Annotated in this window: 51 protein-coding genes (1 of these 51 only partly in view); 26 read left to right on the top strand and 25 right to left on the bottom strand. The window is 66.0% G+C overall.

All coding sequences use genetic code 11. The features are described 5' to 3' along the window. The 3 genes from JWQ90_RS23065 to ampD all read right to left on the bottom strand — a co-directional run. Positions 1-773: the 5' portion of a cobalamin-binding protein gene (locus tag JWQ90_RS23065; protein ID WP_299697348.1), read on the bottom strand. It extends 58 nt beyond the left edge of the window; the window shows 773 of its 831 coding nt (coding positions 1-773); its start codon is at positions 771-773; the stop codon falls past the left edge of the window. 18 nt (positions 774-791) lie between these two features. Then, a complete protein-coding gene (gene ampE, locus JWQ90_RS23060) occupies positions 792-1682 on the bottom strand; it encodes a regulatory signaling modulator protein AmpE (protein ID WP_299697347.1) in 891 nt (296 codons plus the stop codon). 115 nt (positions 1683-1797) lie between these two features. Beyond that, a complete protein-coding gene (gene ampD / locus JWQ90_RS23055; RefSeq protein ID WP_299697346.1) occupies positions 1798-2358 on the bottom strand; it encodes a 1,6-anhydro-N-acetylmuramyl-L-alanine amidase AmpD in 561 nt (186 codons plus the stop codon). Between the two features lie 68 nt (positions 2359-2426). Between ampD and JWQ90_RS23050 the strand changes: the two genes are divergently transcribed. Beyond that, a complete protein-coding gene (locus JWQ90_RS23050) occupies positions 2427-5249 on the top strand; it encodes a pitrilysin family protein (RefSeq protein ID WP_299697345.1) in 2823 nt (940 codons plus the stop codon). Positions 5250-5341: 92 nt separating this feature from the next. Here JWQ90_RS23050 and JWQ90_RS23045 read toward each other — a convergent pair whose 3' ends face one another. Beyond that, on the bottom strand, positions 5342-5680 hold the full coding sequence (locus JWQ90_RS23045; protein ID WP_299697344.1) for a hypothetical protein: 339 nt from the start codon (positions 5678-5680) through the stop codon (positions 5342-5344). 121 nt (positions 5681-5801) lie between these two features. Here JWQ90_RS23045 and JWQ90_RS23040 point away from each other — a divergent pair, with 121 nt between their 5' ends. After that, positions 5802-6263, top strand: coding sequence for a tRNA (cytidine(34)-2'-O)-methyltransferase (locus JWQ90_RS23040; RefSeq protein WP_299697343.1), 462 nt, complete (start codon positions 5802-5804; stop codon positions 6261-6263). Between the two features lie 9 nt (positions 6264-6272). Here JWQ90_RS23040 and JWQ90_RS23035 read toward each other — a convergent pair whose 3' ends face one another. From JWQ90_RS23035 to JWQ90_RS23020, 4 genes are all read right to left on the bottom strand, one after another. Continuing rightward, a complete protein-coding gene (locus JWQ90_RS23035; protein WP_299697342.1) occupies positions 6273-7271 on the bottom strand; it encodes an NAD(P)H-dependent glycerol-3-phosphate dehydrogenase in 999 nt (332 codons plus the stop codon). Between the two features lie 31 nt (positions 7272-7302). Next, positions 7303-7821 (bottom strand): protein-export chaperone SecB, encoded by a 519-nt coding sequence (gene secB, locus JWQ90_RS23030; RefSeq protein WP_299697341.1) that lies wholly within the window; start codon positions 7819-7821, stop codon positions 7303-7305. A gap of 130 nt (positions 7822-7951) precedes the next feature. Continuing rightward, a complete protein-coding gene (grxC, locus tag JWQ90_RS23025; RefSeq protein ID WP_299697340.1) occupies positions 7952-8209 on the bottom strand; it encodes a glutaredoxin 3 in 258 nt (85 codons plus the stop codon). A 16-nt stretch (positions 8210-8225) separates the two neighbouring features. After that, positions 8226-8651, bottom strand: coding sequence for a rhodanese-like domain-containing protein (locus tag JWQ90_RS23020; RefSeq protein WP_299697339.1), 426 nt, complete (start codon positions 8649-8651; stop codon positions 8226-8228). 65 nt (positions 8652-8716) lie between these two features. Here JWQ90_RS23020 and JWQ90_RS23015 point away from each other — a divergent pair, with 65 nt between their 5' ends. Both JWQ90_RS23015 and JWQ90_RS23010 read left to right on the top strand, forming a co-directional pair. Continuing rightward, on the top strand, positions 8717-9940 hold the full coding sequence (locus tag JWQ90_RS23015) for a peptidoglycan DD-metalloendopeptidase family protein (RefSeq protein WP_299697338.1): 1224 nt from the start codon (positions 8717-8719) through the stop codon (positions 9938-9940). A 139-nt stretch (positions 9941-10079) separates the two neighbouring features. Continuing rightward, complete coding sequence (locus JWQ90_RS23010; RefSeq protein ID WP_299697337.1) at positions 10080-10538, top strand: DUF4124 domain-containing protein; 459 nt, start codon at positions 10080-10082, stop codon at positions 10536-10538. An 86-nt stretch (positions 10539-10624) separates the two neighbouring features. Here the strand turns inward: JWQ90_RS23010 and JWQ90_RS23005 are convergent, their stop codons facing one another. Continuing rightward, the gene (locus JWQ90_RS23005) at positions 10625-11362 is read right to left on the bottom strand and encodes an FKBP-type peptidyl-prolyl cis-trans isomerase (protein ID WP_299697336.1); all 738 of its coding nucleotides are present in this window, start codon (positions 11360-11362) and stop codon (positions 10625-10627) included. Positions 11363-11466: 104 nt separating this feature from the next. Continuing rightward, a complete protein-coding gene (plsB, locus tag JWQ90_RS23000) occupies positions 11467-13941 on the bottom strand; it encodes a glycerol-3-phosphate 1-O-acyltransferase PlsB (protein WP_299697335.1) in 2475 nt (824 codons plus the stop codon). A gap of 89 nt (positions 13942-14030) precedes the next feature. Between plsB and JWQ90_RS22995 the strand changes: the two genes are divergently transcribed. The 5 genes from JWQ90_RS22995 to JWQ90_RS22975 all read left to right on the top strand — a co-directional run bounded on the left by JWQ90_RS22995 (position 14031) and on the right by JWQ90_RS22975 (position 21849). Continuing rightward, positions 14031-14546 (top strand): DUF4112 domain-containing protein, encoded by a 516-nt coding sequence (locus JWQ90_RS22995; protein ID WP_299697334.1) that lies wholly within the window; start codon positions 14031-14033, stop codon positions 14544-14546. A gap of 188 nt (positions 14547-14734) precedes the next feature. After that, on the top strand, positions 14735-16714 hold the full coding sequence (locus JWQ90_RS22990; protein ID WP_299697333.1) for a M2 family metallopeptidase: 1980 nt from the start codon (positions 14735-14737) through the stop codon (positions 16712-16714). 202 nt (positions 16715-16916) lie between these two features. Next, the gene (locus JWQ90_RS22985; RefSeq protein ID WP_299697332.1) at positions 16917-18734 is read left to right on the top strand and encodes a DUF885 family protein; all 1818 of its coding nucleotides are present in this window, start codon (positions 16917-16919) and stop codon (positions 18732-18734) included. A gap of 251 nt (positions 18735-18985) precedes the next feature. Beyond that, complete coding sequence (locus JWQ90_RS22980) at positions 18986-20323, top strand: capsular biosynthesis protein (RefSeq protein WP_299697331.1); 1338 nt, start codon at positions 18986-18988, stop codon at positions 20321-20323. Next, positions 20320-21849, top strand: coding sequence for an LTA synthase family protein (locus JWQ90_RS22975; protein WP_299697330.1), 1530 nt, complete (start codon positions 20320-20322; stop codon positions 21847-21849). The genes JWQ90_RS22980 and JWQ90_RS22975 overlap by 4 nt, the downstream gene beginning before the upstream one ends. 70 nt (positions 21850-21919) lie before the next feature. Here the strand turns inward: JWQ90_RS22975 and JWQ90_RS22970 are convergent, their stop codons facing one another. After that, positions 21920-24178: a GSCFA domain-containing protein gene (locus JWQ90_RS22970; RefSeq protein WP_299697329.1), complete on the bottom strand. Its 2259-nt coding sequence runs from the start codon at positions 24176-24178 to the stop codon at positions 21920-21922. Between the two features lie 221 nt (positions 24179-24399). On the opposite strand from JWQ90_RS22970, the gene JWQ90_RS22965 reads away from it, so the two are divergent. Further along, on the top strand, positions 24400-25362 hold the full coding sequence (locus JWQ90_RS22965) for a class I SAM-dependent methyltransferase (RefSeq protein ID WP_299697328.1): 963 nt from the start codon (positions 24400-24402) through the stop codon (positions 25360-25362). A gap of 19 nt (positions 25363-25381) precedes the next feature. Here the strand turns inward: JWQ90_RS22965 and JWQ90_RS22960 are convergent, their stop codons facing one another. From JWQ90_RS22960 to JWQ90_RS22930, 7 genes are read right to left on the bottom strand one after another with little or no spacing between them, the layout of a single operon-like run. Further along, on the bottom strand, positions 25382-26911 hold the full coding sequence (locus JWQ90_RS22960) for a glycosyltransferase family 1 protein (protein ID WP_299697327.1): 1530 nt from the start codon (positions 26909-26911) through the stop codon (positions 25382-25384). A 36-nt stretch (positions 26912-26947) separates the two neighbouring features. Next, the gene (locus JWQ90_RS22955; protein ID WP_299697326.1) at positions 26948-27595 is read right to left on the bottom strand and encodes an ABC transporter ATP-binding protein; all 648 of its coding nucleotides are present in this window, start codon (positions 27593-27595) and stop codon (positions 26948-26950) included. 7 nt (positions 27596-27602) lie between these two features. After that, positions 27603-28409 carry an ABC transporter permease gene (locus JWQ90_RS22950; RefSeq protein WP_299697325.1) on the bottom strand — a complete coding sequence of 269 codons (807 nt, stop codon included), beginning with the start codon at positions 28407-28409 and terminating at the stop codon, positions 27603-27605. Then, positions 28396-29547 (bottom strand): hypothetical protein, encoded by a 1152-nt coding sequence (locus JWQ90_RS22945; RefSeq protein ID WP_299697324.1) that lies wholly within the window; start codon positions 29545-29547, stop codon positions 28396-28398. Before JWQ90_RS22945 ends, JWQ90_RS22950 begins: the two co-directional genes overlap by 14 nt. Before the next feature lie 10 nt (positions 29548-29557). Next, entirely contained in the window at positions 29558-30751 is a 1194-nt protein-coding gene (locus JWQ90_RS22940; RefSeq protein ID WP_299697323.1) for a polysaccharide biosynthesis/export family protein, read from the bottom strand. A 55-nt stretch (positions 30752-30806) separates the two neighbouring features. Then, a complete protein-coding gene (locus JWQ90_RS22935; protein ID WP_299697322.1) occupies positions 30807-32126 on the bottom strand; it encodes a glycosyltransferase family 1 protein in 1320 nt (439 codons plus the stop codon). A gap of 7 nt (positions 32127-32133) precedes the next feature. Next, complete coding sequence (locus tag JWQ90_RS22930) at positions 32134-33240, bottom strand: hypothetical protein (protein ID WP_299697321.1); 1107 nt, start codon at positions 33238-33240, stop codon at positions 32134-32136. 154 nt (positions 33241-33394) lie between these two features. Here JWQ90_RS22930 and JWQ90_RS22925 point away from each other — a divergent pair, with 154 nt between their 5' ends. Together JWQ90_RS22925 and JWQ90_RS22920 are read left to right on the top strand one after the other, a co-directional pair. Beyond that, positions 33395-34558 carry a cytochrome b/b6 domain-containing protein gene (locus tag JWQ90_RS22925; protein ID WP_299697320.1) on the top strand — a complete coding sequence of 388 codons (1164 nt, stop codon included), beginning with the start codon at positions 33395-33397 and terminating at the stop codon, positions 34556-34558. A 100-nt stretch (positions 34559-34658) separates the two neighbouring features. Next, positions 34659-35225, top strand: a complete 567-nt coding sequence (locus JWQ90_RS22920; RefSeq protein WP_299697319.1) for a YceI family protein — start codon at positions 34659-34661, stop codon at positions 35223-35225. 117 nt (positions 35226-35342) lie between these two features. On the opposite strand, the gene JWQ90_RS22915 is transcribed toward JWQ90_RS22920, so the two are convergent. From JWQ90_RS22915 to JWQ90_RS22895, 5 genes are all read right to left on the bottom strand, one after another. Continuing rightward, the gene (locus JWQ90_RS22915; protein WP_299697318.1) at positions 35343-36221 is read right to left on the bottom strand and encodes a PPK2 family polyphosphate kinase; all 879 of its coding nucleotides are present in this window, start codon (positions 36219-36221) and stop codon (positions 35343-35345) included. Positions 36222-36251: 30 nt separating this feature from the next. Further along, positions 36252-36869 carry a hemolysin III family protein gene (locus JWQ90_RS22910; protein ID WP_366919579.1) on the bottom strand — a complete coding sequence of 206 codons (618 nt, stop codon included), beginning with the start codon at positions 36867-36869 and terminating at the stop codon, positions 36252-36254. 106 nt (positions 36870-36975) lie between these two features. Continuing rightward, entirely contained in the window at positions 36976-37413 is a 438-nt protein-coding gene (locus tag JWQ90_RS22905; protein ID WP_299697317.1) for an NfeD family protein, read from the bottom strand. Between the two features lie 17 nt (positions 37414-37430). Continuing rightward, entirely contained in the window at positions 37431-38372 is a 942-nt protein-coding gene (locus tag JWQ90_RS22900) for an SPFH domain-containing protein (RefSeq protein WP_299697316.1), read from the bottom strand. Between the two features lie 127 nt (positions 38373-38499). Beyond that, positions 38500-38934 (bottom strand): SufE family protein, encoded by a 435-nt coding sequence (locus JWQ90_RS22895; RefSeq protein WP_299697315.1) that lies wholly within the window; start codon positions 38932-38934, stop codon positions 38500-38502. A 109-nt stretch (positions 38935-39043) separates the two neighbouring features. On the opposite strand from JWQ90_RS22895, the gene msrP reads away from it, so the two are divergent. The 8 genes from msrP to JWQ90_RS22855 all read left to right on the top strand — a co-directional run bounded on the left by msrP (position 39044) and on the right by JWQ90_RS22855 (position 45495). Next, positions 39044-40006, top strand: a complete 963-nt coding sequence (gene msrP / locus JWQ90_RS22890) for a protein-methionine-sulfoxide reductase catalytic subunit MsrP (RefSeq protein ID WP_299697314.1) — start codon at positions 39044-39046, stop codon at positions 40004-40006. A gap of 2 nt (positions 40007-40008) precedes the next feature. Beyond that, on the top strand, positions 40009-40596 hold the full coding sequence (locus JWQ90_RS22885) for a protein-methionine-sulfoxide reductase heme-binding subunit MsrQ (protein WP_299697352.1): 588 nt from the start codon (positions 40009-40011) through the stop codon (positions 40594-40596). 132 nt (positions 40597-40728) lie between these two features. Continuing rightward, on the top strand, positions 40729-41448 hold the full coding sequence (gene rph / locus JWQ90_RS22880) for a ribonuclease PH (RefSeq protein WP_299697313.1): 720 nt from the start codon (positions 40729-40731) through the stop codon (positions 41446-41448). 71 nt (positions 41449-41519) lie between these two features. Further along, entirely contained in the window at positions 41520-42113 is a 594-nt protein-coding gene (gene rdgB / locus JWQ90_RS22875) for an RdgB/HAM1 family non-canonical purine NTP pyrophosphatase (protein ID WP_299697312.1), read from the top strand. Then, entirely contained in the window at positions 42110-43303 is a 1194-nt protein-coding gene (gene hemW, locus JWQ90_RS22870) for a radical SAM family heme chaperone HemW (protein WP_299697311.1), read from the top strand. The genes rdgB and hemW overlap by 4 nt, the downstream gene beginning before the upstream one ends. A 105-nt stretch (positions 43304-43408) precedes the next feature. Beyond that, entirely contained in the window at positions 43409-43594 is a 186-nt protein-coding gene (locus JWQ90_RS22865) for a CPXCG motif-containing cysteine-rich protein (protein WP_299697310.1), read from the top strand. Between the two features lie 92 nt (positions 43595-43686). Then, on the top strand, positions 43687-43923 hold the full coding sequence (locus JWQ90_RS22860; RefSeq protein ID WP_299697309.1) for a type B 50S ribosomal protein L31: 237 nt from the start codon (positions 43687-43689) through the stop codon (positions 43921-43923). Positions 43924-44199: 276 nt separating this feature from the next. Further along, positions 44200-45495, top strand: a complete 1296-nt coding sequence (locus tag JWQ90_RS22855; RefSeq protein ID WP_299697308.1) for a citrate synthase — start codon at positions 44200-44202, stop codon at positions 45493-45495. Between the two features lie 45 nt (positions 45496-45540). On the opposite strand, the gene JWQ90_RS22850 is transcribed toward JWQ90_RS22855, so the two are convergent. Together JWQ90_RS22850 and JWQ90_RS22845 are read right to left on the bottom strand one after the other, a co-directional pair. Then, on the bottom strand, positions 45541-46164 hold the full coding sequence (locus JWQ90_RS22850; RefSeq protein WP_299697307.1) for a hypothetical protein: 624 nt from the start codon (positions 46162-46164) through the stop codon (positions 45541-45543). A gap of 187 nt (positions 46165-46351) precedes the next feature. Then, entirely contained in the window at positions 46352-48733 is a 2382-nt protein-coding gene (locus tag JWQ90_RS22845) for a penicillin-binding protein 1A (RefSeq protein WP_299697306.1), read from the bottom strand. 310 nt (positions 48734-49043) lie between these two features. On the opposite strand from JWQ90_RS22845, the gene JWQ90_RS22840 reads away from it, so the two are divergent. The 6 genes from JWQ90_RS22840 (at position 49044) to JWQ90_RS22815 (ending at position 56619) form a co-directional block, all read left to right on the top strand. Next, positions 49044-50126 (top strand): pilus assembly protein PilM, encoded by a 1083-nt coding sequence (locus tag JWQ90_RS22840; protein ID WP_299697305.1) that lies wholly within the window; start codon positions 49044-49046, stop codon positions 50124-50126. Between the two features lie 17 nt (positions 50127-50143). Next, positions 50144-50728: a PilN domain-containing protein gene (locus tag JWQ90_RS22835; RefSeq protein ID WP_299697304.1), complete on the top strand. Its 585-nt coding sequence runs from the start codon at positions 50144-50146 to the stop codon at positions 50726-50728. Further along, positions 50725-51375 carry a type 4a pilus biogenesis protein PilO gene (locus JWQ90_RS22830; RefSeq protein WP_299697303.1) on the top strand — a complete coding sequence of 217 codons (651 nt, stop codon included), beginning with the start codon at positions 50725-50727 and terminating at the stop codon, positions 51373-51375. The genes JWQ90_RS22835 and JWQ90_RS22830 overlap by 4 nt, the downstream gene beginning before the upstream one ends. After that, positions 51372-51884: a pilus assembly protein PilP gene (locus JWQ90_RS22825; RefSeq protein WP_299697302.1), complete on the top strand. Its 513-nt coding sequence runs from the start codon at positions 51372-51374 to the stop codon at positions 51882-51884. Before JWQ90_RS22830 ends, JWQ90_RS22825 begins: the two co-directional genes overlap by 4 nt. A 13-nt stretch (positions 51885-51897) precedes the next feature. Then, the gene (locus JWQ90_RS22820; RefSeq protein WP_299697301.1) at positions 51898-54132 is read left to right on the top strand and encodes a type IV pilus secretin PilQ; all 2235 of its coding nucleotides are present in this window, start codon (positions 51898-51900) and stop codon (positions 54130-54132) included. 138 nt (positions 54133-54270) lie between these two features. Further along, a complete protein-coding gene (locus tag JWQ90_RS22815; protein WP_299697300.1) occupies positions 54271-56619 on the top strand; it encodes an EAL domain-containing protein in 2349 nt (782 codons plus the stop codon). Positions 56620-56742: the final 123 nt, after the last annotated feature.

Genomic DNA, 56742 nt, shown 5'->3' with positions numbered 1-56742 from the left:
TCGGCCATGCGCGGTGTCGCCCGTGCCAGCGTGTCGGCATCGACTGCGTACAGGTTGCCGCGTCGCGTTGCGTGCGCATCCGGCCAGCGTTGCCAGAATGCCCTTATTTTGTCGCTGGCGGCGTCCTGCCGCCCCCAGACCACGACGTCCGGATCGCGCGCCAGCACGGCCTCGCGGCCGAGCGCGCCGGCGAGCAGCGGCAGGTCGGCGAAGATGTTCTCGCCGCCGCACAGCGAGATCGCCTCCGAGATCGGGCTGTCGCGGTTGATCGTGAAAATCGGGTCGGCCTCGATCTGGTAGAACACGCGCAGTTTGGATGCGGACCGGTACTGCTTGCCGAGCGCATCGATACGCTGATGAAAGCGCATCGCTTCGGCTTGCGCGGTCGTCGCCGAGCCGAGTTGTGTCCCGATCGTCAGCAGCGCGCTTTCGATATCGACGAGCTTGTGGATCTCGATCGGCAGCGTGCGGATGCCGAGGCGTTCGATCTGCGCGATCGTCGCCGCCGGCGTGCCGTTTTGCCAGGTAATGACCAGGTCCGGATTCAGCGCCAGCAAGGCTTCGGCATTGAGGTTGAAGGCATCGCCGACGCTGGGCAGTGCGCGCACCGAGGCGGGGTAGTCGCTGTATTCGATGCGTCCGACCAATTGATCGCAGGCACCGGCCGCGCATACCAATTCCGCCAGATGCGGCGCCAGCGCCACGACGCGGGCGGCCTCGGCGATAGCAGGAGCCGCAAGCACCAGCATCAACGCGGCTATGCGCTTGATCATCGTTTCAAAGTCATCGCTTCAAAACCCGCTGACCCAGGCACCGGTTGCAAAGAAAGCGAAGAACGCCAGCAGGATCAGCAGCGCGCGGTTCTGCAGGTTGAGCACCTCGTGCAGCATCGCTTCGAAGTTCGGCGGCAGAGCGGGGCCGCCGCCATCTTCGCCATCGGTTTCCAGGCCCCCGGTCGCGGTTTCGGCCAGCACCGCCCAGGTCTTGCGGCTCCAGCCGGCGACGTCGCCCGACCCCGGGTCGAAGCGCAGGCCGCTCCAGGCGCGCAGGGCGTCGTCGAGGCTGCCGGCGAGGCCGAACAGCAGCGCCGTGATCCGCGCCGGAATCCAGGCGAGCACACCGTGCAGCGCGTCGGCGAAATCCGCGGCCAGCGTGTCGCCGTCGGCATGCAGCAGGCGCGGCAGGCGGCTGGCAGCCCGGTAGGCGACCGCGCCGAGCGGGCCGAGCACGAAGAACCACAACAGAATGCCGAACAGCCGTTCGTGCGACTGGATGAACAGAGCGCCAGTCAGCGAGCGATGGCTGGCGTCGGGCGTCGGCCCGCGCTGCAGGGCGCGCGCCAGGCGACGCATGGTCTCGTCGTCGCCGGCTGCATGCGCGCGCAGCATCGCGTGCACGTCGTCGGCGAGATCGCGCGGTCCCAGGCACAGTAGTAGAACCAGCGCCGAAAAGCCCAGCGACACGAACGGGCTCTCGATGCGCTGCTCGAGCAGCGCGGTCAGCGCCAGCGGCGGCAGCAGCAGCAGCGGCACGACGGCCGGGCTGGCCCATAAGCTCGGCCAGGGCAGCAGGCGCCGCGCGCCGCGGACCGTGGTCTGCAGCAACACCGGGCGGCCCCACCAGTTGAGTTGGCCGAGCAGGCGCTCGAGCAGCAGGGCGCAGATGGTCGCGATCAGGAGCATGGGTACATGATGACAGTTGGGGCCTTACACGGTTGCGCCCGTAGGTCGGCAATCCCTTGCCGACGTGTACCGCCGATACGCAACGAAGGCCTCACGTCGGCAAGGGATTGCCGACCTACATCAGACTACGCAACCGCGGCCAGTCGAAGCCGGGGCCGGGGTCGGTTTTGCGGCCCGGCGCGATGTCGGAATGGCCGACGATCGCATCCGAGCGCAGCGTCGGATAAGCCGCCAGCAGCGCGACAGTGACATCGGCCAGCGAGCGGTACTGCGCGGCTTCGAAGCCCTGCATGTCGCAGCCTTCGAGTTCGATGCCGACCGAGAAATCGTTGGCGCGCGTGCGCCCTCGCCAGCTCGACGCGCCGGCGTGCCAGGCGCGTCGATCGAAGGGCACGTACTGCGTCACCGAACCGTCGCGGAAGATGCAGCAGTGCGCCGACACGCTCAGCCCGGCGATCGTCGCGAAATACGGGTGGGCGGCCGGGTCCAGCGTGTTGGTGAACAGCGCGTCGATCCACGGCCCGCCAAACTGGTCCGGCGGCAGCGAGATCGCGTGGACCACGAGCAGCTCGATCGCGCTGCCGGGCGGGCGTTCGTCGTGATTCGGCGACGGCAGCCAGCGCGCGCGCGCCAAGCGCTGCGATGCCGGATCGATCTGCCAGGAACTTGCCGCCATCTTCAGGCTCTATGCGCTACGCGCCGTGCAATGTGCACAATGGCGGATCGCTCGTTTCGGAATAGCTCATGTCTCTTGATCGTCTGGCCATCTGCGCCGGCTCGGCCCTGCTGGTTCTGGGTCTGGCCGCCTGCGCGACTCCCGCCGTGCAGCCCACTGCCAGCACGCCGCCGGCCACCGACCCGGCGACGGCCACTGCGGCCAGCGGCGCGGCACGTGCCGCTGCCTTCGACATCCCGTACACGAAGCATATCCTGGGCAATGGTCTGACGCTGCTGGTCCACGAGGATCACAAGGCGCCGATCGTCGCGGTCAACGTCTGGTACCACGTCGGCAGCAAGGACGAGCCTGAAGGCCTGCATGGCTTTGCACACCTGTTCGAGCACCTGATGTTCAATGGCTCGGAGCATTACAACGACGAATTCTTCCGCCCGCTGGAGGCCGTGGGCGCGTCGAAGATGAACGGCACGACCTGGTTCGACCGCACCAACTATTTCGAGAACGTGCCGACCTCGGCGCTCGACATGACGCTGTGGATGGAGTCCGATCGCATGGGCCATCTGACCGGCGCGATCGACCAATCGAGGCTCGACGAGCAACGCGGCGTGGTGCTCAACGAAAAGCGGCAGGGTGAGAACCAGCCGTATGGCCAGGCCGATGATCTGATCGCGAAAGAAACCTATCCGGCCGGCCATCCGTACTCCTGGACCACGATCGGATCGGAGAAGGATCTGAATGCGGCAAAAGTCGCCGATGTGAAGAAATGGTTCGACGAGCACTACGGCGCCGCCAATGCGACGCTGGTGATTGCCGGCGACGTCGACACCGCCGAGGTGATCAAGAAAGTGGAGCTGTACTTCGGCGACATCGCGCCGGGCCCGACGCTCGATCGCCACGGCCCCTGGACCGCGAAGATGAGCGGCCCCAAGCGCAGCTCGCTGCAGGACCGCGTGCCGCAGGCGCGCCTGTTCCAGGTCTGGAACGTGCCGGGCTTCTGCGATCACGACACCAACCTGCTGCAGCTCGCCGGTGAAGTCCTGGCCGGCAGCAAGAACAGCCGCCTGTATCAGCGGCTGGTGTACCAGGACCGTAGCGCGACCTCGGTCAACGCCGGCCTCGGGCCGTTCGAGATCGGCAGCCAGTTCCAGATCGACACGCTGCTCGCGCCGGGCGCTGACATCAAAGCCGTCGAAGCCGCGATCGAGGAGGAGCTGCAGCGCTTCCTGCGCGATGGCCCGACGGCCGAGGAGCTGGAGCGCGTCAAGGTGCAGCACGAGGGCGACTTCGTGCGCGGCCTCGAGCGCATCGACGGCTTTACCGGCAAGTCCTCGATCCTGGCGGAGTACCAGGTCTATTGCGGCACGCCCGACTACTACAAGACCGAGATGAGCTGGATCCTCGGCACCACGCCGCAGGAAGTCCGCGACGTTACCCGCAGCTGGCTGTCGGACGGCCGCTTCACGCTCGACGTGCAGCCGTTCCCGGAATACAGCGCCGCCAAGACCGGCGCCGATCGCAGCAAGCTGCCGGCCGTGGGTGCAGCGCCGGCGCTGAAGCTGCCGCCACTGCAGCGCGCGACGCTGTCGAACGGCCTGCAAGTGCTGCTGGCCGAGCGCCACGAAGTGCCGGTGATCCAGGCGACGCTGCTGGTCGACGCCGGCTACTCCGCCGATGCCGGCATTGCGCCGGGCACCGCGAAGATGATGCTGGACATGCTCGACGAAGGCACGCCGACGATGGATTCGCTGGCGATCGCGCGGCGCGCCGAAGACCTCGGCGCGGTGCTGATCAGCAATGCCAATTCCGACGCGGCCCTGATCGGCGTCAACGCCTTGAAGACCCAGCTTGCGCCCTCGCTGGATCTGTTCGCCGACGTGCTGCTGCATCCGAGTTTCCCGGACAAGGAACTGTCCCGCCTCAAGCAGCAGCGTCTCGCCGCGATCCAGCAGGAAAAAACCCAGCCCACCGGCATCATGACGCGGCTTTATCCGCAGCTGATTTACGGCACTGGCCACGCCTACTCGAATCCGCGCTCCGGCAATGGCAACGAGGCTTCCGTCGCCGGCTTGTCGGCCGACGATCTGAAGCGGTTCTATGCGCGCTGGCTGCGGCCGGACAATGCCCAGTTGCTGATCGTCGGCGACACCACGCTGGCCGAGATCAAGCCGATGCTCGAGGCGCGGCTGGCCGGCTGGAGGGCGCCGGCCGAGGCCAGGCCGAGCAAGAATCTGGCGAGCGTCGCGCTACCCGAGCGGCCGCGCGTGTTCCTGGTCAACAAGACCGGCGCCGGCCAGACCCTGATCGCCGCGGTGCTGCTGGCGCCGCCGAAGTCGGATGCCGACGACGTCGCGGTCACGGTCGCCAACAACACGCTCGGCGGCCTGTTCATCTCGCGGCTCAACATGAACCTGCGCGAGGACAAGCGCTGGAGCTATGGTGCGAGTTCGCAGCTGGGCAACGCGCGCGGCCAGCGCCCGTTCCTGGCCTACGCGCCGGTGCAGGCCGACAAGACCGTCGAATCGATGCGCGAGATGGACAAGGAGCTGCGCGCGATCGTCGGCCGCAAGCCGATCACCGCGCAGGAGCTGAAGCTGTCGGCGGACAACATCGTCGTCGGTCTGCCCGGCGACAACGAGACCGCTGGAGAAGTGGCGGGCTCGTACCTGAACATCCTGCAGTTCGGCTTGCCCGACACCTACTACGACGAGCTGGTGCCCAGAGTCGAGAACCTCAGCGTCGCCGATGCCAACGCGGCTCTGAAGCGCTACCTGAAGCCGGACGCGATGACCTGGGTCGTGATCGGCGACCTGAGCAAGATCGAAGCGCCGGTGCGCAAGCTCGGCTTCGGCGATGTGCAGGTGCTGGATGCGGATGGGAAGCTGCTGCGCTGATGCGGTGGCGATGTTGGGGTTCGCTGCGCTCACCCCAACCTACGAGGCGATCGGTAGGTTGGGGTGAGCGCAGCGAACCCCAACAGGCCCACTCAATACTCCATGACTCCGAGCGGCCGGTCGAAGGTGTAACGCGCCGGCTCGACGACCAGCTTCTGCGCCGGATCGACCGGCGGCGTGCCCTGGATCAGGTCCAGCGGCAGCTGCAGCAGGAACAGGCCGGAGCCGAGCATCGTCGCAACCAGGCTCAGCGGACGCACGACCACCAGGTCGAAGGCCATCGCGCCGGCCGACGGCGCGGCATTGGGCATCACTTCTTCTGTCGGCGCCACCTCGTCGTCGGCGCAGGCTCCGAAGCTGGCGAGCGCCAGGGTGATTGCGAGCACCGCGGGGCGGATCAGGGCAGCGGTCGATTTGGATGCGTGTTTCATCGGGGAGCACATCGGGAGACTTCGCGGCAGACTAGGCGGCGCTGTCCGAGCATGTCAAACCCGCGCGATTTTGTGCGGCGCGGCTTGACGCTGGCAGCGCCACTGCCGATTCTCGTCGCCCATGCAGGTCGCTCTCTACCAACCCGAGATTCCGCCCAACACCGGCAACGTGATGCGCCTGTGCGCCAACACCGGATCGACGCTGCACCTGATCAAGCCGCTGGGGTTTTCGATCGACGATGCCGCGTTGCGGCGCGCCGGCATGGATTACCGCGACCAGGCGGTGATCCGCGTCCACGAGAGCTACGAGGCTTTTCTGGTGGCCGTCGCGGGCGCGCGGATCTTCGCCCTGTCCACCAAGGCGCAACGCCGCTACGACAGCGTGCAGTTCCGGGCCGACGACGTTCTGCTGTTCGGCCCCGAATCGCGTGGATTGCCGGCGGAAATCCGCGACAGCCTGCCGGCGGACCACGGCCTGCGGCTGCCGATGCAAGCGGGCAGTCGCAGCCTCAATCTGTCCAATGCGGTCGCCGCCGTGGTCTACGAAGCCTGGCGGCAAGCGGGCTTTGCCGGCGGCGCCTGACTCAGTGGTTCAGTGGTTTTCAGGCTTGGCGGGCCGGGTCGCGAGTGCGCGCACCGCTTCCACCGCCGAGATTTCGCCCAGCAAAACCCGGCAGACCTGCTCGGTGATCGGCATGCTGACGTGGCGTTGCTCGGCGAGCCGCCGCACCTCGGGCGCAACGCGCACGCCTTCGACGACCTGGCGGATCTCGGCGGTCGCTTCAGTGACGCTCTTGCCCTGGGCCAGCAGCAGGCCCATGCGCCGATTCCGCGACTGGTTGTCGGTGCAGGTCAGCACCAGATCGCCGAGGCCGGACAGGCCCATCAGCGTCTCGGGTTTTGCGCCCATGCTTTCGCCCAGCCGCATGATTTCGGCCAGGCCGCGCGTGATCAGCGCCGCACGCGTATTGGCGCCGAGGCCGAGGCCGTCGGCGATACCCACGGCGATTGCGAGCACGTTCTTGACCGCACCGCCGATCTCGACGCCGATGACGTCGGCGGCGGTGTAGGCGCGAAAGCCATCGCCGTGCAGTGCGTGCGCGATGCGCTCTGCATAAGCCAGATTCGACGAGGCGACGGTGACCGCGGTCGGCAGGCCCAGGCCGAGTTCCTTGGCGAACGTGGGGCCGGAAATCACCGCCAGATCGCGCGTCTCGCCAAGTTCCTCGCCGACGACTTCGTGCACCAGCTTGCCGGTGCCGGTCTCGATGCCCTTCATCGCGCAGGCGATGCCCTGGCCGGGCAGCAGCAGCGGCTCGCACTTGCGCAGCGTCTCGCGCAGCGCATGGCTGGGCACCGCGATCAGCAATTCTTCCGAGGATTCGATCGCGAGCCGCAGATCGGAGGTCGCGGTCAAACCGATCGGGAAATGCGCCTCCGGCAGATAGCGCTGGTTGATGCGCTGCTCCTGCATCGCCGCCAGCGCGGCGCGATCACGGCCCCACAACCACACCGGAGTGCCGCGGCGCGCCAGCTGGATCGCCAGCGCCGTGCCGTAGGACCCCGCGCCGAGGACGGCGATGCCCTTCATCCGCGCGAGATCCGGCCGGCCATGCGCGGGCTTAGTGCGTCGTCGCTTCGGCGGCGGCCGGCGCGGCGACCTGGCCTTCGGCGCGGGCACGGTTCAGGTGCTCGATGAACAGCGCCTCGAAGTTGATCGGCTGCAGCAGCAGCTGCGGGAAGCCGGCCTTCTGTACGAAATCGGCGACCGCTTCGCGCGCGAACGGGAACAGCAGGCTCGGGCAATAGCCGGCCAGCACCGCGGCGCGCTCCTGTTCATTCGGGAAACCACGCACCACGAATACGCCGGCCTGCTGCACTTCAACCAGAAAGGCGACATCGGTGCCGAGCTTGGCGGTGACGGTGATGGTCAGCACCAGATGGAACTGATCGTCGCCGAGCGACTGCACATTGGTCGCGACATTGACGTCGACCTGGGGCTGCCAGGGGCGCGAGAAAATCTGCGGCGCCAGCGGCGCTTCCACCGACGCATCGCGCAGATAGAACTTCTGCAACAGCACCTGGCGCGCATCGGCCTGGGGCAGAGCGGCGGGCGATTCGGGGATGACGTCAGCTGCCATGGCGGCAAAACTCCAGAAAACGGATCAGCAAAATGGGGGACGACGTCCGTCGGACGGCGCGGAAGCTTACAAAAAAACGCTAGTGCTTGAATGCAACAGGACTGATGCAATTAAGCACGCGGCCGGCGCCTCAAACGTCGGCGAGCAAAGGATCGAGCCCGCCGGCGCGGTCCAGCGCGGACAGGTCGTCGAAGCCGCCGACATGGGTTTGGCCGACGAAAATCTGCGGCACGGTGCGGCGGCCGGACAGCTGCATCATCTCATTGCGACGTTGCAGATCCTGGTCAACCCGGATCTCCTCGAACGCAACCCCCTTGTTCTCGAGCAGCCGCTTGGCCATCACACAAAAGGGGCAGTACGCAGTGGAATAGACGCGGACTGGGTTCATGGCGCTGCGGTATCGGCTACTTCGCCGTGACCGGCAGGCTGGCCCCGAGCCAGCTGTTGATGCCGCCGCGCAGCGGGTAGGCCTCGGCGTAGCCCAGTTTCTTGAGCTTGTCGGCGGCTTCGCCGACGCTGCTGCCGAGCGCGTCGTAGATCAGGATCGGGCGCGCCTTGTCGCGGCCCAGCTCGGTGACGCGCTCGTCGATCTTGGCCAGCGGGATGTTCAATGCGTTCAACAGGTGTGAGCGCTTGAAATCGGCCACGGCGCGCACGTCGACGATCAGCGGTTCGCGGTCATTGATCAGCCGCACCGCCTCCGGGATCGACAGGCGTTTGCCGCCGGTCAGGTTGCCGTGGACTTCATTGGCGATGATCAGCAGCACCACGCCGGCCAGAGCGGCGAACAGAAGTGGGTGGGCAAGAACGAAATCGAGGTACAGCTGCATGAGTGTCCGGCAGATGGCGGCGGGCGCCAAAAAGTGTAAGAGACGTCTATGATGCGGCCGGAATTATGGCACCCAACACCCCTGACCGAAAGCGAGCCCGGAACCCGACCTGCGCGTGGGCGCTGGCCGCCTGCAGCCTGCTGACGGCGGTGGCTTTGCCAGCGCTGGCCGCTGGAGGCCGGGAGGCCGCCACTACGCCGTCCAGCAGCGACATCCGCAAGAAGGAGCAGGAGCTGCAGCAGGTCAAGGGCAAGATCGACTCGTTGCGCAGCCAGATTCAGCGCGAGCGCGGCCAGAAAGACCAGCTCGGCGACGCGCTGGAAGCGGCCGAGAAGAAGCTCGGCGACGCCCAGGCCAGGCTCAGGGGCCTGCGCCGCGAAATCGCCGCGCAGAACGAGCGGATCAAGACCAACCAAGTGCAGCAGGCCGAGGCCCAGTATCGGCTGGACGAGCAGCGCCAGGTACTGGCGCGCCAGGTCCGCGCCGCCTACGTGATGGGCAATCGGGCACGTACCCAGCTGTGGTTGAACCAGGATGACACCGCGCGCATCGGCCGCGTGCTCGCCGAGTACGACTACGTGAACCGCGCGCGCGCCGGCCAGGTCGCCGCGGTCCAGGCCGAGCTCGACCGGATTGCCGAGCTGCAGGCCCAGCTGATCGACGAGCGGGCGCGGCTCGAGTCGCTGGAACTCGAGCAGACCCAGGCGCTGAATTCGCTGGAGAAGAGCCGCCTCGAGCGCCAGAGCACCTTGGCGCAGATCGAGAAGAGCATCGCCAGCTCGGAGGGTGAACTCAAACAGGCCCAGGCCGACGAGGCCCAGGTCAGGAAGCTGCTCGAAACCCTGCGCGACGCGCTGGCCGACATCCCGGGTGATTTCGACGGCAGCAACAAGCCCTTCCTGCAGCAGCGCGGCAAGCTGCCGTGGCCGCTGCGCGGGCCGGTCATTGCCGAATACGGTTCACCGAAGGCCGAGGGACGTCTGAGCTGGAGCGGCCGCTGGATCGCGGCCAGGGAAGGTACGCCGGTGCGCGCAATCGCGCGCGGGCGCGTGGCGTATGTCGGCTGGCTGCAGCGCTACGGCCTGATCGTGATTCTCGAACACGGTGGTGGCTACTTCACGCTGTATGGTCACTGCGCGACCTCGTCGCCGACCGCCGGCGAATGGGTCGATGCCGGTCAGGTGATCGCGACCGCCGGCGACACCGGCGGCCACGACCGCAGCGGCGTCTACCTGGAACTGCGCAAGGGTTCCACGGCGCTGGACCCGCGCGAGTGGCTCGGCAAGTAGCTTCAATTCCCAACTGTAGGAGCGGTCCTTGACCGCGATTGAGACGTTCAACCGCACAATCGCGGTCAAGGACCGCTCCTACAGTTCCAGGAATCAGGTGGCTCGCAGTCTTTCGAGGTGCCGGGTTTAAGATGTGGGCATGAAGCTCTTGTCCCGATCGTTCTGCGCGCTGTGGCTGGCCGCGACACTGACGCTCGACACCGCGAGCGCGGCCACCGCCTATCGATGGACCGATGCCGACGGCGTGGTGCATTACGCGCAGACGCCGCCCAGCAGCGGCCGCTACGACATCGTGCATCCGGAGCTGCCGCCGCCGGTTGCGGCCCCGGCCGACGACGGGGCCAAGGCTTTTCTGAAGCGCATCGACGAACAGGATGCGGCCAAGGCCAAAGCGCGTGTAGCCGCCGCCGCGGCCAAGCAAGCCAGCGCGCAGCAGTGCGCCGACGCGCGGGCGCGGCTTCACTTTCTCGACGAGCGGCCGCCCAACCGGCTGCGCACTCGCGAAGCCGGCGGCGAACTCAAGCGCATGGACGCTGACGAATGGGAACGCCAGCGCCAGAGCGCGGCCGCAGCGATCGCCAAAAGCTGCAAGCCGTAGGTCGGCAATCCCTTGCCGACCTACGCCGCACAAACAAAAGCGGCGGCAGATCGCTCTGCCGCCGCTTTGAACCGCGCGCTTGAGGCCTACTTCGCCGGCGCTTCGTCCTTGCCGACGTCGATCAGCTCGACTTCGAACACCAGGGTCTGGTTCGGCCCGATCTTGACGCCGGCGCCGCGCTCGCCGTAGGCGAGTTCGGACGGAATGTAGAACTTGTATTTGGCGCCCGGCTTCATCAGCTGCACGCCTTCGGTCCAGCCCGGGATCACGTTGCCAAGCGGGAACGTAACCGGCTGGCCTCGCGAGTAGCTGCTGTCGAACTCTTCGCCGTTGAGCAGCGTGCCCTTGTAGTGCACCGTGACCTTGTCGGCGGCGGTCGGGTTCTTGCCTTCGCCTTCCTTGATGACTTCGTACTGCAGGCCCGAGGCGGTGGTCTTGACGCCAGCCTTCTTGCCGTTTTCGGCGAGGAACTTGGCGCCTTCTTCCTTGGCCTTGCCGGCCTGTTCGGCGCGCGCCTTGACCTGCTCTTCCTGCATCTTCTTGGAGACCGTGTTCTTGATCTCTTCGCGGGCGGCGTCGTCGAGCTTGGGCGTGACGCCGTTGGTCACGTCGTTCAGGCCGGCTTCGAGCGCGGCGACATCGACATGATCCTTGACCGGCTTGAGCGAGTTGCCTAGATCGACGCCGATGGAATAACCGAACTTCTGCGCGTCGGTGGTCAGCTCGCCGGATGCGGCGGTTGCCTTGTCGTCTTCTTTCTTGGCGCAGGCGAACAACAGGCTGGCGCAGGCGGCAATGGCGAGCATACGGAAGGAGGAGTGCATAAGTTCTCTTTGAAGTAGTGCTGTTGGAAAGCCGGCTAGGGGGCCGGATCGAGGGCGGAAATTGAGCTACGGGCGGGCAGATTACAGGGAAGGCGATTTCAGGGCTACGTCTCCAGGGCTGCCGTGGCCGCCTGGGGGCGCCGGGTCAGCAGCTGGAGCAGCGTCTGACGCGTTTCGTCCGACAGAAGTTCAAGTGATCGTTCGGCAATGCGCTCGATGCGGGCATCGACCAGCAGCCGGCGGTCCTCGCCTTCGACGACGATGCCGAGGTCGATCAGCGTGTCCAGATAGCCGCGAAACAGGGCTTTATCGAAGAATTCCGGCGAATCCCGGCCGGTGAGTACGCCCATGCGTTCGGCCAGGCGACGGCAGTCTTCCTCGAAACGATCGCGCAATACGCTCTGCTGCATGCGCCGTTCGTCGGCGAGTAGCAGCGTGGTCATGCAGTAGCGCTCCAGGGTTTCACCCATGACCCGGCCGAGCATCGCCAGGGTCGAGAATTCCGGGGTCGACACGCCCGGGCGCGCCAGGCGTCCGTCGTCGTTGCGCAGCAGCAGGCCCTGTTTGAGCATCACCTCGATGCAGTCGCGGGCGACCTGCTCGGCCTCGGCCGGTTCCCAGCGCAGGTAGAACTCGGTACGCAGAAATGGGTACAGCGCGCGGCAGCCGGTGACGACGGCTTCCTCGCTGAGCACGCCGCGCGTGCGAAACAGGTTCGCGATCAGGCTCGGCACCGCGAACAGATGCTGGATGTTGTTGCGCGCATAGGTCAGCAGCACCGCGTCGCGGTCGGCAACGTCGAGCAGATCGCCCCAGGGATGCGGCACCGTCGCGATACGCGCGATCGGCGCGGCCCATTCCAGGCTCTTGGCCGGCGAAGGCTCGGGGATTTGCAGGCTTTCGCCGTAGGGCCGGCCTTCCAGCAGCCGCACCAGATGCGTGAGCTGTTCGAGGAATTCGGTGCGCGACACCGCTCGCTGCGGGCTCGCCAGCATCGCCACCGCGGCCAGGCTGACCGGGCTTGCGACCGCCGCCGCATTGATGCGGCGATGATTCGCCAGGCCCAGGCGGTTGACGAAATCGCGCCAGCCGGGCGGGGTTTCGCTGCCGCCGCGCAAGCTGTCGCGCCAACCCGGCAGATGCTTGTCGGCGTATTCCTGCAGCTGCATCGGTTCGCCGAAATTGATGTGCACGCGGCCGTAGGACTTGGTCAGCAGCTTGGCGCCCTTGAGCAGATCCGAGGCCGATTCCTTTTGCTTCTGCGCGCCGCGCAGTTCCTTGAAGTAGCTCGACAGCTCCCAGACCTTGTCGTAGCCGACATAGACCGGAACGATCGCGACTTTCCTCGCGCTCTGGCGCAGCGCCGATTCGATGACCATGCCGAGCAGGCCGGCCTTCGGCGCCAGCAGGCGGCCGGTACGGCTGCGGGTGCCTTCCGGATAAAAGCTGATCGAGTAGCCGCGGCCGATCAGCGAATCCACGTAGGCGCGGAATACCGCGGTGTAGAGCCGGTCGCTGCCAAAGCTGCGGCGCATGTAGAACGCACCGCCGCGGCGCAGGATCGGGCCGGCCGGCCAGAAGTTCAGGTTCACGCCGGCGGCGATATGCGGCGGCACCAGGCCGGCCTGGTAGAGCACGTAGCTCAGCAGCAGATAGTCGGCGTGGCTGCGGTGCGAGGGCAGGTAGATGATCTCGTGGCCCTGCGCGGTTTCGCGCAGGCGCTCCATGCCGAATACCTGGACGCCGCGGAAAATTCGGTTCCAGACGAATTCGAAAATGCGTTCCAGAAAACGCACCGTCGTCGCCGAATAGTCCGCTGCGATCTCCTCGGCATAGCGCTGGGCCTTCTCCGCGGCCTGTTCTGCGTTGAGCTTGCCGCGCCGCGCTTCGGCCGCGATCTCCTCTTTCACGCGCGCCGTGTTCAGCAGCTGCTGGATGACGACGTCGCGATTCTGCAAGGTCGGGCCCAGCGCCGCGGTGCGCGCGTGCAGGAAGTAAATGTGCAATAGGCGGCCAAGCTTGCGTACCGCGAAGTCCGGCGTTTTTTCCTTGGCGATGAAATCGCGGAACGACAGCGGCAGGCCGAAGTTCGCATACACGTTGCGGCCATTGACCAGCATGATGATCAGCTTGCGGACCATGCCGGCCTGCACACTGTCGGCAAAGATCAGTTTCCACAGCGAGGTTTCCTGCCCGGGATCGCGGCCCCAGAATGCAGAAACCGGCACCACTTGGCAGTCGAAGCCCGGATCGGCCGCGGCACGGGTGACGACCCCGGTCAGCGCGGTGTCGTGGATGCGGGTTTCGAGCAGCGCCGGCAGATACAGCGCGCCAGCCTGACTCGCGCTCGGCAGCAAGGTACCGGTGCGGCCTGGCCGCGGCAGGCCATTGTCGCGGCAGATCCGGTCGAGCAGGAACAGGTCGCCCCAGGAGCGCGCTGCGAGCACGTAGACCACGGGCCTGGCCGGATCGAGCGCCAGCTTCGATGCCAGCTCCGAGGGCGTGGTGCGATAGCGGATCAACCGGTTCAGCGGCTGATACAGCCACCAGGCAATCCAATAGAAGGCCGCAGTGAACACGTGTAGGGCAGGACCGGCGAGACTGGGGATGTGGAGTTTACCCGGTCTGCAAGGCAGCCCCGGGCCGCCGGCCAGCCGATAATATCGGCATGCCAGACCATTCAGACCGTCACGATTCCGACCCGCAGTTGCGCCACCGGCGCCTGCTCGTCGCACGCCAGCGCGTCGCGATGATCGCCCACGGCCTCGACGGTCTGGTCGGTATTCCCGGCACGCGCCTGCGTTTCGGGCTGGATTCGATCATCGGCCTGATCCCCGGCATCGGCGATTTCGCCGGCATGCTGATGGGCGGGGCGATCCTGACCGAGGGCCTGCGCGCGGGCGCGCCCAACCGCCTGATCGCGCGCATGCTCTCGAACACGCTGATCGATGGCCTGGTCGGCGCAGTGCCGCTGTTCGGCGATATTTTCGACTTCGCGTTCCGCTCCAATGCGATGAACGCCCGGCTGCTGCTGGACCATCTGGACCAGCACACGCAGACGCCGGCCAGCATCAAGCCGGTACGTCGCGGGCCGCTGATTTTCCTGGTGCTGCTGGTGCCGGTGGCGATGTTCGCACTGGCGCTTTACGGCATGGTCGCGGTGTTCCGGCACCTGTATCCGTAGGTCGGCGATCCCTTGCCGAGCTGTATGCCCGATGCGCAATCGAGGTTTCACGTCGGCAAGGGATTGCCGACCTAGGGCTGAATCGACGCCGTTTTCAAGCCGCCACCGTAAAGACCCCGTAAAAACCCGGATTGACGGAGCCCTCGCTTTGCGGGCAAGGTCCCGCGCACTGGATAAAAGGAGACGACATGCATCGCGGACTGCGGCTGAGTGCTTCGCTATTGCCGCTCGCGGCCCTGGCCGTGCTGGCCGCCTGCAACAAGCCCAGCGATCCGGCGGCCGCCGCGACCAGCGTGCCGGAGGTGCAGAGCGCGGTCACCGCTGCCGACGCCGACAAGTTCGTGTTCGGCATCAATGAATGGCGCGACCAGAACATGCCGCGCTTCCAGGCCGCGTTCTGGCTCGCCTCGACTTATATCAACGACGACTCGCAGCTGCTGTCGGCCAAGGCAACGGAAGAAATGCTGGAGTACGTGACCAAGACCGTCAGCGAGTCCAAGCGCTTCGAGCACAGCGAGGGCATCAGCAAGCCGACCGCGCGCGCCATCGAGCTGACGCGTCTCGGCACCTCGCTGCCGGCGCCCAGCGACGCCAAGGAGCGCGAGGAACTCGCCAAGCTGGCGGCGAAGCTCGAGGCCAACTACGGCGCCGGCAAATGGTGCCATCCGAACGCGGCCGGCCAGCCGGAATGCCTGCGGCTGCAGGATATCGAGAAGATCGTCGACAACGTCGACTTCAAGAACACGCCCGAGCAGATGGCCGAGGCCTGGGCCGGCTGGCATGCGACCGCCAAGCCGATCCGCAAGGATTACCAGCGCTTCGCCGAGCTGATGAACGTCGGCGCCAGGGAGATCGGCTTCGCCAATACCGGCGAGCTGTGGCGCGGCGGCTACGACATGACACCGGCCGAATTCGATACCGAGATCGAGCGGCTGTGGGGCCAGGTCAAGCCGCTGTACCAGGCGCTGCATTGCGATGTACGCAGCAAGCTCAACGAAAAATACGGCGACGCGGTGGTGCCGAAGAACGGCCTGATCCCGGCGCAGCTGCTCGGCAACATGTGGGCGCAGGCCTGGGGCAATCTGTATCCGCTGATGGAGCCGTACCAGGGCGTCAGCAGCCTGGATCTCACCGGCGCGCTGCAGAAGATGCGCGAGGCCGAGCTGAGCAAGATCAAGGCCGCCTACAAGGGCAAGCCGACGATCGTGCAGCAGGCCGACATGGAGCATCAGGCCGACATCGCCATCGCAACCAGGATGACCAAGATCGCCGAGGACTTTTATACCTCGCTGGGCATGCCCAAGTTGCCGGCATCGTTCTGGGCGAAGTCGCAGCTGGTGCAGCCGCGTGATCGCGACGTGGTCTGCCATGCCAGTGCCTGGGACTTCAACCTGAAGCAGGACGACGTGCGCATCAAGATGTGCATCGAGCCCAACGAGGAGAGCCTGCGCACGATCCATCACGAACTCGGGCACATCTACTACTACCTGAACTACAAGGACCAGCCCTCGATCTTCCAGTCCGGCGCGCATGACGGCTTCCACGAAGCGATCGGCGACACCGTGACCCTTTCGCTGACGCCCAAGCATCTGCAGACCATCGGCCTGATCAGCGACGCAAAAAAAGACGAGCACGCGGTGATCAACGACCAGATGAAACTGGCCTTGGACAAGATCACCTTCCTGCCCTGGGGCAAGCTGGTGGACCAGTGGCGCTGGCGCGTGTTCGACGGCCAGATCGCGCCCGAGCAGTACAACGCCGGCTGGTGGAAGCTGCGCGCCGAATATCAAGGCGTGTCGCCGCCGATGGCGCGCAGCGAGGACGATTTCGATCCGGGCGCCAAGTACCACATCCCGGCGAATACACCGTATACGCGCTATTTCCTGGCTTTCATCCTGCAGTTCCAGTTCCAGAAAGCGCTGTGCGACGCATCGGGCTTCAAGGGTCCGCTGTATGAGTGCGACATCTATGGCAACGCTGAAGCCGGCGAGCGCTTCATGGCGATGCTGAGCCAGGGCCAGTCGCAGCCCTGGCAGGACACGCTGGAAAAACTGACCGGCACGCGCCAGATGGACGCCTCCGCCATCATCGAATACTTCAGTCCGCTGATGAAGTATCTGCAACAGCAGAACCAGGGCAAGACCTGCGGCTGGGACGGGGAGATCTGAGCGCGGCCGCTAACGATTTTTGGAGTTTCGTTGGGGAAAGGGAGTGACAAGCAGGGAGCCGCGTCGGCCTCATCGCCACGCACGACACAGCAGGGAAGCATCGTGATGGAGCCAGTGGGGCGGCGCTAGAGACGCCGCCCTGTTTTTTTCAGGCGCCGCGGCCTGAGGCCATCACTGTATACGAACGGAAAACAATAAGCTGATGATCAAGAGCATCTTCAAATGGACGGTTGCCGCAGTCGCGGTGCTGATCGTCGCGGCCGCGCTGCTGGCGGCGCAGACCTGGTACTTCAAACCGCTGCGTTTCAGCTGGTTCCTGGATCGCGCGCTGCTGAAGCACACGCTGGAAGATCCGGAGCTGCTGACCTCGCTGCGCCTGCTCGAGCCGCTGGGCATCGACGGCCACAACGGCAAGCTCACCGACGTGTCGGTCCGGCAGGAAGACAGGGTCGCGCAACAGTGGCAGCAGGATCTGGACACGCTGCATCGCTACGATCGCGCCGCGATGTCGCCGCCGCAGCAACTCGCCTACGACGTGATGGACTGGTACGTCGGCATGCAGGTCGAGTCCGACCGTTGGCGATATCACAACTACCCGGTGAATCCGCTGTTCGGCGTGCAGTCCGAACTGCCGACCCTGATGGCGACGCAGCAGAGCGTCGCCAATCGTCACGAGGCCGAGCAGTATCTGGCGCGGCTGGACGGCTACGGCGGCAAGTTCGAACAGGTGCTCGAGGGCCTGCGGCTGCGTGAAGAGCGCGGCATCATCCCGCCGGCTTTCGTCGTGCATAAAGTGCTGGAGCAGATGCGCGCCTTCGTTGGCGTGCCGGCCGAACAGAACATGCTGTACATCGCCTTCAGCGACAAGCTCAAGGCCGCGACGGGCATCAGCGACGATCAGCGCGGCGAGCTGCTGGCGATGGCCCGCGACCGTATCACCGGAGGTGTATATCCGGCCTACGACCAGCTGATCGCGTATTTCGAGCGCCTGCAGACCAAGGCGCACGGCAACAACGGCGCCTGGGCGCTGCCCGATGGCGATGCGTTCTACGCCTTTGCGGTGCGCCAGAACACCACCACCGACATGACCCCGGAAGAGCTGCACCAGCTCGGCCTGGCCGAAGTCACGCGCATCGATGCCGAGATGGACGCTATCCTGCGCGCACAGGGCTACACCGAAGGCAGCGTCGGTGCGCGCATGACGGTGCTGGGCAACGAGCCGCGTTTTCTGTACACCAACACCGACGCCGGCCGCGCCGAATGCCTGACCGATTTCCAGAAAATCATCGACGACGTCAGCGCCGGCATGAGCGTGGCCTTCAACCATCTGCCGAAGAGCAAGGTGCAGGTCAAGCGTGTACCGGCGTTCAAGGAAAAGACCAGCCCGCAGGCCTATTACGATCCGCCGCCGCTGGACGGATCGCGGCCCGGCACGTTCTGGGTCAGCCTGCGCGATGTCGGTGAGATCAAGAAATTCGCGATGCGCACCCTCGCCTATCACGAGGCCGTGCCCGGCCATCACTTCCAGATCTCGATCGCGCGCGAACTCAAGGACGTGTCGACGCTGCAACGCGTGCTGCCGTTCACCGCGTATGCCGAAGGCTGGGCGCTGTACGCCGAACGCCTGGCGAAAGAGCTGGGTTACGAGAACGATCCTTTCGACGATCTCGGCCGGCTGCGCGACGAGCAGTTCCGTGCAGTGCGCCTGGTGGTCGACACCGGCATGCACTACAAGCGCTGGACCCGCGAGCAGGCGATCGCCTACATGATCGACAAAACCGGCATGCCCGAAGGCGACGTCGTCGCCGAGGTCGAGCGTTACCTGGTCTGGCCCGGCCAGGCTCTGGCCTACAAGACCGGCATGCTGAAGATTCTGGAGCTGCGCGCGCGTGCTCAACAGGCGCTGGGTGATCGTTTCGACTTGAAGGAGTTCCACGACCAGGTCTTGCTGGCCGGCGCGCTGCCGCTGGGCGTGCTCGAAGCGAGAATCGACCGTTGGATCGAATATCGGCGCCGCTAGCAGCCTGTTGGGCTTGGGAGATCGTACCGAGGGTAAGGGCCCGCTGTGTCCAAGCTGCGGGCGAGCGAGGAAAATAGCGAGTCATACGACTGCCGCGCCAGGGGTTCCCGCCCGTCGTACGGCCGATTCTCGCCCGTCGTCGGAACCCGCTGTTGCCGGCCTGCGGCAGCGAGTACATCTAAGCCCTATTGTTCGGTCCATGTTCCTGCTATTTACCCTGCGCTTATCCAAATCGGAGCTATCGGAAATTCGTGGGCAAGTCCATACCAGCCGTCGCCGTCGGGCAGCCGATCTCCCCTGGCCCTCGCTATCTGTTCCTGCAGGGCCCGAATGGGCCGTTCTTCTGCCAGCTGGCGCGCCGGTTGCTGAGCGGCGGAGCGACGGTCTACCGCATCCATTTCAACGGCGGCGATGCTGCTTTCTGGTCGCTGCGCGGCGCGCTTGCGATCGACTATCGCCAAGGCGTCGAGCAGTGGCCGGAGTTCGTCGGCCAGCGTCTCGGCGACTGGCAGATCAGCGACCTGGTGCTGTTCGGCGACTGCCGGCCCCTGCATCGCGTGGCGATCGGGCTGGCACGGCTGCGCGGCGTGCGTGTGCATGTCTTTGAAGAAGGCTATCTGCGGCCGAACTGGGTCACGCTGGAGGCCCACGGCGTCAATCGCAACTCCTTGCTGCCCAAGGACCCGGACTGGTATCGCCACGTGGCCGACGGCCTGGCGCCGCCGCCGCCGGTGCAGGCGGTGCCCGGCAACTTCGCGCGCCGCGCGGCCGAAGACGTGCTGTATACGCTCAACCTGGTCGTTCGCGCCTGGCTTTATCCCGACTATCGAACGCATCGGCCCTGGCATCCGCTGGTGGAATATCGCGCCGGCGCGCGGCGCTTTCTGTTCAGGGCGAAAATACGCCGCAACGCGGCAATCGCGGTCGGGCAATTTCTAGCCGATCCGCGGCCCTATTTCCTGTTCCCGCTGCAGCTGCACTCCGACGCGCAGATCCGTTTCCACTCGCCGTACGGCAGCATGGGCAAGGCGATCGAGAGCGTGATTGAATCGTTCGCGCGCCACGCGCCCGAGCATCAGCGCCTGGTGTTGACCGAACATCCGCTGGACTGCGGCGTGATCGACTTGAAGCGCATCGCGCTGACGGCCGCGCAGGCTCATGGCGTCGCTGACCGGCTGCTGTTCGTCGAGGGCGGCAGCCCCGATGCGCTGCTGCGCCGCGCCGGCGCGGTGGTCACCGTCAACAGCACCATCGGCATTGTCGCGCTGGGAATGAATTTGCCGGTCGCGGTGCTCGGTGCCGCGATCTATGCGATCCCCGGCCTGGTTCACGGCGGCACGCTGGATGATTTCTGGTCCAGGCCGCAGCCGCCCGACGCGGCGCTGTTCAGTGCATTCCATCGCGTCGTGCTCGAGCAGACCCAGATCGGCGGCAGTTTCTACAGCGTCGAGGGCCGGCACATGGCGGCCGACGGCGCCGCGCGTCGTATGCAGCGGGCGGCGCTCAGCTCGGCGCTGGTGAGCGGCTTCGATTTCGCGGCACCACCAGAGGCACCGGCAGCCGAAACCACCTCTATCGAACTGGGATGATGCACCTGGTTGCAGCTGCGTCCGCAGCCCTGCTGGTGCTGATCGCGGCGGCATTGCCGCGGCGTGTCGCCGGCACGCGCTGGCACATCGGCGCTGCGCTGGCGCTGGATCTGGCGCTGCCGGTGTCGATCTTCGTGCTGATCGCGCTGGCCAGCGGACGGCCGATCTTCGCCGGCCTGGTGACACTGGCGCTCGGCGCCGGCTACGCCTATGCCGACCATGCCAAACGCGCCACGCTGCAGGAGCCGATCGTGTTCACCGACGTGTTCCAGGCTTTCGATATTTTTCGCCATCCGCAACTGGCGCTGCCGTTCCCGAACAAGGGCCAGATCCTGCTCGGCGTGGCGAGCGTGCTCGCGGCTTTCGTCGCCTTCTACTGGCTGGAGCCGCGCAGCTTCCAGGCGCCGCTATGGATCTGGATTGCGCTGCTGGCGCCAGTGCTGGCGTTGATCGCCGTGCTGCGCCGGCCTCTGCGCGGGCGCGCCCTGGCGTGGCTGAAGCGCCTGGGTGCGAGCGGCGATCCGGCGGTCGACGCAGCGCAGCTGGGCCCGCTGGCGATCCACTGGGTGTATGCACTGGTCGCGGCCGGCGAGCGTGACCATCGGTGCATGGCAGCTGCGGTGCGGATCAGAGTTGATGCCGACGAGCTCACGGACCCGGTGGTCGTCGTGCAGTCCGAATCGTTCTTTGATGCACGCCGCCTGCATGCGGCGATTGATCGCAGTCTGCTGCCGAACTTCGATCGCGCCTGCCGCGACGGCCTGCAGTGGGGCCGGCTGAAAGTGCCGTGCTGGGGCGCCAATACCGTCCGCACCGAATTCGCGGTGCTGTCTGGAATGCCGCAGGCGGCGCTGGGCTTCGACCACTTCAATCCGTATCACCGGTTCGCACGCGCGCCGGTCGATACGCTAGCCTGGCGGATGCGCTCCCGCGGCTATCGCACGATCTGCCTGCATCCCTTCGACGCTCGCTTTTATGGCCGCGACCGGATCATGCGCAACCTCGGTTTCGACCAGCTGATCGACGAATCCGCGTTCCCGGCCGACGCGCAGCGCGTCGAGGGTTACATCGGCGACCTTGCAGTGGCGCGCCTCACTACCGAGCTGTTGCGCCGCTACGGTCCGAAAGTTTTCGTGTTCGTCGTGACCATGGAAAATCACGGCCCCTGGCGCGGCCGGGCCGATGCACTGCAGAGCGTCGAATGCCTTTCGGTGCTGGGCGAGACCGAACGCAATTCGGTCAATCGCTATCTGGCCAGCCTGCGCAACGCCGATGCGATGCTCGGCAGCCTGCGCGACACGCTGGAGCGCGAATTCAGCGGTGGCACGCTGGCGTTCTATGGCGATCATCTGCCGGGCTTTCCGAGCGCCTACCAGAAGCTCGGGCTCGCCGACCGGCGCAGCGACTACCTGATCTGGCGTGCCGACGCTGGCCCTGGGTCGCGCATCGATCTGCGCGCCGACAATCTGGCGGATGCGATCATGGCCGGCTTTGAACGGGCGACGGAGCAGCGCAAATCCGCGTAACGGTATCTCCGATCCCCCGAGTTCGGCGGGCCGGCGCCCGCTCCGATCATCACGATTTATCACGAGCGTTTCAGGACACCAGGGGCTGCCCCGGGTCGAGCCGTTCCTCTTCGCACACCACATTCTGCAGACGCTGCGCTTCAGCGAGTACGTCGGCGTCCATCGCCGCTGTGCCGCGCGCGTAATGTGTGAAGAACAGCCGCATCACATGATCGACTCCCTCAGGCGTCACCGCGCGCAAATCGGCGCCGTAATACGCGCCGCGGTTGAAGCTGCCGGTGATGATTTCGTAGGACGGAAAGTAGGCGCAGGCATCATGACGGCGGGCGAGGGCATCGGCCGCTACGCGCAGCACCGCCTTGCTGTGAGCCGTCGCCGTCAGCACATGGCGATCCTCGTAGGTGGCGGCCAGCGGTACCGGCGACACGGTGAGGATCACTCGGGCGCGGCGATTGATCTGCAGCAGCCGCGATAGGAAGGCTTCGAGATCGGCCACCGTTTCTTCGACGCCGAAGTTGACGAATTCGTAGCGTTCGAAGTCCATGCGTCCGGCCGCGACACCCGGCGCCAGCGGAAACACCGCGCCGTCGGCTCTGGAGCGCCAGGCCTCGGTCAGCCCCAGAGTGAACACGAAGACATCCAGCGATTCGAATAGCTGGCGCACCGCTGCGAAATGCGCGGCTCGATCATCCTCCAGCGCGCGCAGGCTGGCGAAGCCGTCGGGCTCGATCTCCGGCCGGAACGGATCAGCGAGGCGTCCGTCGCTGCGAGTCCAGGCGTTTTCCTTCGGCACGAAGTCGCCATAGCTGCGTTCCAGCAGCTGCAGCAGCTGGCGCGCACTGTAGAGATTGCCGTAGCGCGCACTGTAGACGCCGTACTGGCGTCGCAGAGCGGTCTGCTCATCGAGCGCCGGCGCAGCAGGCTCGGTGACCAGATAGCGCATGCCATGGCGCTGCAGCTGCCGTGCGATGTGCTGGGCGAAGCAGCTACCGGCCGTGGCGATCGCGTCGTCGCCGCCGATGGTGAACTTGGGCGCCATCACCGGATCGACCTCGTCTGGTGCGACGTCGGTGACCGCCGATCGCCAGAAATGATGCGGCGCGAGTCCGGCGTACGGATGCGTTTTCTCGGCCGGAGTCGATACGGTGTTCGTGGGGGCGAGCTGCGCCGCCGCACCGCGAAAAATCTGGCGATAGGCTTCCGACTCCGCGCGATCGGGTGCGTAGAGCTGGCCGGGCGTGTGGCTCGCATAGGCCGCGTACGACTGCTCGGCGAACGTCTTCAGGTCGAGCTGGATGATCGGCTTCAGCGACAGGCTGCCGGGCACCGAGAGCTTGAACAGGTAGGCGCCCGGCACGCCGTAACGGGCCGCGATTTCCGGGTATACCGGCCAGGCCTGGAATTCGCCCAGATCGCTATAAGCGTATTCGACGCCGTTGCCTGGCAGCATCGCCACTCCCCGCTTCTTTAGCAGCGCCGCCGCCAACTCGCGCAGGACGTAGCCCTTCGGGTGATTGATCGAGTGCATGAAACAGCCGCGCCGCCGCCAGCCGGCCAGCAGCTCGCGCAGCTCGACGTCGATGCGCTCGCCTTCCTCGATCAGCGCCGTCGTGGACGCCGACATGTAGTCGAAGAAGCCGAGCTGGCGATAGACATCAGCATTGAACAGGTCCAGCACCTGCTCAACGGTCTTGCCGTTGCGCCAGCCGAAGTAGAGTAGCGAAGAGTGATAGGGCCCGAGAGGCCCATGGAACTCGGCGTTGTCCTTGCGCCAGCGCACATAGATCAGATCGGGATGAAAGCCGCTGAAAGTGATCGCAGGAAACTGCTGGACCTTGTGCAGCAGCTCGGGCGCCGCTCTGCCGATCTCATCACGCACGTAGGGCTGAACCACCAGCAGCTCGTAGCGGGCGAGATCCTGAAACCGGTTCTGGCGCAGCCGTTCCATCAATTCGGCGGTGCCGAACAACGCATCCGGCATCGGTCCGCCGGTCAGGGCCTGGATGCAGCGTCCCAGTGTGCGCACCTGGCAGTTGCCGATGACGGCGATCGACAGCGCCGAAGCGACCGCGCCACCGGGCAGATCGCTTGGCACCCAGCCGGCGTTCGGCTCGAAAGCGCGCTGTTTGCACTCTTCCGAAACGAGGAATTCGCGCAGCAGATCTTCCGCCGTTCTGCCGGATTGCAGGTAGGCGCGCCAGTGCGCCATGCCGGCCGGCTCGGGCTCGCGTCCGAGCAGGCCACGATACGCAGCGCGAATCAGGTCGGCATCGCCGCTCCGCTTCGATCGAAAATGGCGGCGCAGACGCGCGTACCAATGGTGGGGCACGGGCGAGGTTCAGGCGGCTGGCAGGCGCGGAGTGCCGCTGCCCGCTGTGCGCTGCGTCGTTGGTGTATTCATGCGGAGATCCTTGCTATTTGAAACGAAGATAAAGCTTAGTGCACTGCGCCGCGAGTGCGGCGGATGCTGCTCAAACATGACGACAGGCTTGGCTACCGTGCCGCTGTCGTCGCGGCTATGCTCGCTGCACGATGCGAACCGGCGCGACAATGGGCGAAGATTCCGAAGGCTTGCACGACTTGGCCGACCTCGACGCGAACCGTTTGCGATCACCGCTGCCCACCATGATCGATCCGCGCCGCTACCAGCCCCCGCTGCCGCTGCCCGGCGGCCTGCAGCGCGCGCAGATCGTCGCCAGTCTGGAGCGCGCTTCGATCGACGGTTCCCAGGGCAGCGAGCTGCAGTGCTACGCGCGGGAGGACTGTGATCGTTTCCTGTATACGCTCGACCTGGTGCCGGAGTCTGCGGTCGACGTGCTCGAGGTTGGTGCCAATCCTTATTTCACCACGGCGCTGCTACTCAATTTCAGACCGCGGGCGCGGCTGCATCTGGTGAACTACTTCGGCGGCGAGCCGGGTACCGCGGCGCAGACACTGCAGCTACCGGCTTTCGACGGCAATGGCGTCCAGTCTCACCGCCTGGAGTATCTGCATGCCAATCTCGAAGCGCACAGGCTGCCGCTGCCCGATCGTTTGCTCGACGTGGTGCTCTACTGCGAAGTGATCGAACACCTGCTCAACGATCCGCTCGCGAGCCTGCTCGAACTCAAGCGCCTGCTGCGTCCGGACGGCTTGCTGATCGTCACCACGCCCAACGTCGCTCGCCTCGAGAATCTCGCTCGCATGGTCGCAGGTGCCAACCTCTACGATCCCTATTCAGGTTACGGCCCCTATGGCCGCCACAACCGCGAATACACTCGCCACGAGCTGCACCGCCTGCTGGAATTCTGCGGCTTCACCCAAGAGGTGTTCTTCAGCGCGGACGTACATGACAACCGTGCCGGCGGCTACTGCGATCTGTCAGCGCTGCAGGACCTGGTCGCGTTCCGCGCGCCTGACCTGGGGCAGTACCTGTTCTGCCGCTACCGCAATACCGGCGCCGCGCCGCAGACCCGGCCCGGTTGGCTATACCGCAGCTATGCTCAGGACCAGCTCGACCCGACGCCGCTGTAACGCGGCACCGATGTGGGTATCAGCCGGTTCGGAATTCGCCGCGGCGGAGACGCTCGAACAAGGCGTTCCATTGCGGTGTGATTGCTTCCTTGCGGTACCGTTCGGCGTGTCGTTGGCCGGCCTCGGCAAGCGCGGCGCGGCGGCCGGCATTGGCTGCGCCCAGCAAGCCGCTGAGCTGCTCGCCGAGCGAGTCTTCGCTGTAGGTCTCGAAGTATTCCGCGGCATTGCCGTAGACCTCCCGGTGCACCGGGATATCGGACGCCACCACTGGCGCACCGCAGAGCATCGCTTCGACTCCGGACAGGTCGAAGCCTTCCGACACGCTTGGGCAGACCACGCATTCGGCAGCGCCGTATAGACGCCGCAGGTCCGATGAGGGCACGCGCGCCAGATGCAGCAGTTCGCCCCGTTCCTGCCATGGCCGGAAGGCATCGGTCATGGGGCCGGTGTCCCAGCCCAGTTCACCGACCACGATCAGCTTGAGCCCCGGCGCGACGGTGCTGCGCAGCCTTTCCCAGGCGCGTACCAGCCGCACATGGTTTTTGCGTGGCTCGACCGTCGATACGATCAGCAGATAGCGCAGGTTCCCCGATGCAAATTCGCGCTTCAGCAACAGGCTTTTGCTGAGCGACTCCAGCGACTTCGGCAGCGTCGCCTGGTTGAGCCGCGCTAGCATGATGTCTATCAGCGTGCTGGTCGCCGCGGGCTCGACGAAGTAGTTGTGCGACACCACGTCGGGCACCACCAGGCTACGCCGTTCCACCTGCGGCAGCACACGCAGCAGATCGTCGCGGACGGCCGCCGAGGTGCAGACGAATACCGCGCGTCGTGCGTTGGCGATCAGCGCGCGGTAGTGGGTCGCACGATGAAAGCGCGTATGCGGAATCAAGTGCGGCAGGAACAGCGGGATCGCATCGTGGTAGCGCACCAGCATCTGGGTCTGCGGCGCCACTTCCGCCGGATACGGTGTCTGCCCGATGAAAACGTCGAAGTCTTGCGTGGCCAGCCGAGGATAGTGCCCGCGGCGCAGGCCGGCGAAACCGCTCAGGCCGGTGCGATGCAGCATCCGCCACGGGGTGGACAGGCTGCGGTAGCCGGCGTTGCGGATCTTGTCGTAGTCCTCGGGCGGCAGCGATTTGGAGAACAGCGTCTCCCAGACGAAGTCGCCGAAATCGCGAGCATCGAATTTCCGCAGCGGCAACTCGCCGCCGAAAGCGGCCGCCAGCGCCAGCCCCGTCGGACCAAGGCCGCGCTTGAATGTCGCGCTGGCGTTCGCCAGCGTCCCGTGAGGCCTGGGCGCGCGCTGATTGGCGATGAAGCGTGACAGCAGGTTGTACTTTCGATGGACGTTGCTGTCGTCGAAAGTCTCTCCTGCCTTCAGCGTGCGGGCGAGCGGATGGATCGGGTGGTTCAGCAGGCCCACGACCTCCACCGATTCCAGCTCGTTCAGTGCCGAAAACAGCAGCCGCGTCTCCTGCGGAATGCCGGCGTAGCCTTCGTAGCAGGGACGCAACTCCATCAATACGCGCAAGCGCTGGGGGTCAGGCATGGTTGGGTTTCATTTTCCCGGGTCGGGCTGGGGGATTCAGAGCGCCTGGTAGTCCAGGATCGCCTGCTGCACATCGTCGTAATATCGGGCGTATCCACCGGACAGCAGCAGCGCGCCATCGCAGACCCGGCCGATGAAGCTGGTGTCATGCGAGGCCAGCACCAGCGCGCGATCGGCGCGGCGGTCGAACAGATGCTCGTTGCAGCGCGCATGAAAGCGCGAGTCGCCGACCATCACGATTTCGTCGATCAGGTAACAGTCGAACTCCACCGCGATCGACAGCGCAAACGCCAGGCGCGCGCGCATGCCGGTGGAATAGGTCTTGACCGGTTCGTATAGGAAGCGGCCGAGTTCGGAGAAGTCCTCGACGAAGCGGCGCAGCCGCGGGTAGTCGGTGCGGTAGATGCGCGCGATGAATTTCATGTTGTCGATGCCGCTGAGGCTGCCCTGGAAACTGCCGGCGAAACCCAGCGGCCAGGACACCGACATGCCGTGTTCCACCACCCCTGAGGTCGGCAGCTCGACCTTGCCGATCAGCCGTATCAGGGTCGACTTGCCGGCGCCATTGTGGCCGAGCAGCCCGAGCTTGAAGCCGCGCGGGACGTCCAGGCTCACGTCGGCGAGCGCGACGTGGCCGCCATTGCGGCCTGGATACACTTTGCGCAGATGCTGGACGCTGATCAATGCGATTTCACTCGACGATCAGATGCCGATGCACGTTGCGGCACAGCATCAGGCCGACGGCGATCATCGCCGCGCAGACGAAGGTTTCGTATTCCAGCCAGTAGTGCGTGCGCACCGACGGCCCGAGTTGCCCGGCGCGGATCAGCTCGAAGGCATTGACCGTGGGCATGTACAGCGCCGCCTGCTGCAGCCGCGGCGGCAACCAGTCGACCATGAAGAACACGCCACAGATCGGCAGCATGAAATACATGAACGGCCCGACCAGCTTCTCCAGCCATTCGTACATCTCGGTCAGCGATCCCAGGATCAGGCCGAAGCCGCAGCCGAACAGGCCCATGTAAGCCCAGCCGAGGTAGAACAGGCCCCAGTCCCGGGGCAGCTCGTACAGATCGACCGACCAGAAGATGAAGCCGATCACGGCGTAAGCGATCAGGGTGCCGTAGAACTCCAGCAGCACGCGCGCCAGCAGCAGATCGAGCATGCGCACCTGGCGGTGATAGAGCAGGCTGGCATTGGCGCGGAAGCAGTGCGTCGAGCGCATCGTGATATGGCGCCACAAAGTCAGCGGCATGTAGCCGGTCATCACGAACGCGAGGATAGGCACGCCATGTTCGTAGCGTCCGTGTATGACGCTCCAGATCACGATCACGCCCATGCAAAAAAGGAAGGGCTCGGCGAACAGCCAGACAAAGCCCAGATTGTCGCGGCCGTAGCGCGTGTGCAGCTCGCGCATCATCAGTGCGCCGACGACGATCGCCTGAATCTGCGCCGCGTCGGCCAGAGCCCGATAGCCGGCCAGCTCAGCTCTGCGCATGTTCGCGCACGCCGGCTATCAGCAGGCTGCCGATCGAATACACCAGGAAGCAGCTGATCAGCACGATCAGCACATCGCGGCCGCGCTGCGGATACAGCGCTTTGTCGGGCAGGCTCGGTTCGACCACGCGGTCGAGATAGATTTGCTGGCGCCTCGCCTCGGCGCGCGCCGCTTCCAGAGAGGCCAGAGTCGAGGCCAGCTGCTTGGATGTGAACTCCTGGCGCAGTTCCAGCAGCCGGTATTCGGACAGCTTCGGCGCCATCGATCCGCCCTTGCCCGCCAGGTGGGCGCGCTCGTCGGCGATCTGCCTTTGCAGCGCGCCGATACGCTCCTGCAGTTCGCTGCGCATCGGGCTGTCCGGCGCGCGGTGCTCGATCTCGGACAGGCGCACGCGCGCTGCACTGAGTTCGCCCTGCAGCGCGGACAGGTTCTTGAACATCGCGGTCGAGGCCTCGCCCGGATTGAGCAGCGACTCGCGGTTGCGGTACGCCAGCAGCTCGCTCTCGGCTTCGGCAGTCTGGCCCTGCGCGATCTGCAGCTGTTCTTCGGCGTCATGCACCGCGTTCACCCGCGAGCGCTCGTTGAGCCGGTTCACCAGCGCCTCGCTCTCGTCGAGCACCAGACGCGCAAGCGTCTGAGCGTCGTCGGGACGAAAGGCTTTCGCGGTCAGCGTGCTGATGCCGGTGGTGGTGTCGTAGATCAGCTGCACGCGGCGCTGAAAATAGCGATGCAGGTCTTCCTCGCTGCTGTCGTCGAGCAGGTTCGGATAGCGCGCGACGAAGTCCGCGTCCTTGCGGCCGAACAAGGCGCGCAGGTCGACGTGCCGGGACAGTGCCGCGACCGCATCGCGCGAAGTCGCGAAGTCCTGCACGGTGTAGACATCGCCCTGCCCGCTGCCGATGCCGCCGCTCTGCAGCAGGCCGGCGATGCCGCTGCTGACCGCCGCGTGCGACGGCGAACGCACCACGAAGCGCGCCTCCGAGGCATACAGGTCGGAGGCGATGACGAGGTAGTAGAACGCGGCGATCAGCGTCGGCAGAGCGACGCCGATCAGCCAGCCGCGGTTGGTACGCAGCCAGCTCAGCGCCTTCTGTCGGCGGGTCGCCGGCGGCTCAAGCCCGAGGGCTTCGTTGATCATTGACGAGCCCTCATTGGCTGGCCTGGTTGATGATCACGCCGTTGATCACCGGCTGCGAAACCAGCCCCAGCAGCACCAGGAATTTCTGCAGCTCGTTGGCCGGCGCGCTGGCCACATAGAGCACGTCGCGGTCACGGATCGCGAAGCTCTGGCCGAGGAAATAACTGCCGGCTCGATTCAGATCGAGCTGATAGACCACGGGCACCGGCGCGGCGTCGGCGGGTGCCGCGCTGCCGGCGAGCGATGCTGCCAGCGGCGCCGGCTCGTAGCGGAACAGGAACACGCCCTGGGGATCTGCACGCTGGTCGAGCAGGCCGCCGGACTTGGCGACGGCCTCGATCAGGTTCAGGCGCTTGGCGTCGAAATCGATCTGTGCATTGCGGCCGGTCGCGCCGAAAACCGTGAAGCTCGCCGGCTCGCGCGTCACCACCAGCTCATCGCCGGGGTGCAGCCTCAGGTTTTCGGCCGGATCGTCGAGCAGATGCGACAGCGGCAGGCTGGCAGTGACGCCGCCGCGCGTCAGCTGCACGCGCGTGTCGTAGACCGGCGCGCGCGATCCGCCGGCCGCAGCGAGCGCGTCGAGCACGCGTTCGCCGCGCGCGCTCAGCGGCAGCCGCAGGCCGCCGACGCCTTCGCCGAGCAGAGTCACCGCACTGGCCGCCGGCCGCGTCACGCTGACCAGCGCCTGCGGCGACTGGGTCTTGCCGCTTAGTGCTTTCTCGATCGCGGCCTGAATCTGCGCCGGCGTGCGCCCGGCCGCGGCGATGCGGCCCGCATAGGGCACCGCGATGCTGCCGTCGGCGTCGACGATCTGTTCGGGGATCGTGGTACCTCTTCCGCCGCCACCGCCCCCACCACCGCCGCTGGCGGGCGGCAGCGAGAACAGCGGATTGGCGCCGGTTTCCCACAGATTCACGGTCAGGCCGTCGCCGCTGCCGACCAGCAGGGCCGGCAGCGCGTCGTCGTCGCCGAAGCGTGCGGCTAAGCCCTCGCCGCGCTGCTGCGCCAGCGCCGCGACCGTACTTGCCGAGACTTCGACGAGTTTGAAAGGCAGCACCGCGGCGCCTTCGTCACGCAGCTCGCGGGTCGACGGCCCGGCGGTCGGCATCGTGCTGCAGGCGCTGGCCAGCAGGCAGGCCGCTATGGCGGCGGACCGCCGGCCGTGGCGCCGGTAAAAAAGTTTCGATGCGATACCGGCACTCACGGGCGATGGGCGCGGCGCCGTTGCGCCGCCGGTTGTAGGGGTGTCGGTCAGCATTCTACGCAGCGCCCCGGTCGAGATGACGCAGCAGATCGAACAGAACGGCAAAGTGCGCGTTCCAGCTGGGCGAGCGGTAGGCATGCGCCCGCTCCAGCGCCCGAGTGCGGCGCGGCGAAAGATCAGCCGCATAGTCACGCAGGGCCAAATCCCAGGCGCCGCTGTCGGCAGCGGCCAGGTACTCGGCCGCGCTGCCGCCGACTTCGCGATGCGCCGGCACATCGGACACCAGCGCCGGCGTGCCGAGCGCCAGCGCTTCGGCCAGCGGCAGACCGTAGCCTTCGGCGAACGAGGGATTCAGCAGCGCGCGCGCGCCGGCCAGCAGCGCGGCGACTTCGTGATCGGCCAGGCCCGAGACTTCGGCGACATGGGGCGCCAGCAGCGGGTCGCGATCCAGCCGCTCGAACAGCGTCTGGTTCTGCCAGCCGCGGCGGCCGATCAGCAGCAGCCGTGGAATCCGGCGCTCGCCTTGCTGCAGCCAGCGCTGCCACAGATCCAGCAGCAGGGCGTGATTCTTGCGCGGCTCCAGCGTGCCGACGGCGACGAAGTACGGCAGCGCCGCCTGCACGGCGTGCCGTGGTGTCTGCATAAAGCGCTCGCCGATGCCCAGTGGCAGTACGTGCACCTCGGGCTGGCGCAGCTGCCGCTCGCACCACCAGGCCAGCAGCGCCTCGCGGGTCGCCACCGAGTTGACGATCACAGCGCGCGCATGCCGGGCGATGGTGCGCAGCCGCGCCGCGTGGCGTGCCGGTTCGCGTGGCCGGTTGTATTGCGGATGCGTGATCGGAATCAGATCGTGGACGAAGAACACGCCGGATGCGCCGGAGCTTTGCAGCCAGCGTGCCGCGGCCGGCTGGAACAGGCGGCCATGCGAGGTGTTGAGGTAGATCGTCCGCGGCTGCGCGGCGAGCAGACGCTGCAAGCGATGAGCACCCAGCGGATGCATCAGCGCGCGCTGCAGCCAGCGCTGCGGCGGCTCGGTGTCGCGGCCAGGCGCCCGCAATCGCGGCGCGGGCCGGTTCTGACCGGGGCTCTGCAGCCAGTCGCGCAGCTGCTCGAACGCCGACGAGACTGCGTCCGTGCTCGGCCAGCCGAGTGCCAGCCTGCGCAGCAGCGCCTCTTCCGCGCGCGGCGACAGCAGCTGCAGGCCGAAGCGGTCGATCACGCTCAGACGCCGCTCGAAAATCGACTCGAAATCCGGCTGTTCTGCCAGCGCCTGCAGATAGGCCAGGTCGACGCGGTCGATGCCGGTCGGCGCGGCCAGGCCGGCGCGGCTTGCCAGCCGGCTGACGTCGAACAGCAGCGTCGCTCGCGGTCTCATCGACGGATCATCGCAGCGCTCCGCGCAGCAGGCCGGCGAGCAGGCGCGTGTAGCGCCGCAGCCGCGAGCGCTGGCCGCGGCTGCCGGCGGCGCCAGCGGCGGCCAGCTGCGCGACCACGGCCTCCACTTCGCAGGCCGCGCCGGTGCGCGGATCGGCGTACCTTGGATAAACGATCAGCGCGCCGGCGACCAGCTCGTCGAGCGTCAGACGCCGGGTCCGGCGCGGGTTCGGCGCGCGCTCGTCGGTCAGCCCCCAGCCGGCGTAGAAAGGCTGGCCCCAGGTGGTCACTGCGACGCCGCGCAACAGCGCTTCGAAGCCGGCCAGCGAGGTCAGCGTGTGCAGCGCATCGATCTGCCCGAACAGGGTGGTGATCGAAACCCCGCGGACGATCTGGTCGGCATGGCTCAGCACCGCTGCGTCGGCGAGCGCACCCGGGCGCGTGCCGGCCTCGGTGTCGGGATGCGGCTTGTAGACGATCCAGGCCTGCGGCTCGGCGGCGCGCACGCGGCGCAGCAGCTCCAGGTTGCCGCGCAGCAGCGGCGAGCCCAGGCGCAGCGAGGCATCGTTCTCGACCTGGCCGACGACCAGCAGGCGGCGCTGGCCGGTGGCGCCGCCGATGTCCACGCCGCGGCGCTCGCCGATGTTGTACTTGCTCAGCCCGCTATCGATCAGGGAGCGCCGCAAGGCCGCGGCGCGATTCAGCAGCGCGGGCTCGAAGCCGCCGGCCTGGAGCCGTTTTTCCAGTGCCGACGGCGTGCGCGAATCGAAGTAGATGCCTTCCGCGTCCACCACCAGCGAGGCGCCGCCGACATGGTTGGAGCCGAGCCCGACCGAGCGCAGAAAGCCATCCTCGATGCGCAGCAGCGGGGCGTTCTGCGCCGCTGCTGCTGCGGCGAAGCCCGCCGGTTCGCGTGCCGCCCAGACCGCGATGCCGCCGCCGCGCCGCGCCTGCTCGCGCAGCGCCCGCTCAGGCTTCAGCGTGTAGACCACGCCTGGGCCGAGAAAGCGCCGGATCTGCCAGCGCTTCCAGGGTTTGATGCCGAGCACCACGCTCGGCACTGCGGCCGCCGAGGCGGGCGCCGACAAGGGGAAGCTGCGACCAGGTGCCGTCATGCGCGCGATGTCATCGGTGAGTAACGGGAGGCAGCCCAGTCTAGGGCCTGCCCGGCGGCCATCCCTCAATTTTTCTGAGCCAGGGCTTCAAATGCTCCCGCTTTAAGCGCTGCCAGCCGTCCCCTATAGTCGACACCCTCAACCGGAGAGCTTGATGATCGCACCCACACCGCAGCCGACGGCGAGCCGCTACCGGCCACCGGCAATCGCGCTGCATTGGCTGATCGCGGTGCTGATCTTTGGCGGCTTCGGGCTCGGCCTGTTCATGCACGAGCTGCCGGCGTCGGCCGACAAGCTGCGCTATTTCAGCTGGCACAAGTGGACCGGCGTCACCGTATTCGGCCTGGCGCTGCTGCGCGGCATCTGGCGTATCACGCATCCGGTGCCGCCGCTTCCCGCCGGGCCGCGCTGGGAACATGCAGCGGCGCATCTGACGCATGCGGCGCTGTATCTGCTGATGCTGGCGGTCCCGCTCTCCGGCTGGCTGCACAGTTCCGCGGCCGGCTATCAGACGGTTTATCTGGGGGTGCTGCCGATCCCCGACCTGCTGGCCAAGAACCTGCCGCTGTCGGAGCAGCTCGCCAAGGTTCACGAACTGCTGAACTACGCGCTGCTGGCGCTGCTGTTGCTGCATGCGGCGGCGGCGCTGCAACACCACTACCTGAAGCGCGACGACATCCTGCGGCGGATGCTGCCGCAGGCCCGCAGCGGCCTGGGTGCCGGTCTGGTCACGCTGTTCGCGGTGGCCGCGTTCAGCGGCATCGCCGCGCTGCTGCTGCTGAGCGACGCCGACGAAGGCGAGCATCATCAGCATGCCGCGGAGACCGCCGCGGCGCCGGCCGCGAATCTGGCCGGCGAACTGAACGCCGAGTTCCGCCAAATGAACGTGCCGGTGCAGGGCCGCTTTACCGCCTTCCACGCCGAGAAGCTGCAGTTCGACGCCGCGCATCTGGATCAGGCTAGCGCCAGCATTGTGGTCGACAGCGCGAGCTTCGATCTCGGCGACGCCGACTACAACGCGGAAGTGCGCAAAAAGGAGTGGTTCGACAGCGCCGCGTTTCCGCAGGCGCGCTTTGAATCCGAACGCGTCACTCGGCTCGCCGATGGCCGCTATCAGGCGGCCGGGCAGTTGACGATCAAGGACAAGACGCAGCCCGCGATGGCGGTCTTCAGCGTCACCGAGCAGGCCGACAAGGCCACGTATACCGGCGAAGCGACGATTTCGCGCGCGGCATTCCAGATCGGCGACGCCGAATGGAACGATGTGCTCGAAGACGCGGTCATCGTGCGCTTCACGATCAGCGTGCCGAAGTCCTGATTCATCGAGTTCTTTGATTCACCAAGTTCCATTGTCCAGCCGGGCCGCGGACGCGGCCTCCGCCAACAAGTTGTCCGACCATCACCAGGAGATTTTTACGATGAGAAAATATCTGACCGCCGCCGCTGCCGCGCTGCTCTGGAGCGGCATCAGCGCGGCTGCACCAACTGCTTATACGATCGCATCGGACCACACCTACCCGAGCTTCGAAGCCCCGCACATGGGCATCTCGATATGGCGCGGCAAGATCGACAAGAGCAGCGGTACGGTGCTGCTCGACGACGCTGCCAAGACCGGCACCGTCGACATCAGCATGGACGCGTCCACGGTCGATTTCGGCCACGCCAAGATGAACGAGCACGCCAAGAGCGACGAGTTCTTCAACGTCGCCAAGTACCCGACGATCACCTACAAGGGCACGATCAAGTATGACGACGGCAAGCCGTCCAAGGTCGACGGCCAGCTGACCCTGCTCGGCGTGACCAAGCCGGTCAAGCTCGACATCGACAGCTTCAAGTGCATCATGCACCCGATGCTGAAGAAGGAAGTCTGCGGTGCCGACGCGGAAGGCGAATTCAACCGCGCCGACTTCGGCATGAGCAAGTACGCCGACGGCGATGCCGGCAAGGTCAAGCTGCGCATCCAGGTCGAGGCGTTGAAGAACTGAGCAGCGTTTCAAGCAGGGCCGCGCTTGGCGCCGCCGGTGTTGGAGAGGTTCATACCCGCGACTGGAACATTATAGTTCACAGTCGCGGGTTTGACCCGCTCCTACATGTGCGATCGTTTATTCCCCTAGCTTCTTCCGCATCTCGGCAAAGCTGGCGAGCTGCTCAGGCGACGATACCGGATACCGAAGGTCCAGCGACTTCAGCGTGCGCACGATGATGTCGGCGACCGCTACGCGCATCGATGATTTGCTGTCCGCCGGTATCGCATACCACGGCGCCCACTCGCGCGAGGTCGCGTTGATCGCGTCCTCGTAGGCCTGCTGATATTCGCCCCAGTGGTCGCGCGCGCCCAGATCGCCGGACTCGAACTTCCAGTTTTTCTCCGGCTGATCCAGCCGCGCCAGAAAGCGCTGGCGCTGCTCTTCCGCCGACACGTTGAGCCAGAACTTCAGCACGATTGTGCCGCTGCAGGCCAGGTGTTGTTCATGGTCGCGGATCGAGCGATAGCGTTGCTTCCACAGCTTGGGCAGCGACATCGCCCGCGGCAGATGCTGCACGGCCAGCAGCGCCGGATTGACCCGGGTGACCAGCACTTCTTCGTAGTAGCTGCGATTGAACACGCCGATCTGTCCGCGAGCTGGCAGCCGGCAGCTGGTGCGCCACAGGAAGTCGTGTTCCAGCTCCTCGTCCGAAGGCCGCTTGAACGCATGGACCGTGCAGCCCGCCGGATCGACGCCGGTCAGCACCGCGCGAATCGTCGAGTCCTTGCCGGCCGCGTCCATTGCCTGAAAGATCAGCAGCAGCGAATAGCGATTGTCCGCATACAGTACGTGCTGCAGCCCGGACATCTCTGCGACCAGGCCCGCCAGTTTTGCCTCGCGCTGCGGCCTGTCGAGTTTCTTGCCGGCGATGGACGTCGGCGCGTCGGCGACGCGGAATTTGCCGTTGAAAGGCGCCAGGTAAGGGCTGTCGACCGCGCACTTCAAATCGCTCATCGGCATGTCTCCGCCAGAATTTCGTTTTGCTCAGCCGGACGCGCCAGGCACCACGTAGAACAGCACACAAAAGAAATGCAGCATGCTGCCGGCGAGCACGAACACATGCCAGATCGCATGGTGATAGCGCAGCGACTGCCAGGAATAGAACGCGACGCCGCCGCTGTACGACAGCCCGCCCGCCGCCAGCAGGATCAGCCCGCCCACCGGCAAGGCATGCGCCAGCGGCTTGATCGCGATGATCACGCACCAGCCCATCAGCAGGTACACCGCCAGCGACATCTTCTCGTAGCGGCCGGTCGCGACCAGCTTGAACAGCACGCCGACCAGGGCCAGGCCCCAGGTGAACGCGAACAGGCTCCAGCCCCAGACGCCGTGCAGAGTGACCAGGGTGAAGGGCGTGTAAGTGCCGGCGATCAGTAGATAGATCATCGAGTGATCGATGATGCGCAGCACGTGCTTGACCCGCGGCATCGGGATGCTGTGATACAGCGTCGAGGCGGTGTACATCATCACCAGGGCCGCGCCGAACACCGCGCAGCTGACGATGTGCCAGACGTCGCCGTACAGCGCGGCGCGTGCCACCAGCACGCTCAGGCCGGCGATCGACAGCACCGCGCCGAGCCCGTGCGTAATCGCGTGTGCGATCTCCTCGCCGATCGAGTACAGCGTGTCGCGGGTGGCAACCAGCGCGTGGTGCAGGCCGTCGCGTGCGGCGTGCAGCGCCGCGTCGATCTCGTTCTCGGGTGGATGCTTAATTCAAACGCTCCACATGCAGGGTTACGCCATCGGCGCGGGTCACGCGGACCGTGCAGCCGGCCGGCGCGTCGGCGCCGGAGATGCGCCACTGCGAATCGTCCACACTCAGCTTGCCGATGCCGTTGACGATCGGCGCGCTCAAGGTGAACGTGCGGCCCACGTAGGAATGACCGCGGCGGTTCAAGGTCGATTCCTCACTGGCAAGCGGTTCGCGGCGGAAGTGTTTGAACGCGAAGAAGCTGAGCAGGGACAGCAGCGCAAACAGCATCACCTGCCACTCCCAGCGGAAGTCGATCAGCCCGACGATCGCGCCGACCACCAGTGCCGAGATGCCCATCCACAGGAACACCGCGCCGGGCGCGAGCGCCTCCAGCGCCAGCAGCGCAAAGCCGGCGATCCACCAGTGCCAGTACAGGACGTGGGTGAAATCCATGAACCAGTCTGCCGCGTTCAACGCGGGCCGGCGACTTTCTTCGCCAGCTCGGCGATGCCGCCGATCGCGCCGATCACGCTGGCGGCCTCCAGCGGCATCAGCACCAGCTTCTCGTTCGGGCTGGTGGCGATCTTGCCCAGCGCATCGACATATTTCAGCGCGACGAAGTAATTGATCGCCTGCACGTCGCCCTGGCGGATCGCCTCCGACACCACGCGCGTGGCCTCGGCTTCGGCCTGCGCCGAACGCTCGCGCGCCTCGGCGTCGCGGAACGCGGCCTCCTTGCGGCCTTCGGCTTCGAGCACCGCTGAAATCTTCTGCGCCTCGGCGGCCAGGATCTCGGCGTTGCGCTCGCCTTCGGCTTTCAGGATCGCGGCCTGGCGGAAACCTTCGGCGTCGAGGATATTCGCGCGCTTCTCACGCTCGGCCTTCATCTGCCGGCCCATCGACGCGACCAGATCGGCCGGCGGGCGGATGTCCTTGATCTCGACGCGCGTGACTTTCAGGCCCCAGGGCGTGGTCGCGCCGTCGATCACGTTGAGCAGCTTGGCGTTGATGTGATCGCGCTGGCTGAGCAGCTCGTCCAGATCCATCGCGCCCATCACCGTGCGCAGGTTGGTCATCGTCAGCTGCATTACCGCGACCTCGAGGTTCTGCACTTCGTAGGCGGCCTTGGCGGCGTCGAGCACCTGGAAGAACACCACGCCGTCGACGCCGACCATCGCGTTGTCCTTGGTGATGACCTCCTGGCTCGGCACGTCGAGCACCTGCTCCATCATCGACAGCTTGCGGCCGATGCCATCGACGTAGGGGATCATCCAGTGCAGGCCGGGCGAGAACGTCGCGCGATATTTGCCGAAGCGCTCCACCGTGTATTCCCGGCCCTGGGGCACGGTGACGATGCCCTTCCACAGGGTCACCAGCGCAAACAGCAGAACCACGATCGCGAAGATGCTCATGTTGTGTTCTCTGTCGTTATGGAGGCTGAGTGTAGGGCGGGCGGCGAGCTTGCGCATGGTAGGTCGGCAATCCTTTGCCGACGTGCTCCGTTGATCCGGGTGCACACGTCGGCAAAGGATTGCCGACCTACGAGCCGTCCTGTACCGCGGCCGCGGCGAGCTGCTTGATCCGCTCGACCATCGAGTAAAAGCCGTTGCGGCGGTTCATGGTGATGTGGTTCTCCAGCCCCAGCCGGGCGAACACCGCGCCGACGTCGGTATCCAGGATCTGCTGCGGCGTGCGCTCCGAGACCACCGCGAACAGCAGCGCGATCAGGCCCTTGACGATATGCGCGTCGGAGTCGCCCAGGAAGCGGAGCTTGAGCGGCGGGCCGGCGAGGCGCTCGCTGTGCAGCCAGACCTGGCTCATGCAGCCGCGCACCTTGTTGGTATCAACATGCTGGTCTTCGGGCAGTGGCGGCAGCTTGCGGCCGAGCTCGATCAGGTAGCGGTAGCGCTCTTCCCAATCGCCCAGCATCTCGAAGGTTTCAGCCAGTTCTTCGACTCTTTCATCAACTTGCATCGCTATTCGTCCGCGCTTCGTATCCAAACGTTCCAGCCTTATGGTAACGGCAGAACCTCTGCTGCATGCTGGGGGCGATTGCCGCGCAAGCCAGACCCGGAGCCCGAATATGCTGATCCGCATCCCGCCACCATCCGCCGTGCGTTCCGGCGAAATCACACCGGAAGCGAGCTACCGCAACCGGCGCCGCTTCCTTGCAGACATGGGGATCGGCGCGGTCGGTCTGCTGACCGCCGCCTGTGGTGACGCCAGGGAGGCGCCGGCGCCAGCCGCCGCCAACGCCGCGCTGACGATCGCGACCCGGAGCGAGCGTGCCGGCGGCGAGACCGTCACGCCGATCGAAACGGTCACCACCTACAACAACTACTACGAGTTCGGCACCAACAAGGAAGATCCCTCGCATAACGCCGGCACGCTGAAGCCCCGGCCCTGGGCCGTGAAGATCGGCGGCGAATGCGAGCTGCCGGGCACGATCGATCTGGATACCCTGCTCAAGCCGCATGCGATCGAGGAGCGCATCTACCGGCATCGCTGCGTCGAGGCCTGGAGCATCGTCGTGCCCTGGGCGGGGATACCGCTGGGCGAGGTGCTGAAACGTTTCAAGCCGACCTCGAAGGCCAAGTACGTCGCGTTCGAGACGATCTACGACAAGGCGCAGATGCCCGATGCGAAATGGAGCGGTATCGAGCTGCCGTATGTCGAAGGCCTGCGCATCGACGAGGCGATGCATCCGCTGGCGTTCCTGTCGATCGGCATGTACGGCAAAGTGATGCCGAACCAGAACGGTGCGCCGCTGCGTTTGACGCTGCCGTGGAAGTACGGATTCAAGAGCATCAAATCGATCGTCGGCATCCGCTTCGTCGAGACCATGCCGCCGACCACGTGGAACAAGCTGCAGTCCAGCGAATATGGATTCTTCTCCAATGTGAACCCCGAGGTTCAGCATCCTCGCTGGAGCCAAAAAAGTGAACGCCGCCTCGGCGAGTTGTTCAAGCGGCCGACACTGATGTTCAACGGCTATCCGGAGGTCGCCTCGCTGTATGCGGGCATGGATCTGCACAAGTTCTATTGAACATGCAGAGCGCGTTCTGGAAGCCGCTGACGGCATGGCGCGCCGCGGCCTGGGCACTGGGGTTGTATCCGGCGGCGATGCTGAGCTACTCGATCCTGCACGCGAAGCTCGGAGCCAATCCGGTCGAGTTCCTGGAGCACAATACCGGCCTGTGGGCGCTGCGCCTGCTGCTGGTATGCCTGGCGATGACGCCGCTGCGGCGCTTCACCAAGCGCTCCGAGGCGATCCAGATCCGTCGCCTGCTCGGGCTCTGGGCCTACTTCTGGGTCAGCGTACATTTCCTGATCTACCTGACCTTCGATCTGGAATGGTCGCTGCGGGAGCTGGCCGCCGACCTGATCAAGCGCACCTACATCACGCTGGGCTTCGCCGCCTGGCTGCTGCTGTTGCCGCTGGCCGTGACGTCAACGCGAGGCTGGCAGCGCCGGCTCAAGCGCCGCTGGGGCCAGCTGCACAAGCTGGTCTACCCGGCGGTGCTACTCGGTGGCGTGCATTTCTTCTGGCTGGTGAAATCAGACATTCGCGAGCCGCTGCTGTACATCGGCATCTGGGCGCTGCTGATGCTGATGCGGATGCGTAGGTTGGGGTGAGCGCAGCGAACCCCAACAGTCGTCCGCGCTGATGTTGGGGTTCGCAAGCTCACCCCAACCTACCCTCACCCGCCGCAACCGATGCTGGCCCGGGGGGTATAATCCCCGCCCATTTCACCGGACGAGCCTAACGTGCCCCGTCATTCAGGCCGCGCTGCCGACCAGCTTCGTCCCATCTCCATCACCCGCGCGTTCACGCGTCACGCCGAAGGTTCGGTGCTGGTGTCCTACGGCGACACTCGTGTGCTGTGTACCGCCAGCGTCGAAGAGCGCGGCCCGGCCTGGAAGAAGGACGGCGGCTGGGTCACCGCCGAATACGGCATGCTGCCGCGCGCCACGCATACTCGCGGCCGCCGCGAAGCGGCGCAGGGCAAACAGTCCGGCCGCACCCAGGAAATCCAGCGTCTGATCGGCCGCAGCCTGCGCGCGGTGGTCGACCTGTCCGCGCTCGGCGGCTTCAGCATCACGGTCGACTGCGACGTACTGCAGGCCGATGGCGGCACGCGCACCGCATCGATTACCGGCGCCTATGTGGCGCTGGTCGACGCGGTGACCGCGATGAGAAAGAAGGGCCAGATCAAGACCCATCCGATTCATGGCCAGATCGCCGCGGTGTCGGTTGGAATTCATGCCGGCGCGCCGGTGCTGGACCTGGACTACGTCGAGGATTCGGGCTGCGAGTGCGACATGAACGTGGTCATGAACGACGCCGGTCACTTCATCGAAGTGCAGGGCACCGCCGAAGGCCATGCGTTCCGCCGCGATGAACTCGACAAGCTGCTGGACCTTGCGTCCAAGGGCATAGGCGAGCTGCTCGCCGCGCAGCGCGAAGCGCTGGCAAGCACCGCGTAGCCCAGGTGAAACCCGGGATCTCCATGACGGCGGAAAGCCCCGGGTTTCACCTGGGCTACGCGGTGTAATCGATGGAAGTCGTCCTCGCCAGCCGCAATGCCGGCAAGCTTACCGAAATGCAGACGCTGCTGGCGCCGCTGAGCTGGACGCTGCGTCTGCTCAGCGACTACACCGACCAGGCCGCGGTCGAATCGGCATCGAGCTTCGTCGAGAACGCGCTGATCAAGGCGCGCCACGCCGCGCAGGTCTCGGGCCTGCCGGCGATTGCTGATGATTCGGGCCTGGAAGTCGCGGCGCTCAACGGCGCGCCCGGTGTGTATTCGGCGCGCTATGCCGGCCACAACGCCAGCGACGCCGACAACAACGCCAAGTTGCTCGATGCGCTCGAAGGCCTGCCCGAAGCGCAGCGCACCGCTCGTTTCGTCTGCGTGCTGAGCTTCATGCGCCACGCCGCCGACCCGACACCGGTAATCGCGGAAGGCTGTTGGCGCGGCCGCATCCTGGACGCAGCGCGCGGCACCCAGGGCTTCGGTTACGACCCGCTGTTCTTCGTGCCCGAGCATCACTGCAGTTCGGCGGAACTGGCGCCGGCGCTGAAGAACCGCTGCAGTCATCGCGCTCTGGCTGCGGCCACGCTGCTGGCGCGGCTGCAGAGCGGGACGTGAAACTCGCGGAGTTGTCGGCCGCGCCGGCGCTGGATGCCTCGAAGATTCCGCTGGCGCTGTACGTGCACTTCCCCTGGTGCGTGCGCAAATGCCCGTACTGCGATTTCAACTCGCACGCGCTGCGCGGCGCCAGTGCGAGCGATATCCCGGAAGACGCCTACATCGACGCGCTGCTGCTCGATCTGGATTTCGAACTGAGCAGCGAACTCCCCGCGCCGCGCGCCGTCAGCAGCATTTTCATGGGCGGCGGCACGCCCAGCCTGTTCTCCGGCCGCGCGCTGGCGCGCTTTCTCGACGGCGCGGCGCGGCGTCTGAGCTTCGCAGCCGACATCGAGATCACGCTGGAAGCCAATCCGGGCACCGTCGACGAGGCGCATTTTCGCGACTATCGCGCGGCCGGCATCAATCGCCTGTCGCTCGGCGTGCAGTCGATGGACGCCGTGCAGCTGAAACGGCTCGGCCGCATCCACGACCCCGCAGCGGTGGTATCGGCGGTCGCGGTCGCGCGCCGTGCCGGTTTCGACAATCTGAACCTCGACCTGATGTTCGCGCTGCCGCAACAGACGCCGAGCGAGGCCGATGCCGACCTGGCAGCCGCGCTCGCGCTGTCCCCCGAGCACCTGTCCTACTACCAGCTGACGCTGGAGCCGAACACCGAATTTGCCGCGCATCCGCCGCCGCTGCCGGTCGACGACGACGCCTGGGCGATGCAGGAGCGGGGGCTGCAGCGCCTGGCCGCCGCCGGCTTCACGCGCTACGAAGTCAGCGCCTACGCGCGCAAGGGCCGGCGCGCCCGCCACAACCTGAACTACTGGCGCTTCGGTGACTACCTCGGTATCGGCGCGGGCGCTCACGCGAAGATCAGTGGTGCGAATGGCGCGCGCCGCCGGGCGCGGCACAAGCACCCCAAGGCCTATCTGGAGACTGCCGGCAGCGCCGGCATGATCCAGGAGGACCGGCTGGTCGCGCGCGAGGAATTGGTGTTCGAGTTCTGCATGAACGCGCTGCGGCTCGACGAGGGTTTTGCGTGGAGTGAGTTCGAGTCGCGAACCGGGCTGGATCGCGCGCTGCTCGCAGCGGCGCTGGCGGATGCGCAGGCCAGGGGCCTGGTGCGGATCGGCGCAGCCGGCATTGCGCCCACCGCGCTGGGCTTGCAGCATCTGAATACACTGCTGACCGGGCTTTTGTAGGTTGGGGGTAGGTTGGGGTGAGCGCAGCGAACCCCAACATTCATTCGCGCCGATGTTGGGGTTCGCTGCGCTCACCCCAACCTACAAAAGCAATGGAGCGTCACCATGCTCGAAGACACCACGATCACCTGCCCTTACTGCTGGGAATCCATCCCGCTGGAGCTGGACCTGTCCGCCGGCTCGCAGACCTATACCGAGGACTGCTCGGTGTGCTGCCGGCCGATCGTGATCAGCCTGCGGGTCGACGACGAGGGTGGTTTCGAGGTCGACGGCCGCAGCGAGGACGAGTGAGCGAGGATGAGTGAGGGGCGGGCTGCCCGTTGCGTCGCGCCGGCGGCTTGAGTAGACTGCGCGCCCTTTTGTGTTTCTAAGCTGGTTTACAGATGAAAGACGGTATCCACCCCGAGTATCGTGCGGTCGCCTTCAAAGATGTCGGCGCCGACCAGGTTTTCATCGTCCGCTCGACGGTGCAGACGCGCGACAAGACCACGATCGACGGCGTCGAGTACCCGCTCGTGAATCTTGATATCTCCAGCGTCAGCCACCCGTTCTACACGGGCAAGCAGAAAGTGCTGGACGTCGGCGGCCGTGTGGACAAGTTCCGCAAGCGCTACGCCTGAGCTTCAGCCGCTGCATCGACGGCCGCCTTCGGGGCGGCCGTTTGCGTTGGGGCGCGGTGCGACAAAAGCCGGCCCGGAGATAGTAAGGGTCCAGACGACTTAATCTGACTCCGTTGTAAGCCGGGCGCATCAGGAGCGATAATCGCGGTGCAGCACGCCCCCGAATTTGGTCCAATTCCCAATGGCCCGTCAGGCCGATCCCCCTCCCGGCTGGAGAGCGATGTCGACGGCGGCAACGCGGAATCGATCGAAACCACGCAGGTTTGGAGCCATAGGATGACATCAGCGACATACAGCCTCGTCAACAACGAGACCGGCGAGAAGACCGAACTGCCGCTGATCACCGGCACGATCGGCACGCCGGGTGCCGACGTCGGCAAGGTGTACGACAAGCTGGGCATCTTCACCTACGACCCGGGATTTACCTCGACCTGCTCGACCAAGAGCTCGATCACCTACATCGACGGCGACGAGGGCATCCTGCTGTACCGTGGCTACCCGGTCGACCAGCTCGCCGCGCATTCCAGCTTCATCGAAGTCTGTTACCTGGTGCTGCACGGCGAGCTGCCGAAGAAAGCGGAACTCGAAGCATTTGAAGGCTCGATCCGCCGCCACACGATGATCAACGAAGGCGTCAAGCGCTTCTTCGACGGTTTCTATCACGACGCCCACCCGATGGCGATGCTGACTGGCGTCACCGGCGCGCTGTCGGCGTTCTATCACGACACCACCAACAACAAGGATGCGCGGCATCGCGAGATTTTCGCGCATCGGATGATCGCCAAGATCCCGACGATCGCGGCAGCGGCCTACAAGAAGTACTCCGGCCAGCCGTTTATGCACCCGCAGAACAAGCTCGACTATTGCAGCAACCTGCTGCACATGATGTTCGCGGTTCCGGCCGAGCCCTACCAGGTCGATCCGATTGCGGCCAAGGCCCTGGACGTGCTGTTCATCCTGCACGCCGACCACGAGCAGAATGCGTCGACCTCGACGGTGCGCATGGCCGGCTCCACCGGCTGCAATCCGTATGCGGCAATCAGCTCCGGTATCGCCGCGCTGTGGGGCCCGCTGCATGGCGGCGCCAACGAGGCGGTGCTGACGATGCTCGACGAGATCGGCGACGTGAAGCACGTCCCCGACTTCATGGACAAGGTCAAGAACAAGGTCGAGGGCGTGCGCCTGATGGGCTTCGGCCATCGCGTGTACAAGAACTTCGATCCGCGCGCCAAGATCATCCGCGAGCAGTGCCACAAGGTGCTCAAGCACCTGGGCAAGGAAAACGATCCGAAGATGGAGCTGGCGCTGAAGCTCGAGGAAATCGCGCTGAACGACGACTACTTCAAGGAGCGCAAGCTCTACCCGAATGTCGACTTCTACTCCGGTATCATCTACGAAGCGCTCGGCATCCCGGTCAACATGTTCACGCCGATGTTTGCTGTCGCCCGCACCGTCGGCTGGTGCGCGCACTGGAGCGAGATGACCGCCGACAAGACCACGCGCATAGCCCGTCCGCGCCAGGTCTACACTGGTGCCGCGACCCGCGACTACGTGGCCTGCGACAAGCGCTGATTCCCGGCGGGCAATGAAAAGGCCGGCTCTCGCCGGCCTTTTTTGTTACGGCGCTTCGCTGGCCAGCTCGATCGGCTCTTCCGCCAGGCGCTCGGCTTGCTCCAGCGTCAGGCGTTTCATCGGCAGGCCATCGTGCGGCGACAGCGGCGCCCGGCGCAGCTGCTCGACCGGGAACATCGCCATCTCGATGCCGATCTCGCCGGCCATGAATTCGCAGGTCGGGACGTCCTCGGTGCGGCCGTCCGGATAGCGGTAGCGGCGGTCGCTGGTTTCGTAGGGGATGTTCCGGTCCTGCAGGAACATGTCGAGCATCTCGGGCTTGTCGGCGAAACCGTGCAGGCGAACCAGGTGCGCATCGGTGGTCGCGCCGCTGACCGTGGCGCCGACCAGCCGCGGCGTGAACTCGCTGAGCAGTTTCATCGCGCGCACCGCGGTGCGGCGCAACGCCTGCAGATGCTCGGCGTACTCCGCGCCGCCGAACAGCCGCTGGTACTCGATCACCGCCTCGTGGATCAGCGAATTCTCGGGCATCTGCGACCGCGCACTGAGGCCCAGCCGTTCGGCGGCCTTGTGCTTGGCCAGGCGGTAGTCGGTCAGCCGCTCCTCGCAAATGAGGCGTGCCGCCTCGGCAACGATCTCGCGTTGGAAGCCTATGGCGCGCTTGCCCATGGTCGTATCCGGGTCGTATCCGAAAGAGCCGGGCCGCATGCTTGCGACCCTGGCTGCATGGATATCATGGATTACGCGGCTGCGGAAAGGGGAAGAGGACGTCGGTAGGTTGGGGTGAGCAACGCGAACCCCAACATTTGCGCGGCACCCCGTTGGGGTTCGCTGCGCTCACCCCAACCTACGACCGCTAGAACAGATCGTCCTCGCCTACCGATTTCTCGCGCGGCGCCTGCAGGGCTTCGGTCTGCGCCTGCTGCAGGCGGTCGGCCGGGATGTTCTCGACGACGGCGCCCGGCGTATCGCTGGGTACCAGGTGGCCGCTGCGCGGATCGACCGCGACCGGCACCAGCGAATCGGGTTTCGGGATCACCGTCTCGGGCAGGCCTTTCAGCGCCGCGCGCATGAAATCCATCCACATCGGCAGCGAGGCCTTGCCGCCGACTTCGCCGCGGCCCAGCGGCTGCGGCTGGTCGAAGCCGACCCAGGTGATCGCCACCAGCTGGCTGGTAAAGCCGTTGAACCAGGCGTCGGTCTCGTCGTTGGTGGTGCCGGTCTTGCCGCGGATGTCGCCGCGGCCCAGCGCCTTGGCCTGGGCTGCGGTGCCGCGCGTGACGACCTCGCGCAGGATGTCGTCGACCATCCAGACATAGCGGGCGTCGACCACGCGCGGCGCCAGGCCCTCACCCGAAGGCTGCGCGACCGGCGCATTCGCCGCGCTCGCACCGGAGGCCGGCGCGACCGCCGCCTTGCCGGCAGCGCCACTGCTGTCGACGATCATCTGCGCGCATTCCGGGCAGGCGATCTTGGGTTTGGCCTTGAATACCTGCTTGCCGCGCGAGTCGCTGATCTCGTCGATGAAATACGGGTCGATCAGGAAGCCGCTGTTGGCCAGCGCGCAATAGGCCCGCGCCATCTCCATTGGCGTGAACGTGCCGCTGCCCAGCGCCATCGACAGATCCCGCGGCATGCGGTCCTTGGGCAGGCCGAAGCGGCTGATGAAGTCGCGTGCGTAGTCCACGCCGACCGCCTGCAGCAGGCGCACCGATACCAGGTTGCGCGACAGCACCAGGGCTTCGCGCAGCCGCATCGGGCCCTTGAAGTCGCCGCCGTAGTTCTCCGGGCGCCAGGCGCTCTCGAGATTGGCATCGTCGAACACCACCGGCGCGTCGAGCACCACCGAGGCCGGCGTGAAGCCGAACTGGAACGCCGAGGTGTACAGGAAAGGCTTGAAGCCGGAGCCGACCTGGCGATGCGCCTGCAGCACGCGGTTGTACTTGTTGAGCAGGAAGTCGTAGCCGCCGACCAACGCCACCAGCGAGCCGTCGCGTGGGTCGAGCGCGACCAGCGCGCCCTGCGCCTCGGGCAGTTCGGCCAGCTTCCAGCGCTCGCCATCGCGGCGCACGCGCAGCACGTCGCCACGCTGCACGGTTTTCTTGGGAGACAGGCCCGCCCACTTGTAGTCCTCCGGATCGAGCTCGATCAGGCCGCTGCGCGACAGCAGCCGCAGCTTGCCGGCGTCGAACGACACGACCGCCGCCGGCACCAGGCCGGCGGCGGACGGCAGCGAATCCAGGAACGCGCCCAGACCCAGCGTGCTGGGCTTCTGCAGCGTGGTCTCGGCCAGCAAGCGCTCGGGCAGATGGGTCTCTGCACCGCGCCAGCCGTGGCGCTCGTCGTAGGCGATCAGCGCGCTGCGCAGCGCGCGGTTGGCGACGCTCTGGCGTGCGGAATCGATCGTCGTCGTCACCCGGTAGCCGCCGGTGTAGGCGGCCTCGCCGTAGCGGCCAACCGCTTCGGCGCGCGCCATCTCGGCGACGTAATGCGCGTCGACCTCGACCAGCGGCAGCGAGAACTTCAGCGTCACCGGCTCGGCGATCCCGGCCTGGTAGTCCAGTTCCGAGATCTTGTTCAGATCGCGCAGACGGCGCAGCACGTAATTGCGCCGCTCCTTGGCGCGATCCGGCGCCGACACCGGGTTGTCGCGCGACGGCGCCTTGGGCAGGCCGGCCAGCAGCGCGGCCTGGGCCCAGCTCAGCTCGTCGGGCTCCACGCCAAAGTAGACCAGCGAGGCCGCGCCAACGCCGTAGGCACGCTGGCCGAGAAAGATCTTGTTGAGGTAGGTCTCGAGGATCTCCTGCTTGCTCAGCTCGTGCTCGAGCTTGATCGCCAGCAGGATCTCCTTGAACTTGCGCACATAGCTGCGCTCGGGGCTCAGGAACACGTTGCGCGCGAGCTGCATCGTGATGGTGCTGCCGCCCTGGCTCTTCTGGCCGGTGGTCATCAGCACGAAGCCGGCGCGTACCAGGCCCTTCCAGTCGAAGCCCGGATGCTCGAAGAAACGGTCGTCTTCGGCGGCGAGGAAGGCGTCGATGATCCGCTGCGGGATCTGCTCGTAGCGCATCGGCGCGCGACGTTCGGCGCCGAACTCGCCGATCAGCTTGCCGTCGCGCGTGTACACGCGCAGCGGAACCTGCATCTGGATATCGCGGATTGCGGCCACCGGCGGCAATTGCCGGCCGTAATGCCACTGGGCAGCGAAGAACACGCCGGCCAGCAGTCCAGCACCCACAAGAGCCACGGCCCCAAGTATCAACAGCATGCGGCTCGGCAGTCTCAAAGAAACACTCCCCCGATTGACAAGGTTTCCAACGAATTCCGACCGCAAAAAAAATTCCGGACCACGATCCAGACCGCTCTAGACGACGACGAAAAATGTGCAGTGCCGCACACACCCAAGTGTTTCTTCAAGGCAACGCAAGCTATTGTTGCTTCATCGATTTCGTCGGCTATATTAAGGCCGGGAGCCGGCTGCGTCACACCCGGCTGGGGTTGCCGGCTCTGCGGCCGCCCCACGAGTGGATAAGGGGTTAAGACGCAACATGTCGATCATGCAATCGCTGTTCGGCGGGGGAAGCCGGGACCTGCTCGGCCTCGACATCAGCTCCAGCGCGGTCAAGCTGCTGGAGCTGTCGCGTCGCGGCGATCGCTTTCATGTCGAGACCTACGCGGTCGAGCCGTTGCCGCCCAACGCGGTGGCCGACAAGCAGATCGTCGACCCGAAAGTCGTGGGCGAATGCATCGCCCGCGCGGTCAACCGTTCCGGAACCCGCACCCTGCAGGCCGCGCTCGCGGTGTCGGGCGCGTCGGTGATCACCAAGATCATCCAGATGCCGGCGACGCTCTCCGAGAACGATCTCGAGGAGCAGATCAAGGTCGAAGCCGACCAGTACATCCCGTATTCGATCGACGAAGTGCATCTGGATTTCCAGGTGCTGGGGCCGAGCAGCGTCGGCACCGGTAGTGTCGATGTGCTGCTCGCCGCCTGCCGCAAGGAGCAGGTCGAGCAGCGCTGCGCGGCGCTGGAGATCGCCGGCCTGAAACCGCGCATCGTCGATATCGAGAACAACGCGCTGCAGAACGCCAGCCTGTTCCTGCAGCACCAGATGCCGGACAGCGGCCGCGGCAAGACCATCGCGCTGATCGACATGGGCGCGACCACGACCTCGGTGCTGGTGCTGCACAACCTGCAGTCGGTCTACACGCGCGAGCAGAGCTTCGGCGGCCGCCAGCTCACCGACGACATCATGCGCTACTACGGCCTGAGCCTTGAGGAGGCGGCCAAGGCCAAGCGCTTCAACAGCCTGCCCGAGGACTACTCGTTCAACGTGCTGACGCCGTTCGTCGCCGATATGGGCCAGCAGATCGACCGCTCGCTTCAGTTCTTCTTCGCCTCGTCGTCACAGCATGCTCAGATCGACCAGATCATTCTGGCCGGTGGCTGCGCCGAGATCGCCGGCGTCGACCGTGCGATCCAGGAGCAGCTCAGCATTCCGACCGTGGTCGCCAAGCCGTTCGCGCACATGAGCGTCAGCCCCAAGGCCAAGCCGGCGCAGCTGGCCAAGGACTCGGCCTCGCTGCTGCTCGCCTGCGGCCTGGCCTACCGCGCGTTCGATCCGGCCTGAGCCCGCCCGAGCCGACTATGATCATCCGCATCAACCTGCTGGACTGGCGTGCGCAACGGCGCGAGCTGCGCAGGGCCCAGTTCAACGCGATGCTCGGCATCGCCTTCTTCGTGTCCGCCGGCCTGGTTGGGCTGAGCTATCTGCTCGCCAGCGGCGCGGTGGATCGGCAGAACACGCGCAACGAATACCTGCGCCAGCAGATCGCCGAAGTCGATCTGAAGATCAAGGAGATCCAGGAGCTGGAGAAGGTCAAGCGCAACCTGTTGTCGCGGATGCGCGTGATCGAGGAGCTCCAGGCCTCGCGCAGCGCCACCGTGCATTTCTTCGACGAGCTGGTGAACACGCTGCCCGAGGGCGTCAACCTCAGCTCGGTCAAGCAGACCGGCACCGGCGTGGTCATCGAGGGCATCGCCGAATCCAATGCCCGCGTGTCGACCTATATGAAGAACCTCGACGCCTCGAAGTGGTTCGCCGATCCCAAGCTCGTCGTGATCAAGACCAGCGAGAAGAACAGCCAGCGCCAGAGCGAGTTCACCTTGCAGGTGAAGAACCTGACCAAGCCCGGCGACTCGGCCGCATCCAGCAACGAGGTGCTGGAATGAAGCTCGACATCAAGCTGGCGCTGGGCAAGGCCTGGAACGATCTGCAGTCGCTGGACGTGCAGAATCCGGGTGCCTGGCCGACCTGGGTGCGTATCGCCGCCTCGATCCTGCTGGCGCTGATCATCATCGGCGGCGGCCTGTGGTTCTTGGTCAAGCCCTTGCGTGAAGAGCTGGCGGCGGCCGAGGCACAGGAGGTCGATCTGCGCGGCGAGTTCGAGCGCAAGCAGAAAAAAGTCGCCGCACTCGACGCCTACAAGGACCAGCTCAAGGAAATGGAACGCAGCTTCGGCGCGATGCTGCGCCAGCTGCCCAGCCGCACCGAAGTCGCCAACCTGCTGGCCGACATTTCGCAGACGCGCGTCGCCAGCGCGCTGGAGGAAGAACTGTTCCAGCCGCAGCCGGAAATGCCCAAGGATTTCTACGCCGAGATCCCGAACCGGATCATCGTCACCGGCGGCTATCACGAGATGGGCGCGTTCGTCAGCGCGGTCGCGGCGCTGCCGCGCATCGTCACCATCGACGAAGTCGAGCTCAAGCCCGCCGGCGGCACCGCGCCGCGCGGCGAGCTGCGCATGACCGCGCTGGCCAAGACCTATCGCTACCTGGAAGAAGGCGAAATCACGCCGCCCGCCGGAGCCAAGAAATGAGCCCGGTCCGTGTCTTGCCGGTGGTGCTGGTATTGCTCCTGGCCGGCTGCGGCCGCGGCATGGACGAGCTTGAGCAGTGGGTCGCCGACGTCAAGGCACGCAAATCGACGACGATCGCGCCGATTCCGCAGATCCAGCCGTATGAAGCTTTTGCCTACGACGTCGCCAACCGCCGCGATCCGTTCGTGCCGGTCGAGCCGCAGCGTCCGGCGAACGCCGCAGTCGGTGCTGGCCCGCATCCGGACTTCAGGCGCAACAAGGAGGCGCTCGAGGAATACCCGCTCGACGCGCTGCGCATGCAGGGCACGATCCGCACGCCGCACGCGGTATACGCGCTGGTCAAGGCACCCGACGGCGTGATCCATCGCGTCGCCGCGGGCAGTCACATGGGGCAGAACTTCGGTGAGATCAACGCGATCACCGACACTGAAATCACACTGTCCGAGCTCGTCGCCGACGGCTTCGGCGGCTGGCTGCAGCGCGCGGCTGTGCTCGCGCTGTCGGAATGAGGGAGTCGTACCAATGAAGCCGCAACACAGTCTGCAAGCCCTATCCAAACGCCGGGCCGGCTTGATGCCCTGGCTCGCCATCGCCCTGCTTGCGCTGTTCGCCGCGCCGGCAATTGCTCAGCCCGACAGCGCGACGCCGCCGGCGCGGGCCCTGCAGTCGGTCGACGCGGCGGTGCTGGCCAACGGCCGCGTGCTGGTCACGCTGACCCTGTCGTTGCCGGCACCGGAGCCGGTGGTGTTCACCACCGACAAGCCGGCGCGCCTGTCGCTGGATCTGCCGGAGACGCGGCTGTCGCTGGCCGAGCACTATCGCCGCATCAACCTCGGCCGGGTCCGCGCGATCGCGACCGCCGAAGCCAAGGACCGTACCCGCGTCGTCGTCGAGCTCGCCGAGCTGGCGCCGTACAGCGTCCGCGTCGATGGCAACAAGGTATTCCTGCAGATTGCCGGCCCGTCCGAACCGGCCAGCAGCGCGGCGCAGCTGATGTCGCCGCTGCCGGGTCTGGCTCCGCCGTCAAACGCGACCGCGCTGCCCGGCGCCGCGTCGGCCGCGCTGGTCACGGCGCCGGTCACCGCCGCCAAGCAGCCGGCGACGATCACCGGCATCGACTTCCGTCGCGGCGAAAAAGGCGAAGGCCGCGTCGTCGTCACGCTGAACAATCCGCAGGCCGCGGTCGACGTCAGCGACGAAGGCGGCCACATCCGCGCGCGCTTCCGCAACGCCGGCGTCACCGGTGCGCTGCTGCGCCGGCTCGACGTGCTCGACTTCGCCACGCCGGTCAAATTCATCGACACGCAGCGCAGCGGCATGGACGCCGAGATCGTGGTCACGCCGGTCACCGGCACCGACTACGAACAGGTCGCCTACCAGAGCGGCAATCAGTTCACGATCGAGCTGCAGCCGCTGACCGCGGGGCAGAAGGAAGACCGCAAGCGCAACGAGCCGCAGTACACCGGCGAGCGCATCTCGCTGTCGTTCCAGAGCATTGACATCCGCTCCCTGCTGCAGATCATCGCGGACGTGGCCGGCACGAATATGGTGGTGTCCGACAGCGTCACCGGCGAGATCGCGATGCGCCTGCAGAACGTGCCCTGGGACCAGGCTCTGGACATCATCCTGCGCACCAAGGGCTTAGGGCTGCGCCAGCAGGGCAACGTGATGATGGTCGCACCGCTGGCCGAGCTGGCCGAGCGCGACAAGATCGAGGCCGAGGCTGAAAAGCAGAAAGTCGACCTGTCGCCGCTGCGCTCGGAGCTGGTGCAGATCAACTACGCCAAGGCCGCGGACGTGGCCGCCTTGCTCAAGTCCGGCGACAACTCGATCATGTCCGAGCGCGGCCGCGTGTCGATCGACGAGCGCACCAATACGCTGCTGATCCTGGAGACGCGCGACAAGCTCAACGAGATCCGCACGCTGGTCGCGCGGCTCGACATCCCGGTCAAGCAGGTGCTGATCGAATCGCGCATCGTCGTCGCCAACAACGACTACTCGCGCGAGCTCGGCACGCGCTTCGGCGTCAGCGCGATCGCGCGCAACGGCAACAACGGCCTGATCACCACTTCCGGCAGCTCCGCCGCCACCAACACCACGACCAGCAGCTTCATCACCAATGGCAATGGTTCGGCATCGCTGGGTGCGCTCGCCGATCGTTACAACGTCAGCCTGCCGACCTCCAGCCCCAGTGCCGGGCGCATCGCGCTGGCGATCCTCGGCTCGGACTATCTGGTGGACCTGGAGCTGTCGGCGATGCAGGCCGAAGGCCGCGGCGAGATCCAGTCCACGCCGCGCGTCATCACCAGCAACGCCAAGCAGGCCTCGATCGAGCAGGGCGTCGAGATCCCGTACCAGGAAGCGGCGAGCAGCGGCGCGACCTCGGTGTCGTTCAAAAAGGCGGTGCTGTCGCTGACCGTGACCCCGCAGATCACGCCGGACGATCGCATCATCATGGATCTGACCGTCAACAACGACAGCGTCGGCGCCACGTTCACGACCACCAGTGGCGCCGCGATCCCGTCGATCGACACGAGGAAGATCACCACGCAAGTATTGGTACAGAACGGCCAGACCGTGGTGCTCGGCGGCATCTACCAGCAGGAGAACCGCAACACCGTCAACAAGATTCCGCTGCTCGGCGACATCCCGATCCTGGGCGCGGCGTTTCGCAACCGCACCACGGTCAACAACAAGGACGAGCTGCTGATCTTCGTCACGCCGAAGATCCTGCGCGAAGGCTTGCAGATCAACTGAGCCGCGGCCGACTCGGGATGTCTCCAGAATGGAGCGAGTCGGCATCTGGCCTGCCACCATGTTCAGGTTTTTCTGCTACCGTCATGAACGCCCGCCTGCTCCGGCAGGCCGCTGTAAGACTTCCGCGCTGATCCTGCGATGAGCCTCGACGATCACTGGCCTGCGGCCACCGCTACGCTGAGGCGGCGCCTGGGCCATGCGACGGAACCCCAGGTGCTGTTTCCGGCAGCTGCGGTTCTGGTGCTGGTTCTGATCTGGGGCACGACGCTGAACCTGATCAGGGTCGAGCGCGCCGCGGCCGAGCACAGCGTGGCGGCGTCGAGCAGCGAACTGGCCGAAACCTATGAAGCGCAGGTGGTTCGCGCCCTGCGCGAAATCGATCAGACCCTGAAGTTCGTCAAATACGCCTACGAACGCGAGGGCGAGACCAGCGTATTGAACAAGCTGAAGGCCAGGGGCCTGCTGCCGACCGATCTGCTGTTCGTCGTCAGCATTACCGACAGCGCCGGTGACGTCGTGGCCAGCACCCGAGCGTCCGCAGCAAGCCCTCCGGACCCTTCCCAACTTCTGCTCCAGCTGCAGCGCGCCGGCGACAGCCTGCTGGTCAGCCGGCCGCAGCGCAGCCAGGGTTCCGAAGAATGGACGCTGCAATTCAGCCGCAGGCTCGATCCAGTCGACGGCCGCTTTGCCGGCCTGGTCATGCTCGAGGTCGACGCCGCCTACTTCGTCAGTGGCTACGAGAGCTCCAAGCTGGGCGAGTACGGCGTGCTCGGCATCCTCGGCACCGATGGCGTATTCCGCGTCAGGCGCAGCGGAGAAACCTTGTTCGCAGGGGACACGGCCGACTACGCGGCGGTGGTTTCGGCCGCAGGCGAGGCGGATAGCGAAGCGCGCCTGTCGATCAACCCCTGGGACGGCGTGCGGCGCTACACCAGCGCCAGCCAGCTCTACGATTTCCCCTTGGCCGTGATCGTCGGCTTGTCGGCGGACGAGCAGCTCGCGGACCTGCACCGGGCGATACGCGCCTATCTGTGGCGAGCCTCCGCGGTCAGCCTGGCGCTGATGCTGGTCGTGGCGGTATTGGGCCGGCTCAGCTGGCAGCTCGCGCTCAGCCGCCGCCGTGCCATCGACGAGCAGATCGCCCACGCCGAGCGCGTCGAGTATCTGGCCTATCACGACGCCCTCACCGGGCTGCCGAATCGCAGCCTGTTCAGCAAGCTGCTGATCCAGAGCGTCAGCGAGGCGCAGCGCTACGAGCGGCGCCTGGCGGTGCTGTTTCTCGACCTCGACCGGTTCAAGCACATCAACGACACGCTCGGCCATGAGGCCGGCGATCACTTGCTGCAGGAGGTTGCGACCCGGCTCAGGGCCTGCCTGCGCGACAGCGACGCGGCGGCGAGGCTGGGCGGCGACGAGTTCGTCGTGCTGCTGCCGGAACTCGACGAGGAAAAGTACATCGCCCTCGTCGCCCAGAAAATTCTCACCGCGATTGCCCGGCCGGTGATGCTGCTCGGCCAGGAATTCCGCATCACCGCCAGTATCGGGATCAGCAGCTATCCCCAGGACGGCCTCGACGAGCAGACCCTGAAGAAGCACGCCGATATCGCGATGTATCAGGCCAAGGAGGAGGGCAAGAACAATTTCCAGTTCTATTCCGAGAAGCTGAACGCGAGCTCGCTCGAAAGGCTCACGCTGGAGTCGGGCCTGCGGCATGCATTGGAGCGTGACGAGTTCCAGCTTCACTACCAGGCCAAGCGCGACATCGGCAGCGGCCGGATCACCGGTATGGAAGCCCTGCTGCGTTGGCAGCACCCCGATCTGGGCACGGTGGCGCCGATGCAATTCATCGCGGCGGCCGAGGAGACCGGCCAGATCGTCGCGATCGGCAGATGGGTGCTGAAGACGGCCTGCCTGCAGAACGTAGCCTGGCAGAAGCAGGGCCTGCCGCACTTGAGCATGGCGGTCAATCTGAGCGCGCGCCAGTTTTTCGATGAAAACCTGCTGGCGGACCTGGGCGCGACCGTCGCCGCCACCGGCATGGACCCGCAGCTGCTGGAGCTGGAGATCAGCGAAAGCCTGCTGATGCGCGACGTCGACAGCAGTCTGCGCATCCTCACCGGGCTCAAGAACATGGGAGTGCGCATCGCCATCGACGACTTCGGCATCGGCTATTCATCGCTGTCCACGCTCAAGCAATTCCCGCTCGACACGATCAAGATCGATCGATCCTTCATCCGCGACGTCGACAGCGTCGCCGAAGACAAGGATCTGACCGAGGCGATCATCGCGATGGGCCGGACGCTGAGCCTGACCGTCGTCGCGCAGGGCGTGGAGACCAAGGAGCAGGCCGACTACCTGCGCCAGAATGCCTGCGACGAGTTCCAGGGCTTCTACTTCAACAAGCCGGTGCCGGCGGATCAGATCGCCGAGCTGCTGCGGGCGCAGAGCCTGATCGGCAGCGCCACGCTGGACTGGAAAGCGGACTAGGAGCCTGTCGGATTTGATTTTGCACTGACTGAGCGTAACGAGGGGGACGGACGATTCGCGCTGCTGGTGATCGTCGAGTGCGTGTGCCGGGGTGATCAGGATGGCGTCCGAGGTCGCCCTTGT

Source organism: Hydrocarboniphaga sp. (assembly GCF_028291725.1).
GTDB lineage: Bacteria > Pseudomonadota > Gammaproteobacteria > Nevskiales > Nevskiaceae > Hydrocarboniphaga.
The sequence above is the reverse complement of the archived record's forward strand: the minus strand, read 5'-3'. Positions and strand labels throughout refer to the sequence as shown.

What these genes read in the sequence shown, in the direction of transcription:
- JWQ90_RS22950 (WP_299697325.1), bottom strand. Translation starts at nt 28,409, where the DNA reads ATGCGCAGAGCTGAGCTGGCCGGCTATCGGGCTCTGGCCGACGCGGCG.
- JWQ90_RS22925 (WP_299697320.1), top strand. Translation starts at nt 33,395, where the DNA reads ATGATCGCACCCACACCGCAGCCGACGGCGAGCCGCTACCGGCCACCG.
- JWQ90_RS22840 (WP_299697305.1), top strand. Translation starts at nt 49,044, where the DNA reads ATGTCGATCATGCAATCGCTGTTCGGCGGGGGAAGCCGGGACCTGCTC.
- JWQ90_RS22915 (WP_299697318.1), bottom strand. Translation starts at nt 36,221, where the DNA reads ATGAGCGATTTGAAGTGCGCGGTCGACAGCCCTTACCTGGCGCCTTTC.
- JWQ90_RS23050 (WP_299697345.1), top strand. Translation starts at nt 2,427, where the DNA reads ATGTCTCTTGATCGTCTGGCCATCTGCGCCGGCTCGGCCCTGCTGGTT.
- JWQ90_RS22830 (WP_299697303.1), top strand. Translation starts at nt 50,725, where the DNA reads ATGAAGCTCGACATCAAGCTGGCGCTGGGCAAGGCCTGGAACGATCTG.
- JWQ90_RS22865 (WP_299697310.1), top strand. Translation starts at nt 43,409, where the DNA reads ATGCTCGAAGACACCACGATCACCTGCCCTTACTGCTGGGAATCCATC.
- JWQ90_RS22855 (WP_299697308.1), top strand. Translation starts at nt 44,200, where the DNA reads ATGACATCAGCGACATACAGCCTCGTCAACAACGAGACCGGCGAGAAG.
- rdgB (WP_299697312.1), top strand. Translation starts at nt 41,520, where the DNA reads ATGGAAGTCGTCCTCGCCAGCCGCAATGCCGGCAAGCTTACCGAAATG.
- JWQ90_RS22995 (WP_299697334.1), top strand. Translation starts at nt 14,031, where the DNA reads ATGCCAGACCATTCAGACCGTCACGATTCCGACCCGCAGTTGCGCCAC.
- JWQ90_RS22850 (WP_299697307.1), bottom strand. Translation starts at nt 46,164, where the DNA reads ATGGGCAAGCGCGCCATAGGCTTCCAACGCGAGATCGTTGCCGAGGCG.
- JWQ90_RS22860 (WP_299697309.1), top strand. Translation starts at nt 43,687, where the DNA reads ATGAAAGACGGTATCCACCCCGAGTATCGTGCGGTCGCCTTCAAAGAT.
- JWQ90_RS22985 (WP_299697332.1), top strand. Translation starts at nt 16,917, where the DNA reads ATGATCAAGAGCATCTTCAAATGGACGGTTGCCGCAGTCGCGGTGCTG.
- JWQ90_RS23010 (WP_299697337.1), top strand. Translation starts at nt 10,080, where the DNA reads ATGAAGCTCTTGTCCCGATCGTTCTGCGCGCTGTGGCTGGCCGCGACA.
- JWQ90_RS23040 (WP_299697343.1), top strand. Translation starts at nt 5,802, where the DNA reads ATGCAGGTCGCTCTCTACCAACCCGAGATTCCGCCCAACACCGGCAAC.
- JWQ90_RS22975 (WP_299697330.1), top strand. Translation starts at nt 20,320, where the DNA reads ATGATGCACCTGGTTGCAGCTGCGTCCGCAGCCCTGCTGGTGCTGATC.
- JWQ90_RS22935 (WP_299697322.1), bottom strand. Translation starts at nt 32,126, where the DNA reads ATGAGACCGCGAGCGACGCTGCTGTTCGACGTCAGCCGGCTGGCAAGC.
- ampE (WP_299697347.1), bottom strand. Translation starts at nt 1,682, where the DNA reads ATGCTCCTGATCGCGACCATCTGCGCCCTGCTGCTCGAGCGCCTGCTC.
- JWQ90_RS22965 (WP_299697328.1), top strand. Translation starts at nt 24,400, where the DNA reads ATGGGCGAAGATTCCGAAGGCTTGCACGACTTGGCCGACCTCGACGCG.
- JWQ90_RS22825 (WP_299697302.1), top strand. Translation starts at nt 51,372, where the DNA reads ATGAGCCCGGTCCGTGTCTTGCCGGTGGTGCTGGTATTGCTCCTGGCC.
- msrP (WP_299697314.1), top strand. Translation starts at nt 39,044, where the DNA reads ATGCTGATCCGCATCCCGCCACCATCCGCCGTGCGTTCCGGCGAAATC.
- grxC (WP_299697340.1), bottom strand. Translation starts at nt 8,209, where the DNA reads ATGAACCCAGTCCGCGTCTATTCCACTGCGTACTGCCCCTTTTGTGTG.
- JWQ90_RS22930 (WP_299697321.1), bottom strand. Translation starts at nt 33,240, where the DNA reads ATGACGGCACCTGGTCGCAGCTTCCCCTTGTCGGCGCCCGCCTCGGCG.
- JWQ90_RS22960 (WP_299697327.1), bottom strand. Translation starts at nt 26,911, where the DNA reads ATGCCTGACCCCCAGCGCTTGCGCGTATTGATGGAGTTGCGTCCCTGC.
- JWQ90_RS22920 (WP_299697319.1), top strand. Translation starts at nt 34,659, where the DNA reads ATGAGAAAATATCTGACCGCCGCCGCTGCCGCGCTGCTCTGGAGCGGC.
- JWQ90_RS22820 (WP_299697301.1), top strand. Translation starts at nt 51,898, where the DNA reads ATGAAGCCGCAACACAGTCTGCAAGCCCTATCCAAACGCCGGGCCGGC.
- JWQ90_RS23015 (WP_299697338.1), top strand. Translation starts at nt 8,717, where the DNA reads ATGGCACCCAACACCCCTGACCGAAAGCGAGCCCGGAACCCGACCTGC.
- JWQ90_RS23020 (WP_299697339.1), bottom strand. Translation starts at nt 8,651, where the DNA reads ATGCAGCTGTACCTCGATTTCGTTCTTGCCCACCCACTTCTGTTCGCC.
- ampD (WP_299697346.1), bottom strand. Translation starts at nt 2,358, where the DNA reads ATGGCGGCAAGTTCCTGGCAGATCGATCCGGCATCGCAGCGCTTGGCG.
- JWQ90_RS22835 (WP_299697304.1), top strand. Translation starts at nt 50,144, where the DNA reads ATGATCATCCGCATCAACCTGCTGGACTGGCGTGCGCAACGGCGCGAG.
- JWQ90_RS23005 (WP_299697336.1), bottom strand. Translation starts at nt 11,362, where the DNA reads ATGCACTCCTCCTTCCGTATGCTCGCCATTGCCGCCTGCGCCAGCCTG.
- JWQ90_RS23035 (WP_299697342.1), bottom strand. Translation starts at nt 7,271, where the DNA reads ATGAAGGGCATCGCCGTCCTCGGCGCGGGGTCCTACGGCACGGCGCTG.
- JWQ90_RS22895 (WP_299697315.1), bottom strand. Translation starts at nt 38,934, where the DNA reads ATGCAAGTTGATGAAAGAGTCGAAGAACTGGCTGAAACCTTCGAGATG.
- JWQ90_RS22885 (WP_299697352.1), top strand. Translation starts at nt 40,009, where the DNA reads ATGCAGAGCGCGTTCTGGAAGCCGCTGACGGCATGGCGCGCCGCGGCC.
- JWQ90_RS22815 (WP_299697300.1), top strand. Translation starts at nt 54,271, where the DNA reads ATGAGCCTCGACGATCACTGGCCTGCGGCCACCGCTACGCTGAGGCGG.
- JWQ90_RS22990 (WP_299697333.1), top strand. Translation starts at nt 14,735, where the DNA reads ATGCATCGCGGACTGCGGCTGAGTGCTTCGCTATTGCCGCTCGCGGCC.
- JWQ90_RS23045 (WP_299697344.1), bottom strand. Translation starts at nt 5,680, where the DNA reads ATGAAACACGCATCCAAATCGACCGCTGCCCTGATCCGCCCCGCGGTG.
- JWQ90_RS22905 (WP_299697317.1), bottom strand. Translation starts at nt 37,413, where the DNA reads ATGGATTTCACCCACGTCCTGTACTGGCACTGGTGGATCGCCGGCTTT.
- secB (WP_299697341.1), bottom strand. Translation starts at nt 7,821, where the DNA reads ATGGCAGCTGACGTCATCCCCGAATCGCCCGCCGCTCTGCCCCAGGCC.
- JWQ90_RS22900 (WP_299697316.1), bottom strand. Translation starts at nt 38,372, where the DNA reads ATGAGCATCTTCGCGATCGTGGTTCTGCTGTTTGCGCTGGTGACCCTG.
- JWQ90_RS22945 (WP_299697324.1), bottom strand. Translation starts at nt 29,547, where the DNA reads ATGATCAACGAAGCCCTCGGGCTTGAGCCGCCGGCGACCCGCCGACAG.